General features: G+C 68.8%; 54 protein-coding genes and 2 tRNA genes (2 of these 56 running past the window's edge). 27 read left to right on the top strand and 29 right to left on the bottom strand.

What is annotated here, in order from left to right; all coding sequences use genetic code 11:
- The 4 genes from ppdK to LZK98_RS16070 all read right to left on the bottom strand — a co-directional run.
- Positions 1 to 1197, bottom strand: the 5' portion of a protein-coding gene (ppdK, locus tag LZK98_RS16085; RefSeq protein WP_233783538.1) for a pyruvate, phosphate dikinase. The gene continues 1485 nt to the left of window position 1, outside the view; the window shows 1197 of its 2682 coding nt (coding positions 1-1197); its start codon is at positions 1195 to 1197; the stop codon falls past the left edge of the window.
- 148 nt (positions 1198 to 1345) lie between these two features.
- Positions 1346 to 3601 carry a glycine--tRNA ligase subunit beta gene (gene glyS / locus LZK98_RS16080; RefSeq protein ID WP_233783537.1) on the bottom strand — a complete coding sequence of 752 codons (2256 nt, stop codon included), beginning with the start codon at positions 3599 to 3601 and terminating at the stop codon, positions 1346 to 1348.
- On the bottom strand, positions 3598 to 3948 hold the full coding sequence (locus tag LZK98_RS16075; protein WP_233783536.1) for an endonuclease domain-containing protein: 351 nt from the start codon (positions 3946 to 3948) through the stop codon (positions 3598 to 3600). The genes glyS and LZK98_RS16075 overlap by 4 nt, the downstream gene beginning before the upstream one ends.
- A 116-nt stretch (positions 3949 to 4064) precedes the next feature.
- A complete protein-coding gene (locus tag LZK98_RS16070) occupies positions 4065 to 4904 on the bottom strand; it encodes a glycine--tRNA ligase subunit alpha (protein WP_233786618.1) in 840 nt (279 codons plus the stop codon).
- A 260-nt stretch (positions 4905 to 5164) separates the two neighbouring features.
- On the opposite strand from LZK98_RS16070, the gene LZK98_RS16065 reads away from it, so the two are divergent.
- From LZK98_RS16065 to LZK98_RS16050, 4 genes are all read left to right on the top strand, one after another.
- Positions 5165 to 6070: a TraB/GumN family protein gene (locus LZK98_RS16065; RefSeq protein ID WP_233783535.1), complete on the top strand. Its 906-nt coding sequence runs from the start codon at positions 5165 to 5167 to the stop codon at positions 6068 to 6070.
- 227 nt (positions 6071 to 6297) lie between these two features.
- The gene (locus tag LZK98_RS16060; protein ID WP_233783534.1) at positions 6298 to 6924 is read left to right on the top strand and encodes a 50S ribosomal protein L25/general stress protein Ctc; all 627 of its coding nucleotides are present in this window, start codon (positions 6298 to 6300) and stop codon (positions 6922 to 6924) included.
- A gap of 182 nt (positions 6925 to 7106) precedes the next feature.
- Positions 7107 to 7676: an aminoacyl-tRNA hydrolase gene (gene pth / locus LZK98_RS16055; RefSeq protein ID WP_233783533.1), complete on the top strand. Its 570-nt coding sequence runs from the start codon at positions 7107 to 7109 to the stop codon at positions 7674 to 7676.
- Complete coding sequence (locus tag LZK98_RS16050; RefSeq protein ID WP_233783532.1) at positions 7673 to 8254, top strand: TIGR02466 family protein; 582 nt, start codon at positions 7673 to 7675, stop codon at positions 8252 to 8254. The genes pth and LZK98_RS16050 overlap by 4 nt, the downstream gene beginning before the upstream one ends.
- A 130-nt stretch (positions 8255 to 8384) precedes the next feature.
- Here LZK98_RS16050 and LZK98_RS16045 read toward each other — a convergent pair whose 3' ends face one another.
- Positions 8385 to 8813, bottom strand: coding sequence for a CBS domain-containing protein (locus tag LZK98_RS16045; RefSeq protein WP_233783531.1), 429 nt, complete (start codon positions 8811 to 8813; stop codon positions 8385 to 8387).
- A gap of 63 nt (positions 8814 to 8876) precedes the next feature.
- Between LZK98_RS16045 and LZK98_RS16040 the strand changes: the two genes are divergently transcribed.
- The gene (locus LZK98_RS16040) at positions 8877 to 9194 is read left to right on the top strand and encodes a hypothetical protein (RefSeq protein ID WP_233783530.1); all 318 of its coding nucleotides are present in this window, start codon (positions 8877 to 8879) and stop codon (positions 9192 to 9194) included.
- Positions 9195 to 9383: 189 nt separating this feature from the next.
- On the opposite strand, the gene LZK98_RS16035 is transcribed toward LZK98_RS16040, so the two are convergent.
- The 4 genes from LZK98_RS16035 to hisS all read right to left on the bottom strand — a co-directional run bounded on the left by LZK98_RS16035 (position 9384) and on the right by hisS (position 13794).
- Complete coding sequence (locus LZK98_RS16035) at positions 9384 to 10178, bottom strand: DUF4167 domain-containing protein (RefSeq protein ID WP_233783529.1); 795 nt, start codon at positions 10176 to 10178, stop codon at positions 9384 to 9386.
- 263 nt (positions 10179 to 10441) lie between these two features.
- Positions 10442 to 11242, bottom strand: a complete 801-nt coding sequence (prmC, locus tag LZK98_RS16030) for a peptide chain release factor N(5)-glutamine methyltransferase (protein WP_233786617.1) — start codon at positions 11240 to 11242, stop codon at positions 10442 to 10444.
- A gap of 127 nt (positions 11243 to 11369) precedes the next feature.
- Positions 11370 to 12440, bottom strand: coding sequence for a peptide chain release factor 1 (gene prfA / locus LZK98_RS16025; RefSeq protein ID WP_233783528.1), 1071 nt, complete (start codon positions 12438 to 12440; stop codon positions 11370 to 11372).
- Between the two features lie 25 nt (positions 12441 to 12465).
- Positions 12466 to 13794: a histidine--tRNA ligase gene (hisS, locus tag LZK98_RS16020; protein ID WP_233783527.1), complete on the bottom strand. Its 1329-nt coding sequence runs from the start codon at positions 13792 to 13794 to the stop codon at positions 12466 to 12468.
- Between the two features lie 96 nt (positions 13795 to 13890).
- On the opposite strand from hisS, the gene LZK98_RS16015 reads away from it, so the two are divergent.
- From LZK98_RS16015 to LZK98_RS16005, 3 genes are all read left to right on the top strand, one after another.
- Positions 13891 to 13964: transfer RNA gene (locus LZK98_RS16015), tRNA-Gly, on the top strand.
- Positions 13965 to 14073: 109 nt separating this feature from the next.
- On the top strand, positions 14074 to 14328 hold the full coding sequence (locus LZK98_RS16010) for a hypothetical protein (protein WP_233783526.1): 255 nt from the start codon (positions 14074 to 14076) through the stop codon (positions 14326 to 14328).
- 150 nt (positions 14329 to 14478) lie between these two features.
- On the top strand, positions 14479 to 15612 hold the full coding sequence (locus LZK98_RS16005) for an HD-GYP domain-containing protein (RefSeq protein ID WP_233783525.1): 1134 nt from the start codon (positions 14479 to 14481) through the stop codon (positions 15610 to 15612).
- A 107-nt stretch (positions 15613 to 15719) separates the two neighbouring features.
- Here LZK98_RS16005 and LZK98_RS16000 read toward each other — a convergent pair whose 3' ends face one another.
- The 7 genes from LZK98_RS16000 to LZK98_RS15970 are packed head-to-tail and all read right to left on the bottom strand — an operon-like array spanning position 15720 to position 22925.
- Positions 15720 to 16688 (bottom strand): type II secretion system F family protein, encoded by a 969-nt coding sequence (locus LZK98_RS16000; RefSeq protein ID WP_233786616.1) that lies wholly within the window; start codon positions 16686 to 16688, stop codon positions 15720 to 15722.
- A 40-nt stretch (positions 16689 to 16728) separates the two neighbouring features.
- Positions 16729 to 17706 carry a type II secretion system F family protein gene (locus tag LZK98_RS15995; RefSeq protein WP_233783524.1) on the bottom strand — a complete coding sequence of 326 codons (978 nt, stop codon included), beginning with the start codon at positions 17704 to 17706 and terminating at the stop codon, positions 16729 to 16731.
- Between the two features lie 32 nt (positions 17707 to 17738).
- The gene (locus LZK98_RS15990; protein ID WP_233783523.1) at positions 17739 to 19049 is read right to left on the bottom strand and encodes an AAA family ATPase; all 1311 of its coding nucleotides are present in this window, start codon (positions 19047 to 19049) and stop codon (positions 17739 to 17741) included.
- Positions 19049 to 19678, bottom strand: a complete 630-nt coding sequence (locus LZK98_RS15985; protein WP_233783522.1) for a CpaD family pilus assembly protein — start codon at positions 19676 to 19678, stop codon at positions 19049 to 19051. Before LZK98_RS15985 ends, LZK98_RS15990 begins: the two co-directional genes overlap by 1 nt.
- A 17-nt stretch (positions 19679 to 19695) precedes the next feature.
- Entirely contained in the window at positions 19696 to 21327 is a 1632-nt protein-coding gene (locus tag LZK98_RS15980; protein ID WP_233783521.1) for a type II and III secretion system protein family protein, read from the bottom strand.
- A gap of 1 nt (position 21328) precedes the next feature.
- Positions 21329 to 22405, bottom strand: a complete 1077-nt coding sequence (gene cpaB / locus LZK98_RS15975; RefSeq protein WP_233783520.1) for a Flp pilus assembly protein CpaB — start codon at positions 22403 to 22405, stop codon at positions 21329 to 21331.
- Between the two features lie 49 nt (positions 22406 to 22454).
- Positions 22455 to 22925 (bottom strand): A24 family peptidase, encoded by a 471-nt coding sequence (locus LZK98_RS15970; protein ID WP_233783519.1) that lies wholly within the window; start codon positions 22923 to 22925, stop codon positions 22455 to 22457.
- Positions 22926 to 22975: 50 nt separating this feature from the next.
- Here LZK98_RS15970 and LZK98_RS15965 point away from each other — a divergent pair, with 50 nt between their 5' ends.
- The 3 genes from LZK98_RS15965 to LZK98_RS15955 are packed head-to-tail and all read left to right on the top strand — an operon-like array spanning position 22976 to position 25215.
- Complete coding sequence (locus tag LZK98_RS15965) at positions 22976 to 23923, top strand: alpha/beta fold hydrolase (RefSeq protein ID WP_233783518.1); 948 nt, start codon at positions 22976 to 22978, stop codon at positions 23921 to 23923.
- Positions 23920 to 24987 (top strand): NAD(P)/FAD-dependent oxidoreductase, encoded by a 1068-nt coding sequence (locus LZK98_RS15960; RefSeq protein WP_233783517.1) that lies wholly within the window; start codon positions 23920 to 23922, stop codon positions 24985 to 24987. The genes LZK98_RS15965 and LZK98_RS15960 overlap by 4 nt, the downstream gene beginning before the upstream one ends.
- A 57-nt stretch (positions 24988 to 25044) precedes the next feature.
- Positions 25045 to 25215, top strand: coding sequence for a YegP family protein (locus LZK98_RS15955; RefSeq protein WP_233783516.1), 171 nt, complete (start codon positions 25045 to 25047; stop codon positions 25213 to 25215).
- On the opposite strand, the gene rnhA is transcribed toward LZK98_RS15955, so the two are convergent.
- Positions 25216 to 25665, bottom strand: a complete 450-nt coding sequence (gene rnhA, locus LZK98_RS15950) for a ribonuclease HI (protein ID WP_233783515.1) — start codon at positions 25663 to 25665, stop codon at positions 25216 to 25218. It abuts the gene before it with no gap.
- Positions 25662 to 26618, bottom strand: coding sequence for a homoserine kinase (gene thrB, locus LZK98_RS15945; RefSeq protein ID WP_233783514.1), 957 nt, complete (start codon positions 26616 to 26618; stop codon positions 25662 to 25664). The genes rnhA and thrB overlap by 4 nt, the downstream gene beginning before the upstream one ends.
- Before the next feature lie 193 nt (positions 26619 to 26811).
- Between thrB and LZK98_RS15940 the strand changes: the two genes are divergently transcribed.
- The gene (locus LZK98_RS15940) at positions 26812 to 28209 is read left to right on the top strand and encodes an NAD-dependent succinate-semialdehyde dehydrogenase (RefSeq protein WP_233783513.1); all 1398 of its coding nucleotides are present in this window, start codon (positions 26812 to 26814) and stop codon (positions 28207 to 28209) included.
- A 125-nt stretch (positions 28210 to 28334) separates the two neighbouring features.
- On the opposite strand, the gene LZK98_RS15935 is transcribed toward LZK98_RS15940, so the two are convergent.
- The 4 genes from LZK98_RS15935 to ispH all read right to left on the bottom strand — a co-directional run bounded on the left by LZK98_RS15935 (position 28335) and on the right by ispH (position 32062).
- Complete coding sequence (locus LZK98_RS15935; RefSeq protein ID WP_233783512.1) at positions 28335 to 28925, bottom strand: hypothetical protein; 591 nt, start codon at positions 28923 to 28925, stop codon at positions 28335 to 28337.
- 151 nt (positions 28926 to 29076) lie between these two features.
- The gene (locus LZK98_RS15930; RefSeq protein WP_233783511.1) at positions 29077 to 29538 is read right to left on the bottom strand and encodes a GNAT family N-acetyltransferase; all 462 of its coding nucleotides are present in this window, start codon (positions 29536 to 29538) and stop codon (positions 29077 to 29079) included.
- Between the two features lie 16 nt (positions 29539 to 29554).
- A complete protein-coding gene (locus LZK98_RS15925; RefSeq protein WP_233783510.1) occupies positions 29555 to 30865 on the bottom strand; it encodes a cation:proton antiporter in 1311 nt (436 codons plus the stop codon).
- 252 nt (positions 30866 to 31117) lie between these two features.
- Positions 31118 to 32062, bottom strand: coding sequence for a 4-hydroxy-3-methylbut-2-enyl diphosphate reductase (ispH, locus tag LZK98_RS15920; RefSeq protein WP_233783509.1), 945 nt, complete (start codon positions 32060 to 32062; stop codon positions 31118 to 31120).
- A gap of 94 nt (positions 32063 to 32156) precedes the next feature.
- Between ispH and LZK98_RS15915 the strand changes: the two genes are divergently transcribed.
- Positions 32157 to 32798 carry a hypothetical protein gene (locus LZK98_RS15915; RefSeq protein ID WP_233783508.1) on the top strand — a complete coding sequence of 214 codons (642 nt, stop codon included), beginning with the start codon at positions 32157 to 32159 and terminating at the stop codon, positions 32796 to 32798.
- 149 nt (positions 32799 to 32947) lie between these two features.
- On the opposite strand, the gene LZK98_RS15910 is transcribed toward LZK98_RS15915, so the two are convergent.
- Positions 32948 to 34723 carry an ABC transporter transmembrane domain-containing protein gene (locus LZK98_RS15910; protein ID WP_233783507.1) on the bottom strand — a complete coding sequence of 592 codons (1776 nt, stop codon included), beginning with the start codon at positions 34721 to 34723 and terminating at the stop codon, positions 32948 to 32950.
- Positions 34724 to 35012: 289 nt separating this feature from the next.
- Here LZK98_RS15910 and LZK98_RS15905 point away from each other — a divergent pair, with 289 nt between their 5' ends.
- The gene (locus LZK98_RS15905) at positions 35013 to 36245 is read left to right on the top strand and encodes a polyhydroxyalkanoate depolymerase (RefSeq protein WP_233783506.1); all 1233 of its coding nucleotides are present in this window, start codon (positions 35013 to 35015) and stop codon (positions 36243 to 36245) included.
- Positions 36246 to 36353: 108 nt separating this feature from the next.
- Here the strand turns inward: LZK98_RS15905 and LZK98_RS15900 are convergent, their stop codons facing one another.
- Together LZK98_RS15900 and LZK98_RS15895 are read right to left on the bottom strand one after the other, a co-directional pair.
- Positions 36354 to 36725: a YkvA family protein gene (locus LZK98_RS15900; protein ID WP_233783505.1), complete on the bottom strand. Its 372-nt coding sequence runs from the start codon at positions 36723 to 36725 to the stop codon at positions 36354 to 36356.
- A gap of 8 nt (positions 36726 to 36733) precedes the next feature.
- Entirely contained in the window at positions 36734 to 37363 is a 630-nt protein-coding gene (locus LZK98_RS15895) for a type II secretion system protein N (protein ID WP_233786615.1), read from the bottom strand.
- Positions 37364 to 37569: 206 nt separating this feature from the next.
- On the opposite strand from LZK98_RS15895, the gene LZK98_RS15890 reads away from it, so the two are divergent.
- The 10 genes from LZK98_RS15890 to LZK98_RS15845 all read left to right on the top strand — a co-directional run bounded on the left by LZK98_RS15890 (position 37570) and on the right by LZK98_RS15845 (position 49520).
- Positions 37570 to 38502, top strand: a complete 933-nt coding sequence (locus tag LZK98_RS15890) for an ABC transporter substrate-binding protein (RefSeq protein WP_233783504.1) — start codon at positions 37570 to 37572, stop codon at positions 38500 to 38502.
- A 118-nt stretch (positions 38503 to 38620) separates the two neighbouring features.
- Complete coding sequence (locus tag LZK98_RS15885) at positions 38621 to 39190, top strand: type II secretion system protein GspJ (RefSeq protein ID WP_233783503.1); 570 nt, start codon at positions 38621 to 38623, stop codon at positions 39188 to 39190.
- Positions 39187 to 40074: a type II secretion system minor pseudopilin gene (locus tag LZK98_RS15880; protein ID WP_233783502.1), complete on the top strand. Its 888-nt coding sequence runs from the start codon at positions 39187 to 39189 to the stop codon at positions 40072 to 40074. The genes LZK98_RS15885 and LZK98_RS15880 overlap by 4 nt, the downstream gene beginning before the upstream one ends.
- Before the next feature lie 67 nt (positions 40075 to 40141).
- A complete protein-coding gene (locus LZK98_RS15875) occupies positions 40142 to 40762 on the top strand; it encodes a CerR family C-terminal domain-containing protein (RefSeq protein ID WP_233783501.1) in 621 nt (206 codons plus the stop codon).
- On the top strand, positions 40759 to 41766 hold the full coding sequence (gene hlyD / locus LZK98_RS15870) for a secretion protein HlyD (protein WP_233783500.1): 1008 nt from the start codon (positions 40759 to 40761) through the stop codon (positions 41764 to 41766). Before LZK98_RS15875 ends, hlyD begins: the two co-directional genes overlap by 4 nt.
- Before the next feature lie 134 nt (positions 41767 to 41900).
- A complete protein-coding gene (locus tag LZK98_RS15865; RefSeq protein ID WP_233783499.1) occupies positions 41901 to 43625 on the top strand; it encodes an ATP-binding cassette domain-containing protein in 1725 nt (574 codons plus the stop codon).
- Between the two features lie 133 nt (positions 43626 to 43758).
- Positions 43759 to 44871, top strand: coding sequence for an ABC transporter permease (locus LZK98_RS15860; protein ID WP_233783498.1), 1113 nt, complete (start codon positions 43759 to 43761; stop codon positions 44869 to 44871).
- Positions 44872 to 45007: 136 nt separating this feature from the next.
- Positions 45008 to 46105, top strand: a complete 1098-nt coding sequence (locus LZK98_RS15855) for an ABC transporter permease (RefSeq protein WP_233783497.1) — start codon at positions 45008 to 45010, stop codon at positions 46103 to 46105.
- Positions 46106 to 46108: 3 nt separating this feature from the next.
- On the top strand, positions 46109 to 47497 hold the full coding sequence (locus LZK98_RS15850) for an efflux transporter outer membrane subunit (protein ID WP_233783496.1): 1389 nt from the start codon (positions 46109 to 46111) through the stop codon (positions 47495 to 47497).
- Positions 47498 to 47648: 151 nt separating this feature from the next.
- Complete coding sequence (locus LZK98_RS15845; protein WP_233783495.1) at positions 47649 to 49520, top strand: ABC-F family ATP-binding cassette domain-containing protein; 1872 nt, start codon at positions 47649 to 47651, stop codon at positions 49518 to 49520.
- 141 nt (positions 49521 to 49661) lie between these two features.
- Here LZK98_RS15845 and LZK98_RS15840 read toward each other — a convergent pair.
- Both LZK98_RS15840 and LZK98_RS15835 read right to left on the bottom strand, forming a co-directional pair.
- Positions 49662 to 49738, bottom strand: a tRNA-Pro gene (locus LZK98_RS15840).
- A gap of 203 nt (positions 49739 to 49941) precedes the next feature.
- A complete protein-coding gene (locus tag LZK98_RS15835; RefSeq protein ID WP_233783494.1) occupies positions 49942 to 51240 on the bottom strand; it encodes an FAD-dependent oxidoreductase in 1299 nt (432 codons plus the stop codon).
- A gap of 280 nt (positions 51241 to 51520) precedes the next feature.
- Here LZK98_RS15835 and pnuC point away from each other — a divergent pair, with 280 nt between their 5' ends.
- Complete coding sequence (gene pnuC, locus LZK98_RS15830) at positions 51521 to 52078, top strand: nicotinamide riboside transporter PnuC (RefSeq protein ID WP_233783493.1); 558 nt, start codon at positions 51521 to 51523, stop codon at positions 52076 to 52078.
- The gene (locus tag LZK98_RS15825) at positions 52039 to 52593 is read left to right on the top strand and encodes an AAA family ATPase (protein ID WP_233783492.1); all 555 of its coding nucleotides are present in this window, start codon (positions 52039 to 52041) and stop codon (positions 52591 to 52593) included. Before pnuC ends, LZK98_RS15825 begins: the two co-directional genes overlap by 40 nt.
- 54 nt (positions 52594 to 52647) lie before the next feature.
- Here the strand turns inward: LZK98_RS15825 and LZK98_RS15820 are convergent, their stop codons facing one another.
- Complete coding sequence (locus tag LZK98_RS15820; protein WP_233783491.1) at positions 52648 to 53661, bottom strand: CsgG/HfaB family protein; 1014 nt, start codon at positions 53659 to 53661, stop codon at positions 52648 to 52650.
- Between the two features lie 163 nt (positions 53662 to 53824).
- On the opposite strand from LZK98_RS15820, the gene lepA reads away from it, so the two are divergent.
- On the top strand, positions 53825 to 55630 hold the full coding sequence (gene lepA, locus LZK98_RS15815; protein ID WP_233783490.1) for a translation elongation factor 4: 1806 nt from the start codon (positions 53825 to 53827) through the stop codon (positions 55628 to 55630).
- 180 nt (positions 55631 to 55810) lie between these two features.
- Here lepA and LZK98_RS15810 read toward each other — a convergent pair whose 3' ends face one another.
- Positions 55811 to 55861: the end of a hypothetical protein gene (locus tag LZK98_RS15810; protein WP_233783489.1), read on the bottom strand. Its footprint extends 1401 nt past the window's final position; 51 of the gene's 1452 nt are visible here — the last part of the coding sequence; its start codon lies beyond the right edge, outside the window; its stop codon occupies positions 55811 to 55813.

Here is a 55861-nt window from a genome sequence, read left to right as displayed (position 1 = left end):
CTGGTCGAGCGCGGCGGGGTCGACGCGGAGGATCGCTTCCTCCTTGGTGATCAGCCCCTCGCTCGCCATGTCGACCGCGATCTTGAGCGCGGCCTTGGCGGTGCGCTTGCCCGAGCGGGTCTGGAGCATCCAGAGCTTGCCCTGCTGCACCGTGAACTCGATGTCCTGCATGTCGCGATAGTGGCGCTCGAGCAGGTCGAAGACCTTGGCCAGCTCGGCATAGGTCTCGGGCAGCGCCTCTTCCATCGACAGCGGCTTGGCGCCCGCCGCCTCGCGCGCGGCCTTGGTCAGGTACTGCGGGGTGCGAATGCCGGCGACGACGTCCTCGCCCTGGGCGTTGATCAGGAACTCGCCGTAATAGGCGTTGGCGCCGGTCGAGGGATCGCGGGTGAAGGCCACGCCCGTCGCCGAGGTGTCGCCCATGTTGCCGAACACCATCGCCTGGACGTTGACCGCGGTGCCCCAGCTCGCCGGGATGTCGTTGAGGCGGCGGTAGACCTTGGCGCGCTCCGACTGCCAGGAGCCGAACACCGCGCCGATCGCGCCCCACAGCTGGTCGTGGACGTCCTGCGGGAATGGCTTGCTCCACAGCTCCTCGACCAGCGCCTTGTACTCGGCGACCAGCGCCTGCCAGTCGGCGGCGGTCATCTCGGTGTCGAGGGTGTAGCCGCGGTCCTCCTTGGCGATCTCCAGCGCTTCCTCGAAGCGGGCGTGGTCGAGCTCCAGCACCACGTCGGAATACATCTGGATGAAGCGGCGGTAGCTGTCCCAGGCGAAGCGCTGGTCGCCGGAGACGGCGGCGAGACCCTGAACGGTCAGGTCGTTGAGGCCGAGGTTGAGGACGGTGTCCATCATCCCCGGCATCGAGGCGCGGGCGCCCGAGCGGACGGAGACCAGCAGCGGGTCGTTGGCGTTGCCGAACTTCTTCCCCGTCACCGCCTCGATGTGGGCGAGGCCCTGCGCGACCTCGGCCTTGAGGCTGTCAGGGAAGATGCCGCCCTCGTCGTAGTAGCGGGTGCACATGTCGGTGCTGATGGTGAAGCCCGGGGGCACCGGCAGGCCGATCGACGCCATCTCGGCGAGGTTGGCGCCCTTGCCGCCGAGGAGGTTGCGGTCGCCCTTGCCTCCGTCGGAGACGCCGCCGCCGAAGCGGTAGACATAGCGCTGGTCGTTGGCGGCGGTCGGAGCGGTGGCCATCATCTGATCCCCTTGATGGAACTCTGTTTCCTGTCCGTGGTGCGCTGCACCATCGGGACTCTCAAGCCCTGCGGAGACGAGATGTTCCGCGGGCAGGCTCGCCTGGGGAGGCAAAAATCTTGACTAAATTGACTCAGCTTCGCGTGTGTCAGCCCTCGATCCTGGAGAAGTCGGCGACGGCGTGGACGGCGTCGCGCATGCGGGCGAGGAGGGCCAGGCGCGCGGCGCGCTTGTCCTGGTCGGCATCGTTGACGGTGACCGAATCAAAGAATGCGTCGATCGGCGCACGCAAGGTCGCCAGTGCCGCCATCGCCCCCTCGAAATCCTCCGCCTCGACCGCGGCCTTCGCCTTGGGCTCGGCCGAATCGAGTGCCTCGATCAGCGCCTTTTCCGCCGGTTCGGGGGTGTAGGAAAGGGGTTTCTCCTCATGACCCGCGTAATTCTCCTTCTTGAGGATGTTCGCGGCGCGGCGGTAGCCCGTCAGGAGATTGGCGCCGTCCTCCGTGGCGATGAAGGACTGGAGCGCGCGGACGCGGGCGAGCAGGCGGACGAGGTCGTCCTCGCCGCCGAGGGCGAAGACGGCGTCGATCAGGTCGTGACGGACGCCGGCCTCGCGTTGCTGGACCTTGAGGCGGTCGGCGATAAACTCCCGCAAATCAGCCATAAAGACGCGGTCGTACTGCTGCTTGATTTCGCCTCGAAGCGTATCCGCAGCTGGAGGTTCAGGTCGCTCATCGCGGAAATTCTGAGCTAAGAAGCCGTTTCGCGCTTCTGCAAGCCAGCCTGCAAGCCTGCCTCGCAGGGACTGTTGCGTAATCAGAGCGAGAACACCGAGAGCCGCTCGTCGAAGGGCGAACGGATCCTTAGAACCTGTTGGCTTCAATCCTTTCATGAAGAAGCCGGCAATCGTATCCAGCTTGTCCGCCAGCGACACCGCCACCGTCACCGGCGCGGTCGGGACGTCGTCGCCCTGGCCGACCGGCTTGTAGTGGTCGCGGACCGCCTCGGCGACAGCCACGTCTTCGCCCTGGGCGGCGGCGTAGTAGCCGCCCATCAGGCCCTGGAGCTCGGGGAACTCGCCGACCATGCCGGTGACGAGGTCCGCCTTGGCGAGGCGGGCGGCGCGTTCGGCCATGTCGGCGAGCCTCTCCCGATCCTCCCCGGCACGGGGAGGGGGACCAGCCGCAGGCTGGTGGAGGGGGGTATCCGCAGGCGATTCACCAGGAGGAGAGCCCCCTCCACCGTCGCTTTGCGACGGTCCCCCTCCCCGTGCCGGGGAGGAGCTTATGATGCCCTCTTCCACCAGCCACCGCGCCAGTTTCGCGACGCGATCGACCTTGTCGGCGACCGTCCCCAGCTTCTCATGGAAGACGATCTTGTCGAGCTTCCTCGCCTGCTCCTCGAGCGGGGTCTTCAAATCCGTCTCGTAGAAGAAGCGCGCGTCGGACAGGCGGGCGGCCAGCACCTTGCGGTTGCCCTCGACGATCTTGGCGCCGCCGTCGGTCGCGTCGATGTTGGCGACGCAGACGAAGGCGTTGGCGAGCTTGCCGGCCGCGTCCGAGCAGACGAAGTATTTCTGGTTCACGCGGGCGGTGAGCTGGATCACCTCCGGGGGCACGCTCAGGAAATCCTCGTCGAAGCGGCCGAGCAGGGGGACCGGCCATTCCGTCAGGCCGGCGTTCTCGTAGAGCAGGCCCTCGTCCTCGATCAGCGTCAGGCCCGCCGCCGCGGCCGCCTTGCGCGCGCCCTCGGCGATGATCGCGCGGCGTTCGGCGCCGTCGACGACGACGTGGGCGGCGCGCAGCTTCTCGACATAGTCGGCGGCCGAGCCGATCGTGATCGCGCCCGGATGGCGGAAGCGGTGGCCGACGGTCGCGGCGCCGCTGGCGATGCCGGCGACCTCGCACGACACCACCTCGCTGCCGAACAGCGCGACGATGCCTTGGAGCGGGCGCACCCAGCGCAGGCTCTCGGTCGAGAGGGACGCAGCGCCCCAGCGCATCGACTTGGGCCAGGGAAAGGCGCGGACGATCGCCGGGATCGCCTCGGCGAGCAGCTCCGCGGTGGCGCGGCCGGGCTTGTCGATGACGGCGAAGAGCACGCCATCCCGCTCGACGAGCTGGTCCCGGCGGAGGCCGGTCTTGCGCAGGAAGCCTTCGAGCGCCTGTGCGGGGGCATTGGCGCGGGGGCCCTTCACCTCCTCGGAGACGGCGGCGGTTTCGTCCGGCAGGCCGCGCGCGATCAGCGCCAGGCGGCGCGGGGTGGCGTAGGTGACGGTCTCGGCGGCGGCGAGGCCCGACTTGGCGAGCTCGGCGGCGAACAGGCGGGCGAGGTCCTCGCGCGCCTTCTCCTGCATGCGCGCGGGGATCTCCTCCGAGCGGAGTTCGAGGAGGAAGTCGGTCACTCTCGATCCTCCCCGGCACGGGGAGGGGGACCGCCCGCAGGGCGGTGGAGGGGGCGGGCCGCTCGCGAAACGATCGCCTGGGCGACCTCGTCGGGGTCACGGAGCACGTCAGAGGCGGCGACGCGCAATATTTGATAGCCGGCTTGGGTCATTCGGTTCGTTCGTTCGATATCGCGTTCCGGTCGGGTGCCCATGTCGTGGGCGATGCCATCGACCTCGATGACGAGCTTGGCGGCGGCGCAGTAGAAATCGGCGCGATACGGGCCGATCGGGTGTTGCTTGCGGAAGCTTATGCCCTGCGGGGCGCCTTTCAGGCGTTGCCAGAGGAGGACTTCCGGCAGGCTCATTTCGCGGCGGGCGCGTCTCGCAGCATAGACTTCGGGCCGTTGGAGAGTAGGCAGCCCCCCTCCACCGCGCTTCGCGCGGTCCCCCTCCCCGTGCCGGGGAGGATCTTGGGGGGAGATCACGCCGCCCACCCGTTCTTTTCCATCCACGCCGCGCAGCTGCCCTTCGCCAGGTCGCGGACGCGGCCGATATAGGCCTGGCGCTCGGCGACCGAGATGACGCCGCGCGCGTTCAGCAGGTTGAAGATGTGGCTCGCCTCGATCGCCTGTTCGTAGGCGGGGATGGGGAGCTTGGCCTCCAGGCAGTTCTCGCACTCGGCCGCGGCCTTGCGGAACAGGTCGAACAGCGCGTCGGTGTCGGCGATCTCGAAGTTCCACTTCGACATCTGCTTCTCGTTCTCCAGGAACACGTCGCCGTACGACACGCCGTCATCGTTGAAGGCGAGGTCGTAGACGTTGTCCTTGTCCTGGATGTACATCGCGAGCCGCTCGAGCCCGTAGGTGAGCTCGCCCGCGACCGGCTTGCAGTCGAAGCCGCCCATCTGCTGGAAATAGGTGAACTGGGTCACCTCCATCCCGTCGCACCACACTTCCCAGCCGAGGCCCCAGGCGCCGAGCGTCGGCGATTCCCAGTCGTCCTCGACGAAGCGGATGTCGTGGCGGGCGAAGTCGATGCCGATCGCGGCGAGCGAGCCCAGGTACATCTCCTGGAGGTCGGGCGGGCTCGGCTTCAGGATCACCTGATACTGGTAATAATGCTGGAGCCGGTTCGGGTTCTCGCCGTAGCGGCCGTCGGTCGGGCGGCGGCAGGGCTGGACGAAGGCGCAGTTCCACGGATCGGGCCCGAGCGCGCGCAAGGTCGTCGCGGGATGGAAGGTGCCGGCGCCCATGCGCATGTCATAGGGCTGGAGGATCGCGCAGCCCCTGGCCGCCCAATAGTCGTGGAGCGTCAGGATCATGCGCTGGAAGGAGAGCGGTGTGTCGGTCACGGCCGCGCGTCTGCCGGATGGGCGGGCGGAGGGCAAGCCTCGTGCGTCACAGACCATGAAGCTCCCTCCTTCGTCATTCCCGCGAAGGCGGGAATCCATTGTCGCTGAAGGTTGTGAGCCCCACCAGCTCCGGCCAGAATGGATTCCCGCCTTCGCGGGAATGACGACGGACAGTTGACTTGGCCGCGCTTCCCGTGTCCCACCCCGGCGATACAGTCTACGGAGTTTCCATGCGCAGCCTGACCTCGATCGCCGCCATCCTGCTCGCGAGCCTGCCGCTTCCCGCCTGCGGCCAGACCGCGCCGGCCCCCCAGCCGGCCGCGACCGATGCCGATCCGGCGCTGTGGGTGGTGAAGGACGAGGACACGACCATCTATCTGTTCGGCACGGTCCATGTGCTGAAGCCGGGCCTCAGCTGGTTCGACGAGGCGGTGAAGACGGCGTTCGACAAGTCGGACAGCCTGGTGCTGGAGCTGGTCCAGCCGGCGCCGGAGGAGATGCAGAAGATCGTGCTCGCCAAGGCGATGACGCCGGCCGGCGAGCCGACGCTCACCGAGCGTGTGCCGGCGGACAAGCGCGAGGCCTATATCAAGGCAGTGACCGATATCGGGGCGCCGGCCAATGCCTTCGACCGGTTCGATCCGTGGTTCGCGGCGGTCAACCTGTCGCTCGTGCCGCTGGTGAAGGCGGGCTACGATCCCAAGAACGGGCCGGAGAGCGTGCTGACCGAGGCAGCCAAGGCGGCGGGGAAGCCCGTCACCGGCCTCGAGACCGCCGAGCAGCAGATCGGCTATTTCGATGCGCTGTCGCCGGATGCGCAGATGACCTTCCTCACCTCGACGCTCGACGAGCTGCCCAAGGCGGTACCGCTGATGGGCGAGATGGTCGACGACTGGGCCAAGGGCGATCCGGATGCGCTCGCCAGGCTGCTCAACGACAATCTCAAGGATTCGCCGGAGGTGGCGAAGACGATCCTCTACGACCGCAATGCGCGCTGGGCCGGCTGGATCGCCGAGCGGATGAAGCAGCCCGGGACGGTGTTCGTCGCGGTGGGGGCGGGGCATCTCGCCGGGGACCGGAGCGTGATCGCGGACCTGAAGGCGCATCACCTGACGGCGGAGCGGGTGAAGTATTGAGCTTCCTAAGCCCCTCCCCTTCAGGGGAGGGGTTGGGGGTGGGGCAGTGCCTCAGGCGGATCGCCTGCCGATAGGCCCCACCCCAACCCCTCCCCTGAAGGGGAGGGGCTTAGACAGGTTGCACCCGTCTCCCTTCTCCGCTAAGGGCGCCCGCTTGCCGTGGCAGGGTCATCCCTGGAGGCCTGTCCGGTGAATATGAAACACTTAACGCAGATCGGAACACGACAATGAGCGAGACGCTTACCCTGTCGGCCGAGACGCGTGACCGGGCTGGCAAGGGAGCCTCCCGGGCGCTGCGTCGCGAAGGCCGCGTGCCCGCCGTCATCTACGGCAACAAGAAGGACCCCGTCGGCGTCAGCCTCAGCGAGCGCGAGCTCGTCAAGGCGCTGAACACCGGGCACTTCATGAACTCGGTGGTGATGGTGAACGGCGAGCGCACGCTGCCGAAGGACGTCCACTTCCATCCGGTCACCGATCGTCCGCTCCACGTCGACTTCCTGCGCATCTCCGAGCACGCCAAGGTCACCGTCGCGGTGCCGGTGGTGTTCACCGACGAGGAAGAGGCGCCCGGCATCAAGCGCGGCGGCGTGCTCAACGTCGTGCGCCACGAACTCGAGCTGGTGTGCGACGCGGCCCACATCCCTGACGAGATTCACATCTCGCTGAAGGGCGTCGAGGTCGGCGATTCGATCCACATCTCGGCGGTGACGCTGCCCAAGGGCGTGGAGAGCGCAATCACCGACCGCGACTTCACCATCGCCACCGTCGTGGCGCCGTCGGCGCTCAAGTCGAGCGAGGGCGAGACCCAGACCGAAGTCACCGGCGAAGGTGAGGCTGAGGCCGAGGGCGAGTAAACGCGTCTAGCCCTCTCCCTTCCGGGGAGAGGGTTGGGAGAGGGGCGGTGCCGCGGGCGAAGGTCTCGGTGAGACCCCGCCCCCTCTCCCAACCCGCATCTGGTAAACAGCGCCCCGCGCTGTTTAGGTGATGCTGGGGGCATCACCGGGCCAGATGCGCTCCAAGGGGAGAGGGCTTAACGATGCAGCTCTGGGCCGGCCTGGGCAATCCGGGTCCCGCATACGCGATGCACCGCCACAACGTCGGCTTCATGGCGGCCGACGCGATCGCCGAGGTGCATGGTTTCTCCGCGCCGAAGAAGCAGTTCCAGGGCTGGGTGCAGGAAGGGCGGATCGGGCCGGAGAAGATCATCCTCCTGAAGCCCGCGACCTTCATGAACGAGAGCGGCCGATCGATCCGCGCCGCGCTCGACTTCTACAAGCTGACGCCGGCGGACGTCACCGTCTTCTACGACGAGCTCGATCTCGCGCCGATGAAGGTCAAGGTGAAGCGCGGCGGCGGTGCGGCTGGGCACAACGGCATCCGCTCGACCATCCAGCATATCGGCGAGGATTTCCGCCGCGTGCGCATCGGCATCGGTCATCCCGGGCACAAGGACCGGGTGACCGGCCACGTCCTGGGCAATTACCACAAGACCGAGATCGAGCCGCTTTCCGACCTGCTGGGCGCGATCGCCGCCGAGGCGGAGTGGCTGGCGAAGGGCGATGACGCACGCTTCATGAACGACGTCGCGCTGAGGCTGGGCGAATGACCACGCGGGCGCTGTTTCCCACCTTCTTCTACGAAGGCCGACTCGATGACGAGACGCTGGTCGTCGAGCTCGCCGAGGCCTGTCGCGACCTGGCGGCCGAGGACCGTGCGGGACGCGCCTGGTCTAAGGAGCACGGCTACCGGGGCTATACCAGCTACGCCTCGCTGGACGATCTGCCGCAGCGTGACCCGCGGTTCGACGATCTGGTGCGGCTGCTCAACCGGCATGTCGCGGCATTCGCGAAGGATTGCGGGTTCGAGCTGGGCGGGCGTCGGCTCAGGCTCGACAGCCTGTGGGTCAACGTCCTGAAGCCGGGCGGCACCCATTCGGGCCATATCCACCCGCACAGCGTCGTCTCGGGCACGGTCTATGTCGCGGTGCCGCCGGGATCGGGCGCGCTCAAGCTCGAGGACCCGCGGCTGCCGATGCTGATGGCGGCGCCGGGGCGGCCCGACACCTTCGTCTATGCCGAGCCGGCCGTGGGCAGCGTGTTCCTGTGGGAAAGCTGGCTGCGGCACGAGGTGATGCCGAACCAGGCGAAGGATGACCGGATCAGCATCAGCTTCAACTATCGGTGAGATTCATCCATTCCCGTTCGTGCTGAGCATGTCGAAAGCACCGTCCTTCTTCTCCGAGCGGTGGAGAAAGAAAGGGTGGCCCTTCGACAAGCTCAGGGCGAACGGGGGAGGCGGTTTGCTGGGACTCCCATCAAGCCGTCTGGATATATTCGCGCATCGCATTGGCCTCGGATTCGATGCGGTCGATGCGGTATTTGACTAGGTCGCCGATCGACACGAAGCCCACCATGCGGCCGCTGTCGACCACCGGCAGGTGGCGGATGCGGCGTCGCGTCATCAGCGACAGCGCGCCGAGTACCGGCTCGTCCGGCCGCACCGTCAGCGCGGGCGACGTCATCCGCTCGCGCACCGGTCGGTCGAGCGCTCCCGCACCCTCCGCGGCGAGCGCGTGGATCACGTCACGTTCGGAGAAGATGCCGGCGACCTGGCCGCCGTCGACCACCGGAACCGCCCCGATCCGCCGCTCGGCGAGCAGCGCGACCACGTCGGAGACCGGCGTGTCGCCGCTGACCGACACCACCTCATGCCCCTTGCCGCCCAGGATTGCCGCGATCGTCATCGCCTTCTCTCCTAATCAGCCTATCTGCTTGAGTGTCCCACGAATCACGCGCAATGGGAAGCGATGGAGAAACCTCCGGGCGGCCTCGACGATCCCGACTATGCCGCCTTCGCCTGGGCGCGTTATCGGCGGCTGCTGGGTTGGATGGCGCTGGTCGCCGCGGTGGCGGCGGGCGTGGCGGTGGCGGTGCTGTGGTGGTGGGTCGGGCCGCTCCCGATCCACGTCGCGATCGCGACCGCGCTGGGGGTGGGCTTCACCGTCCTGATGGCGGCGGCGTTGATGGGGCTGGTGTTCCTGAGCTCCGGCACCGGACATGACGAGGAGGTCGAACGGGCCGACCTGGGCGAGGATGCGCAGGCGTGGAAAAACGGGGACTCCTAGTTCCTCCCCGGCACGGGGAGGGGGACCAGCGCAGCTGGTGGAGGGGGAGCGCGGCAGGCGACGTCGTTTGGGGCGAGCCCCCTCCACCGCCTTCGGCGGTCCCCCTCCCCGTGCCGGGGAGGACCTGAAAAGAAAAAGGGCGGGATTCGGCTGAATCCCGCCCTCTACTTGACTTGGCGATGTCGCCGGTCACGCCGTCGGCGTGGCCTCCTCGTCGCTGGTGCGGCGGCGGCGGGTGCGGCGGGGCCGCTCCTCCGCCGGCTCGTCCGCGCCGTTGGATTCGGTCGACAGCGACGGCGGCAGGCGGTCGACGTCGAACATGCTGGGCTCCGCTGCCTCGGCCTCGACCGGCGTCTTGCGCGGGCGGCCGCGGCGCGGCCGCTCGGGGGCAGGGGCGGGGGCCTCGTCGTGCGGCTCGTCCGCGGCAGCGGTAGGAGCAGGACGCGCCTCGGCGACCGGCGCCCGCTCGTCGGCAGCGACATCGAAGCCGTTGGCGTAGCCGTTGCCGTTGCCATGGCTGGCATAGCCGTTGCGCGGCTCGCGCACCTCGCGGGGCTCACGGTCGCGACGGAACTCGCGCTGTCCGCGGTTCTCACGGTCGCCGCGCGGCTCACGATTCTCGCGATTGTCGCGATCCTGGCCCTGATAGGCGTCCGCGGTCGCAGGCTCGCCCTCGAAGCCGAACTCCTCGTCCTCCTCGCCCTCGGCGTCCTCGCGCTGGCGGCGGTTCTCCTCGAAGCGCGCGCGGCTCTCGTTGAGCACGCGGAAATAATGGTCCGCGAACTGGAGGTAATATTCGGTGTTGACGCGGTCGCCGCTCATCTGCGCGTCGCGCGCGAGATTCTTGTATTTCTCGAGAAGCTGCGCCGCGTTGCCGCGCGCGCGGTTGTCGATGCGGTTGCCGTTGTCCGGGCGCCCCGGATTATTCCCTGAGCGCTGCCCGCCACGGCCGCGACGGCGGCCGGCCTGACGATTATTGATCAATTTAGTCTGTCCTGTCCTTGCAACTGGCCCCCGCCAGACCCGTTCACGGGCATTGCGGGCGCATGACAACACCCCCCGGGCGCCGCCGGACGATCCGGCGGATCAGCGCCCCGCCATTGGCCGCCGGACTGCAGCGGCTTCATGACTTGATTGGGCGAGCGCCTCTGCTTTCAAAAGCTGGTCGAAGGTGCCTGCCCCGCGAAATGCCTTAGCGGCTGCGGCACCGATCGCCAAGCGGAATATTGGGTCGCGGTACGGCGGTTTCAAGCGGCGAGGATAGCCCGCGGATGACCGGCGAGGTCGCGGCGGAGGGTGGCGGCGAGGCCCTGCGTCTCGACGAGCGCGGTGACTGTGTCGGCCTGGGTCCAGCCGATCTCGAGGATCGCCACGCCGCCGGGGGCGAGCAGGCGCGGGAGATGCGGTACGATCGCGCGATAGGCATCGAGCCCGTCTGCGCCGGCGAACAGAGCCGAGGCGGGTTCATGCTCGCGCACCTCGGCGGGAAGGGGTTCGGCTGTCCCGATATAGGGCGGATTGGCGAGGATTAGATCGAAAGAGTCCGCGATTCGCGCCGCCCAATCGCCGAGGACGAAGCGTGCGCGGCCGCTCATCCCGAGCGAGGCGACGTTGCGCCACGCCCAGGTGAGCGCGCGGGAGGACGAATCGACGCCGAGGCCGGCCGCCTGCGGCCATTCGGCGAGCGCCGCCAGCAGCAGCGTGCCGGGGCCGGTGCCGAGGTCGAGCACGCGTGCGGGGCCCGGGGTTCCCTTGAAGTGATCGACGGCCGCCTCGATCAGCGTCTCGCTGTCGGCCCGCGGTACGAGGGCGCCGGGGCCGACCTGAAGCTCGATCGTCCAGAAATCGCGCTTGCCGAGGATATAGGCGATGGGTTCGTGCGCGGCGCGGCGGGCGGCCAGCTCGGCGAAAGCGGGCGGGGCGGGGGTGTCGATCAGGCCACGGAGCAGCATCTCGTCGCGAGTGGTGCCGAGGGCGTGCGCCATCAGCAGCTCGGCATCGAGGCGAGGGGTTTCGGAGAAGGTGAATTGCTCGGCGGCGCGGGCGATCGCTTCCCGCGCAAGCCCCTCCCCTTCAGGGGAGGGGTTGGGGTGGGGCCTATCCTCAGGCGATATCGCTTGGGGCACCGCCCCACCCCCAACCCCTCCCCTGAAGGGGAGGGGCTTATCCTGTTCTTCAGCCATCCAAACTCGCCAGCCGCTCGGCTTCGTCCTCGGCGACGAGGGCGCCGACCAGCTCGTCCATCTCGCCTTCCAGAATCTCCGGCAAGCGGTGGAGTGTGAGGTTGATGCGGTGGTCGGTGACGCGGCCCTGGGGGAAATTGTAGGTGCGGATGCGCTCGGAACGGTCGCCCGAGCCAACCATCGCCCGGCGCGTGCCCGAGCGCTCGGCGGCGAGCCGCTCGCGCTCGGCCTCGTAGAGGCGGGTGCGCAGGACCTTCATCGCCTTGGCGCGGTTCTTGTGCTGGCTGCGCTCGTCCTGCTGGATGACGACGATGCCGGTCGGGATATGGGTGATGCGGATCGCGGAGTCGGTGGTGTTGACGTGCTGTCCGCCCGCGCCTGACGAGCGGTAGATGTCGACGCGCAGGTCCTTGTCGTCGATCTGGACGTCGACGTCCTCGGCCTCCGGCAGCACCGCAACGGTGGCGGCGGAGGTGTGGATGCGGCCGCCGCTCTCGGTCACCGGCACGCGCTGGACGCGGTGGACGCCGCTCTCGAACTTCAACTTCGCGAACACGCCCTTGCCTTCGACCGAGGCGATCACCTCCTTGTAGCCGCCGGCCTCGGAGGGGGAGGCGGAGATCAGCTCGACCTTCCAGCCCTGGCGGTCGGCATAGCGCTGGTACATGCGCAGCAGGTCGCCGGCGAACAGCGCCGCCTCGTCGCCGCCGGTGCCGGCGCGGATCTCGAGCATCGCCGCGCGCTCGTCGGCGACGTCGCGGGGAAGGAGAGCGAGGGCGAGGTTGCGCTCGGCCACCTCCAGCGCGGTCTTGTTGAGGTGCAGCTCCTCGACCGCCATCGCGCGCAGCTCGTCGTCGCCGTCCTGCGCCATGAAGGCGAGGCTGTCCGCCTCGGCGCGCAGCCGGCGCACCTCGGCAGCGGCGAGGGCGACGGGCTCGAGCTCGGCATATTCCTTCGAGACCTGGACGAAACGGTCGCCGGGAAGGTCGCCGGTCGCCATCATCGCCTGCAGTTCGTCACGCCGCGCCTCGATCTGCGCGATACGGTCGGCGGGGATGCGCATTATACCTCCGCCCCGGCGGAACGGATCATTCTGGCTTCTCCGCCAATAGCCGTCCGATAGGATGCGCGGCGGCGTCGGCCTGACCACCGGTAGGTATCTGCCAAAGAAGCGAAAGCGGCACCTTACCGATATTGTCGATTGAGGTCGTCGCTTGCTGTCCTTCCTTGAGGTTTCGCACAACGATCCTGTTGGTCGCCAGCTCGTCGTCACCGAGGATCAGGGCAAATTCTGCCCCTTGCTCATTTGCTTTGGACAACCGACGCTTCATATTGCCGCGGAATGCCATGTCCGCGGCGATTCCCGCGCGACGCAACTCGGCTACGATACCTTGAGCTCTCGCCTCGGCTGCCGGTCCGAGTGGAATGACGACGGCATCAACAGCCTGTGTCGTCGGCTCCCCAATCAGCATCGCCAGCCGCTCGACTCCCGCCGCCCAGCCCACACCCGGCGTCGCCGGGCCGCCGAGGCTTTCGATCAGTCCGTCATAGCGGCCGCCGGCCAGCACCGTGCCCTGCGCGCCGAGCCGATCGGTGACGAACTCGAAGGCGGTGTGGCGGTAATAGTCGAGGCCGCGGACCAGCCGCGCGTTGCGGGTCCATTTCACCCCGGCCGCGTCGAGACCGCTGGTCACGCTCTCGAAGAAGGCGCCGGCCTCGCTGGTCAGGAAGTCGTCGATCCCCGGCGCCGCGTCCGCGATCGGGCGGTCGCGCGGGTCCTTGCTGTCGAGGATGCGCAGCGGGTTCTTCTCCAGCCGAGTCAGGCTGTCCTCCGACAGCTCACCACGGTGCTGCTCGAAATGCGCGACCAGCGCCGTGCGCCAGGCGTCGCGCGTCTCGGCATCGCCCAGCGTGTTGAGCTGGAGGGTCACGCCCTCGGCGATGCCCAATTCGTGCAGGAGCTGGTCGGCGAGGGCGAGCAGCTCGACGTCGGCTTGCGGCTCGGCGGCGCCGATCACCTCGGCGTCGATCTGGTGGAATTGCCGGTAGCGGCCTTTCTGCGGGCGCTCATAGCGGAACACCGGGCCCGACGCGACGAGCTTGAGCGGCGCGTACTGCTGCCAACCCTCGGTCAGGTAGGCGCGGCAGATGCCGGCGGTGAACTCGGGCCTGAGCGTGATCGAATCGCCGCCCTTGTCGGCGAAAGTATACATCTCCTTCGACACGACGTCGGTGGTCTCGCCGATCGAGCGGGCGAAGACCTGCGTGTCCTCGAAGATCGGAATCTCGACGCGCTGGAAGCCGTAGAGCCGCCGCACGCGGTCGAACGTCTCCAGCACGTGCGCGAACCGCCGCTGGTCCTCGCCGAAGATGTCCTGGGTGCCGCGGATGCGGTTGGGAGTGGTGACGCGCGCCATGGGTCGCGCTCTCTATTCGCTCGACCGGTGCGATGCAAAGGTCTTGCGGGTTGAATCCGGCAATGACGCGGGCTAATTCCCGCCGTCTGCCGGTGGGCGGGTATAGCACAATGGTAGTGCAGCAGCCTTCCAAGCTGAATACGCGGGTTCGATTCCCGCTACCCGCTCCACGGCAACATCCCCTTCCATGACGGCTTTTTCATCGCCCCGTCACCGGCACGCCATGCGCGCTGTCCGATAGTCCGCCCCATGGCCGATCCTCGGCCGAGGAGACTGTCGATGACCCGTTCGCTCCTGATTGCCGCCGCGTCCGCGATGCTCTTCGCCGGCGCGCCGGCCTTTGCTGCGCCGTGCCGCGATGCGCACGGCAAGTTCGTGCGCTGTCCCACGGCGGCGGCAAAGACCGTGAAGGCCACGAAGACGATGACGGCGGCAAGAACGATGCCCGCCAAGACCGCCAAGGCGTCGCCGGCCCGCTGCCGGCTGGGCGGCAAGTTCGTGAAGTGCGGCACGCCGGGTTCCAAGGCGGCGTGACGTCGCGGGCGGTCGCCGGCTCCTCCCTCCTCGCCGCCGGCGGCCGCCCGTTACCGTCCCTCACCGGCTGATTGGATATTTCTTAATCCATCGCTTGCTAGCCTCCGCGTCCACGGCGGGGGAGGCTGGATGGAACGCGGGCCGGCACCAATGACACCGAGGCGCCGCAAGGGGGACAGGGTTTCCTCCGGCGGACCGGCGGCAACGCAGCAGATTCTGCTCGAGAGCGATTGGCGCCCGGAGCTGTCGCGCTTCGGCGGCGAGCAGGAACCGCGCCCTACGCGCCAGCGCGGTCCGGTCAAGCGCAAGCCCTCCACCCGCCCGACCAGTTTCGCGGTCGAACGCAAGCAGGCCGAGGCGATCGTCGAGCGCTCACGCACCGCGCTGATCGAGACATTCGACGAGGTTCGCTTCGGCCGCAGCCTGCCGCTCGACACGCTCGCCGACGTGGCGGAGGAGATCGCGAGCTCGATGCTGCGCAATCCCTTCGCGATCACCGGGCTGACGCGGCTCAGGTCCCGCCACGACTATACCTATGTGCATTCGGTCGGTGTGTGCGCCTTCATGGTCGGGCTGGCGCGCGAGCTCGACATCGACGAATCGCTCATCAACGAGATCGCGCTCGCCGGCCTGCTGCACGACATCGGCAAGGCGCGCGTGCCGGTGGCGGTGCTCGACAAGGCCGGGCCGCTCACCGACGACGAGCGGGCGACGATCGTCACGCATCCGGCGCTGGGCCACGCGCTGCTCAAGCGCTGCGGCTGCGACGCGCCGATCGTGCTCGATGTCTGCCTTCACCATCACGAGCGGTTCAACGGCACCGGCTATCCGGAGGGGCTGGCGGGCGAAGAGCTCAGCGTCTTCGCGCGCATCGCCGCGATCTGCGATGTCTATGACGCGATCACCTCGGCCCGGCCCTACAAGGACAGCTGGTCGCCGGCGCAGGCACTGGAGTGGATGACCGGGGTCGAGGGGCATTTCGACCGGCGCATGTTTCTGGCGTTCCGCCGGCTGGTCGGCGCCTTTCCCGCCGGCACGCTGGTACGGCTGGCGAGCGACCGGCTGGCGGTGGTGCTCGACGGCGGGGGTGGCAGCACCGCGACCCCGCCGGTGCTCACCTTCCACTGCAACGCGACCAGCCGAGCGGTGCCCTATGAGCGGATCGATACGGCGTTCGATCCGATCGTCGCGATCGAACGGCCCCACCGCTGGTCGCCGGAGGAGTGGGAGGCGCTGCGCGATCGCCTGCTGGCGCATGGCCGGGAGTGCGGCCTGGCCGCGTGATCCGGGAGGGCGGTGCAGTCGGCGCTCCCCGCGGTAACGTCCGCTTTTTCTTCGTCGTCACCCATCATGAGACAGGGTTATAGTTGGAACGGATCTCCCCGATCGCCTTACTTGGCGATCAGCGCGTCGCTGATCGAGCAGGCCGCCGGGCCCAGGATCACGATGAACAGCACCGGCAGGATGAACAGGATCAGCGGCACCGTCATGATTGCCGGCAGGCGCGCCGCCTTTTCCTCGGCGCGCATCATGCGTTCGTGACGGAACTCGGCCGAGAGCACGCGCAGCGCCGAGGCGAGCGGGGTGCCGTATTTCTCGGTCTGGATCATGGTGGTGACGACACCCTTGATCGCGTCGAGCTTGACGCGATGCGCGAGATTCTCGAACGCCTGCCGCCGGTCGGTGAGGAAGCCCAGCTCGATCGCGGTCAGCGAGAATTCCTCGCCCAGTTCGGGATAGGCGCGGCCCAGTTCCTTGGCGACGCGATGGAAGGCGGCGTCGACGGTCAGGCCCGCCTCGGCGCAGATCACCAGCAGGTCGAGCGCGTCGGGCAGGCCCTTGCGGATCGCCGCCGAGCGCTTGTCGATCTTGTTCTTGAGATAGAGGTCGGGCGCCTTGTAGGCGAGAATGAAGGTGCCGGCGACCAGGCCATAGGCCTTGACCGGGCTCCAGTCGGCAAACCCATCGGTGCCGTAGACCCAGTAGAGCATCGGCCCGCCGAGCACGATCGGCAGCACGAGCCGGCCGAAGATCACCGCGACCGCCCAGTCCTTGGAGCGGATGCCCGCCTGGAGCAGCTTCTGCTGTGCGTCCTTGATCTGCGAATCCTGCAGCACCTTCATCGAGGAAAGCAGCGCGCGGATGCGGTCGGTGGTCTCGTTGCGCTGGACGAGCTTGGCGCGGCGCTTCGACGTCGAGGCGGTAATGCCGGCCTTCAGCTGCTCGCGCCGGTCGTTGAGCGCCTTGACGCGCTTGGCCATCGGGTCGCGCACCGTGGTGGCGGTGTAGATCGCGAACAGGACTGCCAGCGCAGCGACGCCCGAGAGCAGGGTCGCCGCCCAGATCACGTCGATGCCCATGATGGTCGGGCTGTGGGGAGGAGGGGTCACGGTGCCGTTCTCAAATCTCGAAGTTGATCATCTTGCGCATGATGAACGCGCCGATCGCCATCCAGACGAGCCCGCCGCCGCCGGCGATCATCAGCCGTTCGTCGACGAAGAAATTCTGCATATAGCGGCCGTTGATGTACCAGATGAGGCCGAAGACGATGAACGGCAGCGCGCCGATGATGTAGGCGGACGCCTTCGATTCCGACGACATCGCCTTGATCTTGAGCTTCATCTGCGCGCGCTTGCGCAGCACGTCGGCGAGGTTGGACAGCGTCTCGGCGAGGTTGCCGCCGGTCTCGCGCTGGATCGCGATGGTGATGCAGAAGAACTGGAATTCGGGCGTGCCGAGCCGGTCGGCGGTCTCCTGCAGCGCCGCGTCCATCGTCCGGCCGATCTTCATGCGGTCCGCGATCGCGCGGAATTCCTCGCCGACGGGCCCCGGCACCTCCTGCCCGACGACGCCGATGGTCTCGGTGATCGGTAGGCCCGAGCGCAGGCCGCGCACCAGCAGCTCGATCGCGTCGGGGAACTTGGCGTTGAACTGGGCGATGCGGCGCTTGATGAGGAAGCCGACGGCCATGTGCGGCAGACCGACGCCGAAGAACAGGCCGATGAACAGCGCGAGCAGGATCGGCGCGCCACGCAGCGCGAGCAGCAGCGCGGGGACGGCGGTGAGGGTGAGCGTCGCCAGGCCATAGCGGCCGACGGTCCAGTTGCGGCCGGTCATGTTGAGGCGCTTCTGGAGCTGCGCCGGATTGGGCAACAGCCGCGAGAAGGTCTCGTCCATCCGGGTCGCGCGGTTGGCGGATATCTTGCGGACCTGCGCCTCGATCGCGATCGCGGAATTGCCGCCGGAATGACGTTCGCGCATGCTCGTCAGTCGCCGCGCGGCAACGCGGCTCGGCGACGGACCGCTGAACGCGATCGCGAGCACCGCGAGCGTCAGGAACGCGCCGGCCCCGAGCATCATCAGCGGCATCAATTCCACCCGATCAACTCCCCCTCAGGGTTCAAACCCGATCACTTCCGCGCCTTGCTGGGCAGCTTCGCCGTCAGCTGGGTGAGCTTGCCCAGCAGCGAGCCGCCGTTCTTGTCCGACTTCTGCGCCTTGCCCGGCACCTTCTTGCCCTTTGCGGGAGCTTCGTCGTCATCGGCTTCGGCCATGCCGGCCAGCTGATCGGCCAGTGCGGTGAGCGGCTGCAGCGACTTGACGCCCTTCGCGGCCTCGGCGAGCGGCTTGCCCAGCTTGGCGGCCTGGGCAGCCTGCTTGGGCTCGAACGGCACGGTGAAATCGATCTTGCGCTCGATCGAGCTCTCGAAATCCCGCCGGCTGATCTCGAGCTGCGAGGCGGCATGGACGCGATTGGCGACGACCAGCAGCCTGAGGTGCGGCGCGTTCGACTTGAACCAGGCGAGAAGGCGGATCGTGTCGCGGGCGGAGGCGAGCGTCAGCTCGGTCACCAGCACCGCGATCTGCAGGTCGCTGACGAGATGCGGGTGGTTGACCAGCATCGCGCGGGGCAGGTCGACCACGGTCGCCTCGAACGCGCCCCTCAGCTCCTCCTGGAGCTGGTAGAAAGCCGCGCCGTCGGTGACGATCGGCGAATGGATCGGCGCCTCGGCGGAGAGCACGGCGAGCCGGTCCGACGCGCGGACCATCGCGCGCTCGATGAACAGCCCGTCGATGCGGCTCGGGTTCTCGATCGCGTCGGTGAGACCGCGGCCCGGCTCGAGGTCGAGCGCCAGCGCGCCGGTGCCGAAATGCACGTCGAGATCGAGCAGCGCGGTGGTGCGGCTGTTCTTGCTGCTCAGCAGCCAGGCGAGCGACGTCGCGACGGTCGATGCGCCGGCGCCGCCGCGGGCGCCGATCACCGCGATGCCGCAATGCGGGCGCTCCGATGCCGCCTCGGCGGCGCGAGGGGCGTTCAGGATCGCCTGCGCCTGAGCGAGGCTATCCCGCAGCATGTCGGGATTGAGCGGCTTCAGCAGATAATCGTGGATGCCGCTGGCGACGAGGTCGCGATAGAGGCGGACGTCGTTCACCTGGCCGGCGGCGATCACCACCGTGCCCGGCTCGCAGACCTCGGCCAGCGCGTTGATGTCGTTGAGCGGATCGCCCGATTCGGACAGGTCGACGAACAGGATGTTGGGGCTGGCGGTGACCGACAGCGTCTGCACGGCGTTGCGCAGGCCGCCCTTGTTCACCTTCTCCGGCGGCCAGCCCATTTCGATCGCGATCGGCCGGATCGCCTCGGCGGTCGTTTCGTCGCAGACGAAGGCGACGAAGGGATCGCGGTTGCCGATGCGTGCGGGATTCCAGGGAGCGTTCATCAGTTTCCGCCCTTCGTCGATTCGCGCTTGACGTCGCCGGCACCCGTCGGCGCCTTGGCACGGAACGTGGTCACGGCCTTGTACGTCGTCATCGTGTCGGCGGTCGGGTCACCCTGCTGGCCGCGGATCAGATCCTCCGGCCGGGCCACCATCGCCGCCAGATTGGTGTTGGTCGCGCAGCCGTAGTTGGACCAGGTGTTGGCATTGAGGTCGCTACCGCGCAGTCCGCTATGATCGGGACAGCCCGGAACCGAGGCGGTCATGCGTGAGACGACCACGCGCGCCGTGCCTGGCGTCAGCGGACCTGCGATCACCGGCACCTTGTCGTTCACCAGGAGGCCATAATGTGCGGCTTCGTCCGTGACCGCCGCGTGCACGCCGCCCGCATAGTCCTGGCTGCCGTCGTCGACCGCGATACGGTCGCCATAGCCGACGTTGAGCGAGGCCAGCCAGCCGGCGAGGCGCTGCCGCTCGCCCGAGGCGAGCCCATCGCCCGAGACGGCGAGGTCGAGCGCGTAATCGGCGCGCGATACCACCGGTTGGTGGACCGATTCGAGGTCGCGATTGCCCACCCCGCATCCGCCGAGCAGCAGCGCCGGCGCGAGAAGGGCCAACAGACGTCCAGGCATCGTCATCTCGATCTCCATCACCGGAAGCTGAAGCCGGGCATGGCGCCGGCGTCCTTCTTGACCTTGCGCGGTTCGGGCGCCGGGGCGGTCTCCTGCCGCTGCGGCGCCACCGGTGCCGGGGTCAGGGGCGCCACTGCGCCGATCGACGGGGACGGCGCCGACGGCGTCGCCATCGACGGCTTGGGCCGCGAAGCGCCGCTCTGGCCGCTCGCCAGCTCGCCCATGAAGATGCGGCCGAGGTCGGTCGGCGCCTTGTAGCCGTCGGTGGGCAGGGCGATCTCGTTCGCGTTGACCGGCTTCACCAGATACGGCGTCACGACGATGACCAGCTCGGATTCATTGCGCTTGAAGCTGTTCGAGCGGAACAGGGCGCCAAGGATCGGCAGGTCGCCGACGCCCGGCGTCTTGTCGAAACCGTTGTCGTGCCGGTTCGACAGCAGGCCGCCGATCACAAGGCTTTCGCCCGAGCCCAGCTCGACCGTCGTTTCGGTGCGGCGAGTGGTCATCGCGGGAATCTGCGTATTGCCGACCACGATCGCGCCCGCGGCCGACAGCTCCGACACTTCCGGCCGGACGCGCAGCGAGATACGCCCGTCGCTCAGCACCGTCGGCGTGTAGGCGAGGCTGACGCCATATTGCTTGTATTCGACCGTGACGCCGCCCAGCGGCTGGCTGATCAGGATCGGAACCTCGCCACCGGCGAGGAAGGTCGCGGTCTCGCCCGACAGGGCGGTGAGGTTCGGGTTGGCGAGGGTGGTCACCTGACCCAGCTGCTCGCCCAGGTCGAGCCCGCCCAGGACGTCCATGCCGAACAGCTTGCCATTGCCGAACAGCGAGGTGCCGTTCGGGCTCTTGATCACCGAGGTGACGCCGTTGGACGCTTCGTCGCCAACTCCGAGCGGTCCGCCGGGAGCATATTGGTTGAAGATCTTGCGGCCCTGGCCGATGCCGAACTTGAACCCGCCCGTCGGGTCGAACGTGGTCATGTTGACGCCAATATTCTTGACGAAGCTACGGCTCACCTCGGCGATGCGCACCTGCAGGTTGACCTGCAGCGGCGTCGCGGTACGCAGGCGGTTCACCACGCCGATCTTGAGCTGCGCGTCCGGTGAGTTCACGTTGACGCCGGGGTTGAGCAGCGCCGTCACCAGCCGCTGCGCCTCGGCGCTGTCGTCGGGCGAGGCGACGGTGCCGGTCAGCACCGCGATCTGGCCGACCGTCGTGACCTTCACGTCGGCGTCGGGCATCGCCAGCTTCATCATCCGATCGATCGAGGTGATGTTCTGGCTGACGCGGACGTTGGTGGCATAGACCACCGAACCGTTGGCCGCGGTGGCGAACACGGTCGCCTCGCCGAACTCCTTGCCGAAGAGATGGATCTGGCGCGGATTGTTGACGAAGACGTCCGCGACCGCCGGGTTCGACGTCCACACGCTCGCGACGCTCGCGGGCAGGTTGACGAGTTCGCCCTGACCGACCGACAGCGTGACTTCCGTGGTCGGGCGCTGGGCGCCGGCCGGGAACTTGGCGACTCGGGCCGGTCCTGCCCGTTCCGCTGGGCCCGGACGTGCGGTGGCTGCGGTGCCCGCGACAAGGGCCGTAGCCACCGTCGCCGCGAGCGATCGCCGCAGGAAGGTTTTCCTATGCATCTTAATTCGTCCCCCCCGAAGGCGTGCCGCCGGCGTGGACCGGCGGCGGTGCCGGAACCGGAACCGCAGCCGGCGTGACCCTGCTGCCGATGACGACGTCCTGGACATTGTTGCCGCGCACGACGCGCACCATCGGTCCGCTCGGCGCCGCCAGCACCTGCGGAGCGCCGCCCGCCCCACCGGCTTCCACCGGCTTGCCGGGTACGGTGCTGCGCTGGAAGCGCGACACGTCGGCACCGGTCGAGAAGGTGCCCTTGCCGTCGACCGGGCGCGCGGCGACCGATGCCAGCATCGCCTTCTCGGCCTTGTCGCCGTCCGGCACGTTGACCTCGCCGGACGCGATCGCCTCCTCGAGTTCGCCGGCATTGTCGGCGATCGAGCGCAGCGACAGCGACAGCGAGCCGAGCGTCTGCGCCACGGCAATCTTCTCGGCGATCTTGGGCGTCGCCTCGATCGTCACCATCGAATAGGTGTTGACGACGGTGTTGCCCTTGTCGTCGACGCTCTTGTCGGTCTTCTGATCCGTCGCGAGCACGCGCAGGTTGCGCAGCACCGTCTCCGACGTCTTGAGCGGGGAACCATCGCCGCCGCCCGCCACCGACTGGGTGAGGATCAGATCGACGCGGTCGCCCGGGAAGATGAAGCCTGCCACGGAGGTCTGCGCCGACACGGGCACGGTGACCGCGCGCATGCCGGGTGCCAGCGCGGCGGCGAGGAAGCCGCGGTCGCCGGGCTTGACCAGCGCGCCCTGGGTGATCGGCTGGCCCGCGGGAATTGCGAAGCGCACCACCGTCCCCTGCAGCGCCTTGAGGTCGGGCGTCTTGTCCTTGAGGTAATAGGCGCCCTCGACCAGCTCCTTGGGCCAGGGCTGGAACTTCATCGAGCTTTCGTCGAGAATCGTCCCGACCGGCAGCGCGCGCGTGGCGACGAGCACCTGGGGGCCGTCCGCGTTCGGCGCGACATTGTTCGCGGCAGCCACCGGCGTGGCGGCGCCCTGCATCAGGCTGCGCGCCATGAAGGCGGTCACGGCGGCGACGAGCAACGCGGCCACCAGCAGCACTATCTTCCGTCCATCCATGCCGAGCAGGCCTTTCCAGATTCGGCGGGGTTGATCCGCGATTAAGCAATCACCGCAATTGGTTAATTATCGGTTCGTGAAGGCTGAGCAGGCCGGCGATGGCGATCGCGACCCCATAGGGAATCTCGAGCGGGCGCTCCGCGGGGCGCCACCATCTCTCGGCCAGCATCACCAGCGTGAGCGCACCGCCGGCCAGCGACATCACCACCAGCATCCACATCAGCGGCATCGGCGGCAGCCACAGCGCCAGCGCGCCGATCAGCTTGACGTCGCCCCCGCCCATCTGTCCCAGCGCGAAGGCGCCGACGAAGACGACGAATACCAGCAGCGCGACTCCAAGCTGGATCGCGGCGCCCGGCCAAACTCCCAGCCCGCTCGCCCACCACCAGGCGGGCGCGAGCAGCGCGATCAGGGCGTTCTTCCAATTGGCGATCTCGCGGGTGCGCACGTCCTCGATCCCGGCCGAGACCAGGAGCAGCGCGAGCGCGCCGAGCAGCGCCAAAGAAAGATAATCCCCCATCAATCGTAATTGCCTAGACGAGCGCGCTTTCCAAAACGTAACCAGCGGGCATGACCTCTCCCGCATTCGACCGCCGCGCCTATCCGGCGGGTGCCGTCGTCGGCCGCTGGATGGCGCCCGACGGCCATGCGCTGCGCACCTTCGACTGGCCCGCGCCCGAGGGCGTGGAGCCGCGCGGATCGATCCTGTTCCAGGGCGGGCGCGGCGACATCTTCGAGAAATATCTGGAGACGTTCGCGCACTGGCACGAGCGCGGCTGGCGGGTGACCTCGTTCGACTGGCGAGGGCAGGGCGGGTCGGGCCGACTCACCGAACGGCCGCATGTCGGGCATATCGAGAGCTTCGGGCAGTTCATCGAGGACATCGCCGTTTTCTGGCGTGACTGGGCGGCGGATACCCCGGGGCCACGGGTAGCGATGGGGCATTCGATGGGCGGCCATCTGCTGCTCCGCGCGCTGGCGGAGGGGGCAGTTGCGCCCGACGCGGCGGTGCTGGTGGCGCCGATGCTCGGCCTCCACGCACCGATCGGGCCGCGGTTCGGCGAGTGGCTGGCGCGGCGGATGGGCAGCCTCGGCAATCCGGCGCGGGCGGCGTGGAAGGGGAACGAGAAGCCCTATACCACCGAGACGCGGCAGAGCCTGCTGACCTTCGATCCCGACCGCTATGCCGACGAGCTGTGGTGGCAGCAGCACGACCGTTCGCTGCTCACCGGCCCGCCGAGCTGGCGCTGGGTGATCGAGGCGTTCGCCTCGACCCGGACGCTCAATGCCTCACCGGCGCTCGCGACGATGGACGTGCCGATGCTGATGCTGATCGCCGAGGCGGACGGCCTGGTCGACGCCCGGGCGGCGCTGGCGGTGGCGGAGAAGCTGCCCGACGTGCGCGTGGTGCGCTTCGGCAAGGAATCGGCGCACGAGATCCTGCGCGAAGCCGATCCGGTGCGCGACCGCGCGATCGAGGAGATCGACCTGTTTCTCGAGGCGAAGGCATCGCGGTGAGCCGGTTCGACTTCGCGATCGTCGGCGCGGGGATCGCCGGTGCGACGCTGGCTGCCGAATTGGCACCGCATGGATCGGTGGTGGTGCTGGAGGAAGAGGAGGTCGCGGGCTATCATGCGACCGGGCGTTCGGCCGCCTTCTGGTCCGAGACCTATGGCGGGCCCGCCGTCCAGCCGCTCACCACCGCCTCGCGCGAGGCGCTCGATCCGTATCTGGCGCCACTCGGCTCGCTCCATATCGGACGGGCGGAGGAAGCTGCGGCGATCGACGCTCTGCTCGTCGAGTTCGAAGGCAGCGGTGTGGAACTTCGCCCGGTCGATCCCGCTGCCTATGTGCCTGGGCTGCGATCGGAATGGGCGCTCGGGGTGATCGAGCCGAGCTGCGCCTATATCGACGTCGCCGGGCTCCATGCCGATGCGCTCGCGCGGGCGCGGCAGGCGGGAGCGGTGATCCGGCTGAACGCCGGCCTCCGCGCCGCCGAGCGACAGGGGGTGGATTGGCGGATCGAGACGGCCGACGGGCCGGTCGCCGCCGGCATCCTGATCGATGCCGCGGGAGCCTGGGCCGATCCGGTCGCCGAGCGTTGCGGCGCCAGGCCGCTCGGCATCCGGCCCTATCGCCGGACCATGGCCCAGCTGCGCACCGATCCGGCGGCGTCGATGACGCTGCCGCTCGTCGTGCACATCGGCGGAAGCTTCTACTTCAAGCCGGAGACGGGCGGCCGGCTGTGGTTGAGCCCGCATGACGAGATTCCCACCGATCCCTGCGACGCGCAGCCCGAGGAGATCGACGTTGCCGTCGCCGTCGACCGGTTCGAGCGGGTGGTCGACTGGCGCGTCGCCGCGGTCGAGCGGAAATGGGCGGGCCTCAGGAGCTTCGCGCCCGACCGGCGGCCGGTCTATGGCTTCGCTCCCGACCGGCCGGGCTTCTTCTGGTGCGCAGGGCAGGGCGGCTTCGGCATCCAGACCGCACCCGCCGCGGCCCGGCTTGCCGCCGCGCTGCTGCTCGGGACGGCACCGGAGCTCGATCCGGCCCCCTATGCGCCGGATCGTTTCGCACGGTGACAGCTCCCGGGCCCCCTACTAACATATGTTAGCCCAAGTGATTCGGGAGAGTGAGTGATGGCGCACAAGTTCGTGATCGAGCAGAACAAGGCCGGCGAGTATGTCGCCAAGTTCAAGTACAACAGCGAAGTGATCTTCTGGACCGAAGGCTACACCAGCAAGGCATCGGCCAAGAACGCCATCGATTCTATCCTCAAGAACGGCCCGGGCGCGCCGGTCGAGGAGTAATTACCCGGCCCCGGCGGCGAGCGCGGCGTCGCTCGCCAGCCGGTCGGCGCGTTCGTTGTCGGGGTGGCCGGCATGGCCCTTCACCCATATCCAGTCGATCTTGTGGGGCTTCGCCGCGGCGAGCAGTTCCTGCCATAGCTCGGCATTCTTGACCGGCTTCTTGTCGGCGGTCCTCCAGCCGTTGCGCTGCCAGCCGTGGATCCATTTGGTGAGGCCGTCCATCACGTAGCGGCTGTCGGTCGACAGGGTGACGCGGCACGGCCGGGTCAGCGCCTCCAGCCCGCGGATCGCGGCGGTCAGCTCCATGCGGTTGTTGGTGGTGAGCCGCTCGCCGCCCGACAACTCCTTCTCCTTGCCGTTGAAGCGCAGCACCGCGCCCCAGCCGCCGGGGCCGGGATTGCCCTTGCACGCGCCGTCGGTGGCGATCTCGACATGGGGGAGGGCGGTCATGCGGCGAAGGCGTCGGGGTTGGCGTCGTACCAGTCGAGCCGGCGGCGATAGGCGAGCGGGTCCTTGCGCGTCACCAGCGCGTCAGCCGGCGTGTTGAGCCAGTCCCAGGCGCGCGTCAGCAGGAAGCGGATGCAGGCGCCCCGCGCGAGCACCGGCAGCGCGGCCCGCTCCTCGGGCGCGAGCGGGAAGGCTGCGGCATAGCCCTCGACCAGTCCATGGCCCACGCTTGGATCGAGCGGCGCGCCAGTCGCGTCGAAGCTCCACGCCGAATGCATCACGGCAAGGTCATAGGCGCGAATGTCGGTGCAGGCGAAATAGAAGTCGATCAGCCCCGTCACCTCGTCGCCGAGCATCAGCACATTGTCCGGGAACAGATCGGCATGGATGGCGGCGGTGGCGAGGCCGGTGGGCCACTGCGCACGGACCTCGGCGAGCGCCGCCTCGACCCTCGCGTGGAGTCCCGGTTCGATCTCATCGAGCGAGCGGCCGCATTGCGCGAGCAGGCCGGGCCAGGACTCGATGCCGAGGCTGTTCGGCCGCACGGGCGCGAAATCGGCGAGCGAGCCGTGCATCCGCCCCATCGCCGCGCCCGCCGCGCGCGCCTGGATCGCCGTCGGATGGCTGACCGATACGCCGGGCAGGAACCTGATGAGGCAGGCCGGTCGCCCTTCCAATTCGTGGATCACCCGGCCCTCGCGGTCGGCGATGCCCGGCGGCACCGGATTGCCGCGCGCGGCGAGATGATCGAGCAGCGCGAAGAAGAACGGCAGGTCGGCGGCTGCGACGCGCTTTTCGTAGAGAGTCAGGATGAAGCGTGCCCGGGTGGTGTCCACCAGATAGTTGCTGTTCTCGACTCCCTCCGCGATTCCCTTCGCCGACACCAGCTCGCCGACGTCGTAGCGCGCGAGGAAGGCCGTGAGTGCTTCCGCCGAAACCTGCGTGTAGACTGCCAAGCCATGCCCCCTGAGAGCGGCGGTTCCCGCCGGAATTCCAGCAGCCGGCCTTACGGGTGCCGCCGGTGGCTGGCAACGGCGAGGATGGTTCGACGGGCGAGCGGAAACTCCGATCGCAGGTCGGCGTTGCATCCTCGGCCGATCCGGCTCATCGCCCAGCTTCAGCCAAGCCCGCAACCATCCAGGACCAGCCATGTTCAAGAGCATCAATCCGGCCACCGGCGAAGAGATCGCGGCCCATGCGGAACTGACGGATGAGGAGGTCGATGCGAAGCTCGCCCGTGCCGCCGATACTTACCGGCAGTGGCGCACGACGCCGCTTTCGGTGCGGACCGAACTGCTAGCCCGCATCGCCGACCGGTACGAGGCCGACAAGGCGCGGTTGGCGCGGACGGCGACGGAGGAGATGGGCAAGACCTATGCCTCCGCGGTCGCCGAGGTGGAGAAATGCGCCGCGGCCTTCCGCCATTATGCCGAGCACGGCCCGGCGATGCTCGAGCCGCGGACGTTCCGGCTGGCCAACGGCGGCACCGCCGAGGCGCAGTGGCAGCCGCAGGGACCGGTGCTGGCGGTGATGCCGTGGAACTTCCCCTATTGGCAGGTGGTGCGCTTCCTCGCGCCGACCATCCTTGCCGGCAACGTCGGGCTGCTGAAGCATGCCAGCATCGTCCAGGGCGTGGCCGAGTTGATGGAGGAGATGGTGCTGGCCGCCGGCGGACCCGAGGGGTTGTTCCAGAACCTGGCGATCAAGTCGGGCGCGGTCGAGCGTATCATCGCCGACGACCGGGTGGTGGCGGTGACGCTGACCGGCAGCGAAGGCGCCGGCGCGGCGGTGGCGGAGCAGGCGGGGCGCAACCTGAAGAAGGTGGTGCTCGAGCTCGGCGGGTCCGATCCGTTCATCGTGATGCCCTCGGCCGATCTCGACAAGGCGGTCGGCCAGGCGGTGAAGGCACGTATCCAGAACACCGGGCAGTCGTGCATCTGCGCAAAGCGGATGATCGTCCATGCCGACATCTACGATGCGTTCCTCGACAGGTTCAGCGCGGCCATGAAGGCGGTGAAGGCCGGCGATCCCATGGACCCGGCGAGCGACATGGGGCCGTTGTCGAGCTTCGGTCAGCGCGACACCGTGCTCGGGCAGCTCGACGAAGCGAAGCGGCTGGGGGCGAAGCTGCTGGTCGGGGGCGAGAAGCCCGACCTGCCGGGCGCCTATCTCACCGCCGGCATCCTGACCGACGTGCCGCTGGACAGCCCCTTCGCGAACGAAGAACTGTTCGGGCCGATCGCCATGGTGTTCCGCGCCGCGGACATCGACGAGGCGATCCGGATCGCCAATGAGGTGCCGTTCGGTCTGGGATCGTCGGTCTGGACCGACGAGCCCGGCGAGCAGCAGCGCTTCGTCCGCGACATCGCGGCGGGCATGGTCGCGATCAACCAGATGCTCGCCTCGGCTCCGGAGGCGCCGTTCGGCGGGATCAAGCGTTCGGGGCATGGCCGCGAGCTCGGGCCGTTCGGACTGCACGAGTTCATGAACCTGAAGGCGGTCTATCGGGCGGCGGGCGACGCGGCCGGCGGCGCCGGGGTGGAATAGTTCGCGGAAGCAACGGCACGCTGTTCCTGTTTGCCAGTCTCAGCCCCGCAAAGTGGAGCGGCTGCCAGGCCCCCCAGGAGTAGACGTTTACGAGTTTGTCTCTCAGAGCCGATAGCAGTCGATGCTTAACTGCCGATCACCTTGTGGTATACTGTGGAAGATGGTTTCGTCGGGCGCTTGGCAGAAACGGTGTTAGACCAGAGTATAGGAAAGGCTCCCAAGCGCAAAGCATCGCCATTTAACCAAGCTACATCATGAAGAGTCGTACCCTCGATTGGGAACGAGAACGGGTAGCAAGTCTTTCCGGCAACTGACTTCTGAACGTTAATCTTCCATCCTTGCAGGCCGCAACCGTGATCACCTTCCATATTGTACTGGATAACAACATCTGATGCCTGGGGAGTTAAGATGATCGATCTGACCATATGGTCGAAGACAATGCTGCCATCGGCAAGTCGTTGGAACACTATGCTGCCCCTATAGGACAGCTTAAATGTAGGCGTCTGGCAGGCGTTGGTCGCATACATCTGAGCTTCCGCCCGCATGCGTTCACCTTTGATGGTGATCTGGATGGCTACGCCGTGTCTGCCGTTCTTGCCGATCGGCTGGCAATCAGACGCCCAATGACCTTCAAGGCCAGCAGCCTTTACAGGTACTTCGACGCCACGGGCACTCATCGCGGCTAGCACAATCCCTGCTAACACGAACATCGGCACTCCTGAATCCGTCAAGCTGGTGGGACGGGTTAGAGCCTATTTTGCATGTCGGCTCTAGGGGCACTTCGCCGCAGAACGGAACGTCGACCAACCAACGATCTCGTAAATTCCAACGCAGCGCGTCTCTCAAAGAATGGCGGCGCGCTCACGTTCAGTTGCGGCCGCCGCGTTTCAGAAGGTGCCCCGTAGCGGGAACATCGGGCGCGCCCGAGAGGTGCCCCGACCTGGTCTCGACGATCTCGAATCCGGCAGCGAGGTAGAGATTCAGCGCGGGATCGTTGCCGGCAAGCACCGAAGTCGTCGCGTCCCCGGGAATCCGGGCGAGCGCGTGGCGAAGGAGGCGCTTGCCCACCCCCTTTCCATAGTGAGCCGGATCGACATACAGCCAGCTCACCTCCTCGCGGTCGAAAGCGACGAATCCGACGACGTGCGGCGCCTCCGCGACCCATAGTTCTCCGTCGAAGAGGCCCTCGTCCTCGGCGACCTCGGCAAGCGGGCGAAAGGCGTGGAGGCCGACGCTCAGCCGAAGCTCGTCCAACCGCGCGGCGTCGTGGATGGCATTGATCGCGGGCCAGTCGGACGCCTGGTACGGCCTGATGGTGAGCTGCTGCATCAGGCGGAGCCGCCCGTCAGCCGGCCGGCTGGCCCGCCGCCGCCGCCACCGCGCCATCCTCCCGCACGTCACGGATCGCGCCGAGCTCGCCGCGCTCGCGCGCCTTGCGGCCGTAGACGACCTCGAACAGCGGCGAGGCCATCAGCGTCGTCACCACCGCCATCAGCACCAGCATCGAGAACAGCTCGACGCCGATCAGACCGCGCTGCAGGCCGATGTTGATGATGATCAGCTCCATCAGGCCGCGCGCGTTCATCAGCGCGCCGATGCCGAGCGCGGTGGGATTGTCCTGACCCGTCAGCCGCGCCGCCGCCCAGCACGCGCCGCCCTTGGCGAGGATCGAGGCGGCGAGGATCGCGAGCGCGACCAGCAGCAGCGACGGCGTCGCGACCATGTTCAGCTGCGTGTTGAGGCCCGAGAAGGTGAAGAACATCGGCAGCAGCAGGACCACCGTGAACGGCTCCAGCTTGGCACGCAGCTCGCGGGTCAGCACGCCGCGCGGCATCGCCGTGCCGAGCAGGAAGCCGCCGAACACCGCGTGCATCCCGACCCAGTCCATCGCGAAGGCGGCGAGCAGGAACAGCATCAGCACGGTCGCGAGCAGGCCCTGGCTGACGCCGTTCGCCTTCTCCGCCGCCACGCCGAGCGGCGCGAGCAGCTTCGGCCCGAACCCCAGCACCAGCACCGCGAACAGGATCGCGCCGACGATCGCTTTGACCGCGACGCCGGGGCCGGCGCCGAAGGTCGCGAGCACGACCGCCAGCACCGTCCAGGCGCCTGCGTCGTCGATCGCTCCCGCCGACAGCGACAGCGAGCCGAGCGGCGACTTCGACAGCCCGCGCTCGTGGATGATGCGCGCCAGCATCGGGAAGGCGGTGATCGAGATGCACGCGCCCATGAACAATGTCGCCTGCGCCGCGCCGAGCCGCGGCGAGAACAGCCCGAGGCTCATCAGCCACGGCGCCAGCAGCACGGCGATCAGGAACGGCGCCGCCATGCCCGACAGCGAGACCGCGCTCGCGCTCCTGACGTTGCTGCGGAAATGCGACCGGTCGAAGCCGAGCCCGACGAGGAACATGTAGAGGCCGACGCCGAGCTGGGCGCCGACGTAGAGCACGCCCTTGGCGTCCTTGGGGAACAGCTGCGCCTGCAGGTCCGGCGCGATCAGGCCGAACAGCGACGGGCCGAGCAGCACGCCGGCGATCATCTCGCCGACCACCTGCGGCTGGCCGAGGAAGCGCTTGCCGAGCCAGCCGACCGCGCGCGCCGCGGCGACGATCACGAACAGCTCGAGGAAGAAGACGACGCTGAGCTCGGCCGGTGTCATGGATGCCCCCTCCTGATGCGGTCTTTACCGTCTTGTTAGCGGTAACTTATGTCACGCGCCGAGGGTTATGCAACAGGGAGCCAAATCCTCCCCCGCCAGGGGGAGGTGGCGCCGAAGGCGACGGAGGGGGAGGACGGCGACTCAACTCTCGGCGTGCTTCCTCCCCCTCCGTCACGCTTCGCGTGCCACCTCCCCCTGGCGGGGGAGGATTGAAAAGGGGCGCACTGCCCGGGGGATCGGGAGTCGATCCGCCTAAGCCGCCTGCAATCCCCGCGGCAGCTTGAAGGTCAGGTCCTCGTGCGTGGTGACCACCTCGCGCTCGGCGACCTCGTAGCGGGTGGCGAGGCGGTCGACGAGCTCGCGCACGAGCAGCTCGGGTGCGGAGGCGCCGGCGGTGAGGCCGAGCGTCGTCACGCCCTCCAGCCAGTCCCATTCGAGGTCGGTGGCGCGCTGGATCAGCTTGGCCGGCGTGCCCTCGCGCTCGGCGACCTCGACCAGGCGGACCGAGTTGGAGGAATTGGGGGCGCCGATCACCAGCATCAGCTCGCAGGTAGCGGCGATCGCCTTGACCGCGGCCTGGCGGTTCGAGGTCGCGTAGCAGATGTCGTCGGCGCGCGGCGCGACGATGCTGGGGAAGCGGCGGGTGAACACGCCGACCACCGCGGCCGTATCGTCGACCGACAGCGTGGTCTGCGTGAGGAAGGCGAGATTGTCGGGATCGGCGGGCTCGAGCGCCTCGGCATCGGCGACGGTCTCGACCAGGGTCATCGATCCTTCCGGCACCTGGCCGAAGGTGCCGATCACCTCGGGATGACCGGCGTGGCCGACGAACAGGATGTGCTTGCCGGCGGCGACCAGACGTTCGGCCTGGCGATGGACCTTGGAGACCAGCGGGCAGGTGGCGTCGAGATATTCGAGGCCGCGCTCCGCCGCGCTCGCCGGCACTACCTTGGGCACGCCGTGGGCGGAGAACACCACGGGCACGCCGTCCGGCACCTGGTCGAGCTCCTCGACGAACACCGCGCCCTTGGCCTTGAGGTTGTCGACGACGAACTTGTTGTGGACGATCTCGTGCCGGACGTAGACCGGCGCGCCGTAGCGCTCGATCGCCAGCTCGACGATGCGGATGGCGCGGTCGACGCCGGCGCAGAAGCCGCGCGGGGCGGCGATCAGCAGGGTGAGCGCGGGCTTGGTCATCGCGTGCCGCTCTACGCGATTGCTTGCGCAGGCGGAAGGCGCTTGGTAGCCACGCGGGCTGCGGCCGTGCCCGCCCGTATTTGAAAGGTCATTCGTGAACGTCCGCAGCCTCACTGCCCTCTCCGTCCTGGCGCTGCTTGCCGCCGGCTGCTCGAATCGGGGCGAGATCGATCCGTCGGGCGGCATCACCGCGGTGCGCACCGCCTGCCCGTCGGTGGGCGTGCCGGCCGCGACCGGCGACGTCACGCTGTTCAACCCGGAGACGGCACGCACCGCCGACGCGATCGACGTGGTGGCGAGCATCACCAACGTGCGCTCGACCTGCAACGATACGGTCGACCCGATCTACACCTCGATCACCTTCGACGTGCAGGCGCGGCGGACCCGCACCGATGGCGCGCGCGACGTGACCTTGCCCTTCTACAGCGCGGTCGTGCAGGGCGGCACCGTCGTCACCGCCAAGCGGGTGAGCCAGATCACCGTGCATTTCGATGCGGGGCAGGCGCGCGCGACCGCAAGCGGCACCGCCGGCGCCTATGTCGACCGCGCCGCGGCGACGCTGCCCCCCGAGGTGCGCAGCCAGATCGTGCAGCGGCGCAAGGCCGGGCAGCAGGAAGCGGCGATGGACCCGCTCGCCAACCCCGCCGTCCGCCAGGCGGTGCTGAAGGCGACCTTCGAGGCGCTGGTGGGGTTCCAGCTCACCGACGACCAGCTCAAGTACAACGCGACACGTTGAGCTCAGCTCCTCCCCGGTACGGGGAGGGGGACCATCCGCGTTAGCGGATGGTGGAGGGGGCCAGCCGCAAGCGATTCGTTTCATGGAGGGCCCCCTCCACCACCGCCTTCGGCGGCGGTCCCCCTCCCCGTGCCGGGGAGGAGCTAGGGCTACGCCGCCTCGCTGAACTGCAGGCTCGCGAGGCGCGCGTAGAGGCCGCCGCCGCCGATCAGCTCGGCGTGGGTGCCGGTCTCGACGATGCGGCCGGCGTCCATCACGACGATGCGCCCGGCGGCGCGGACGGTGGCGAGGCGGTGGGCGATCACCAGCGTGGTGCGGTTCGCCATCAGCCGGTCCAGCGCGGACTGGACCAGCCGCTCGCTCTCGGCATCGAGCGCGCTGGTCGCCTCGTCGAGCAGCAGGATCGGGGCGTCGCGCAGCAGCGCGCGGGCGATCGCGACGCGCTGGCGCTGGCCGCCGGACAGGCGCGCGCCGGCCTCGCCGAGGAAGGTGTCGAGCCCGTCGGGGAGCGCGCGCAGGAACTCGGCGGCGTTGGCGGCCTCGGCCGCGGCCCAGATCGCCTCGTCGCTCGCATCCCAGCGACCGTAGCGGAGGTTGTCGCGCGCGGAGGCGGCGAAGATCACCGTTTCCTGCGGCACCATCGCGATGCGGGCGCGGACCTCGGCCGGATCGGCCCGGTGCACCGGCACGCCGTCGACGCGGATCTCGCCCGACTGGGGATCGTAGAATCGCTGGACGAGCTGGAACAGCGTCGACTTGCCCGCGCCCGAGGGGCCGACCACCGCCACCGTCTCGCCCGGGCTCACCTCGAGCGAGAAATCGTGCAGCGCGGCAAGCTCCGGGCGAGTGGGATAGCGGAAGGTGACATGGTCGAAGGCGATCGCGCCGCGTGCCGGCTCGGGCAGCGGCACCGGGTCGGCCGGCGCGCTGATCTCGGGCTCGACGCGGAGCAGCTCGGCGAGTCGGGCTGCGGCGCCGGATCCGCGCAGCAGGTCGCCATAGACCTCGGTCAGCGCGCCGAACGAGCCCGAGACCAGCCCGGCGGTGATGACGAAGGCGGTGATCGATCCGCCGGAGATGGTGCCGTTGGCGACGTCCTGCACCGCCTCCCACAACAGCATCGTCATCGCGCCGAACAGCAGGAAGATGACGGCGGCGGTCATCGCCGCGCGGGTGGCGAAGCGGCGCCGTGCCGCCTGGAAGCCGCGGTTGACCGCGCCGCGGAAACGCTCGCTCTCGCGATCCTCCTGGCCGAATGCCTGGACGATCCGCATCGCGCCCAGCGTCTCCGCGGTCATCGCGCCGATGTCGGCGATACGGTCTTGGCTGGTCCGGGAGAAGCTGCGCACGCGGCGGCCGAGGATCATGATCGGCAGCGTCACCAGCGGCAGGCCGATGATCAGATAGACCGCGAGCTTGGGTGCCAGCGCGAACAGGGTGATGACGCCGCCGACGCCGACCAGCAGGTTGCGGAGCGCGATCGACACGGTGCCGCCGACGATCTGCTCGATGACCGCGGTATCGGCGGTGAGGCGCGAGGCGATCTCGGACGGGCGGTTGGTCTCGAACCAGCCGGGCGGCTGGCGGAGCAGGTTGCGGTGCACCGCCGCGCGGATGTCGGCGACGGTGCGCTCGCCGAGCCACGAGACCATGTAGAAGCGGACCGCGGTCGAGAGGGCGAGCACCACGACGACGGCGATCAGCCCCTCGAAATAGGGCGCGACCGAGGCGGCGTCGAAATCGCCGCTGGCGAAGCCCTTGTCGACCACCTGCTTGAACGTGCGCGGCACCCACAGCGTCGCGCCGGCGGCGGTGACGAGCGCGATCAGCGCGAGCAGGATGCGGACGGGATAGCGCGCAGTGAAGCGCCAGACGAGCGCGAGGTTGCCGAGCGAGGCGCGCGGCGGGGGTGGGGCGTCGGCCATGCGCGGGGACTAGGGCTTGTGAGGGCGATCGGCAATGGATTCGGAAGGATAGCGAGGCGTGTGGGCTTGCAAGCCCCTCCCCTTCAGGGGAGGGGTTGGGGGTGGGGGCTATCCGCGAGCGACGAGCCTGCCGCACCTCCCCACCCCAACCCCTCCCCTGAAGGGGAGGGGCTTTAAAGTTCCCCAACTCGCTTCGTCGCTTTCCCCGTCATCCGCATTGTCTCGCAACTGCGGCACGCTATACCCATATCGGGGCCGTGGCTTCCACCCACGGTGGGGAACATACCGAATGCTCTATGATGCGTATGAAGTGCAACGATCGATGCTTGCGGGGGCGAGCGCGTTCGCGAATTTTTCGGCCGGGCTGCTGAACAATCCGGCAAACCCGTTCGCCTATTTCGGCGGCGGGCCGGTGCTCGCCTCGGCGCTGGAGGTGTTCGCCCATGCTGCGGCGCCGCGCGGCAAGCCGCACTTCGGGCTCGACCGCACGACGGTCGACGGACGCCAGGTCGCCGTTCATGAGGAGGTCGTTCTCAAGAAGCCGTTCGGCCAGCTCAAGCATTTCGCGCGCGAGGGGATCGAGGGCGGACCCAAGCTGCTGATCGTGGCGCCGATGTCCGGCCACTACGCGACGCTGCTGCGCGGCACGGTCGAGCGGATGCTGCCGAAGCATGACGTCTACATCACCGACTGGCGCGACGCGAAGCTGGTTCCCACCGACGAGGGACGCTTCGACCTCGACGATTACATCGACTACATCGTCGAGTTCCTGGAGCTCATCGGCCGCGAGGGCGATCCGCGCCCGCACATGCTCGCCGTGTGCCAGCCGTCGGTGCCCTGCTATGCCGCCGCGGCGCTGATGAGCGCCGACAAGCACCCCAACCGCCCGCGCACGCTGACGCTGATGGGCGGGCCGATCGACACGCGCGAGGCGCCGACCGCGGTCAACACGCTGGCGACCGAGCGGCCGCATGCCTGGTTCGAGCAGAACGTCATCGCCACCGTGCCGCTGCTCTATCCGGGTGCCGGACGGCGGGTCTATCCGGGCTTCCTGCAGCTCGCCGGGTTCATGACGATGAACCTCGGCAACCACATGATCTCGCATTGGGAGCTGTTCAAGCATCTCGTGCAGGGCGACGACGACAGCGCCGAGGCGACGATGGCGTTCTACGACGAGTATCGCTCGGTCTGCGACATGACGGCGGAGTTCTACCTCCAGACGATCGACGTGGTGTTCCAGCGCCATGCGCTGCCGAAAGGCGAGATGGAGCATCGCGGGCGCCGGGTCGATCCGGCGGCGATCACCGACATCGGCCTGCTCGCGATCGAGGGCGAGCGCGACGACATCTCCGGCCTGGGGCAGACCAGGGCGGCGCTGACGCTGGCGACCAAGCTGGCCGCCAAGGAGAAGAAATACCACATGGCGCCGAAGGTCGGCCATTACGGCATCTTCAACGGCTCCAAGTGGCGCGGCCAGATCGCACCGGTGGTCGAGGATTGGATCGCCGCGCACGCGGCATAGCGGCGACATTTGAAGTTCTGGATCATCGCTTGCCCGTTTCCAACCGTCACGGGTGACGGGGTAGGGAGCGAACGTCTTCTTGCCTGAACGTCGGTCTGGCCTGACGGCTCAGTCGTACAAGGTCCGCACCAGCGACCACGCCAGCCACGCGATCGCCGCCCAGGCGAGCAGCACGAGGACGAGCCCCCAGCGCGAGGCGGGGCGTTCGGCGGCGGCCTCGGCGGCGGCGCGATGCTCGGCCATCACAGCGGCGGGGATGAAGCGGGTCGCGAGCCAGACGCCCGCCGGGATCAGGATGGCGTCGTCCAGCAGGCCGAGCACCGGAATGAAATCGGGTATCAGGTCGATCGGCGACAGGGCATAGGCAGCGACGAGCAGCCCGATCGCCCGCGCCGGCCAGGGCGTGCGCGGATCGCGCACGGCCAGCCAGACGGCATGTGTCTCAACGCGAAGACGGTGAACCAGCGACGGCGACGGCATGACCCAGCCTACATCCCGCCCTTGATGCTTGCGCCGCCGGGCAGACCGACGAACGGCAGCGCCGCAGCGCCCTCGCGGGTCATGCCGATGTCGACGGTGCCGTCCTCGCCCAGCGTGATCGTCATCAGCGTGCGCAGCCGCTGCGTCGCCGGGGCGAGGCGGAGGCGGCTTTCGTCGCCGATATGCTCGGCGGTCAGCAGCAGCGACGGGACCGCCGTCGGTGCGCCGCCCTGCTTGGTCTGGCAGGAGCCCGGGTCGGTGACGAGCCGGCCCTGCGCCATGGCCCCCGAGGCGCTGACGATGATCCTCGGAAAATCCGCCTGCCCGACGAAATTGCAGGTGAAGGGCAGGTTCGGCTGCAGCGCCTGGAGCAGCGAGGCGTCGGCCGAGCCGCTCACCGAATCGACCACGGTGCGGCCGGGCTTCAGCAGCGCGCGGCCACCCAGAGCGGTGTCGGCGCCGGTCACCTTCCAGTCGATTGCGAAGCCCAGGCCCACCAGCGACCGCAGCGGCGCCCATTGCCACGAAAGCACGCTGCCGCCGGCGATGCCGACCTCGCCGTTCCAGACCGTGCCGGCGATCCCGGTCCGCCACGGCCGGTTCTTGAACACGGTGCTCGCCGGGATCGTCCAGATCATCGCCAGCACGTAAGCGGCTATGCCGATGCCGACGAAGAGGATAAGACGGCGCCGCGCGCCGGTTTGCGCAATTGCGGAGAGATCGAGTGGACCGCCGGGACGTTCTGAGGCTTCTGCGATCAGGCCTCGTCGGATCAGCGGCGTCATTGGTCGTGCCCTCATCGTCGATTGCCGCCGAGCGGAAGCCGAAACCCGACAAACGGCCCGTGGCGCTGCTGCTCCCGCTCACCGGCGAGCGGGCGGCGCTGGGGCTTAGCATGAGCCGCGCGGCCGCGCTTGCCGAAAGTGACGGCAAGCTGATGCAGCTGCTCGACACCGGCGGCACCGCCGAGGGCGCCGCGCGCGCCGCGGCCGAGGCGATGAAGCGCCGCGTGGCGATGGTGCTCGGCCCGCTCTCCGCCGAGGAGGCGCGCGGCGCGGCGGGTGTCGTGGCGGGGAAGGTGCCGGTGATCGCTTTCACCAACGACATGAGCGTCGCCGCGAGCGGCGCCTATGTGTTCGGCCTGACGCCGCGGCAGTCGACCAGCGCGGTGCTGCGCTATGCCCGCTCGCGTGGGATCAAGTCGGTGCTGGCGATCGGCGACGGCACCCCGTGGAGCGCCGCCGCGGTCGAGGTAGCGCAGGCATTGCAGGGCGAGCTCGGCATCGACGTGCGCGCGATCACGATCGCCGCCGGCCAGCCCTTGCCCTCCGCCGGCGAGCCGCCCGATGCGGTGCTCGCGACCGGCGGCGGCGACGCCGTGCTCGCGGCAGCGCGCAATCTCAAGGAGACCGGCATCCAGCTGCTCGGCACCGTGCAGGCGCTCGACAACCGTCCGTCGGCGCTGGAGGCGCTCGAGGGGGCCTGGATCGCGGCGCCCGATCCCAAGTCGTTCGGCACCTTCTCCTCCGAGTTCGAGACGAAGGTCGGCGGTTCGCCCGGCGCGCTGGCGGCGCTCGCCTATGACGCGGCCGGGATCGCCAAGGCGTTGCGCGCCAACCATCAGCTCGACCGTGCCGGCCTGCTTGGAACGGAGAGCTTCCCCTGCGTCACCGGCGCGGTCCGCTTCCGCACCGACGGAAGCTGCGCGCGCGAGCTCGCGATCCTGGTGGCGCGGCGCAGCGGCTATGAGAGCGTGGCGACCTCGCGGGGAGCGTGAGGTGATTGCCGTGCGGCGCTTCCCATTCCCGTCATCCCCGCGAAGGCGGGGATCCATTGTCGCTGATGGAGCGACTCTTTCGAGAAGCCAGCCAGAATGGATTCCCGCCTTCGCGGGAATGACGAAGGGAGGGGGGCACCGGAACGTCACGGCCGGCGAATCCGGCTTCACGCTGATCGAGCTGATGATCAGCCTGGTCCTGTTCGCGCTGATCGCGGTGGCGGGGCTGGCGCTGGTCGACAGCGTGCTGGGCGTGCAGGGGCGGACCGAGACGCGGCTCGACCGGCTCGCCGATCTCCAGCGCACGATGCTGGTGGTGACGAGCGACGTCGAGCAGATCGCGCTCGGCAACGTCTCGGGCGGCGGCGACCGGCTGACCTTCACCCGCGCCGCGCCTGGGCTCGGCGGACCGCCGGTGCCGGTGACCTATGTGGTGCGCGGCGGCGCGCTGATCCGCAGCGTCGGTGGGCGGCCGCAGCTGCTGCTCACCGGCGTGACCGGCGCGCGCTGGCGCTTCTTCGACCAGGACTGGCAGACGCGGTGGCCGTTGTCGGAGGACGATGAGGCCGTGGCGGCCTGGCCGCGCGCGGTCGAACTGGAGCTGACGGTGGCGGGGCGGGGACCGCAGGGGCAGCTCCGCCGCGTGGTCCTGCTGCCCGCCCGTGCGAAAACGGAGGCGGAGCAATGACGCCGCGCCGGCTCCATGAGGACGAGCGCGGCATGATCCTGGTCAACGTGCTGATGTTCGTGGCGATCGCCGCGGGGCTGGTGCTGCTGATGGTCGACCGTGAGGAGCTGGCGCTCGACCGCGCGCTGCGCACCCGCGAGGCGGCGCGAGCGCAGGCGGTGGTGCGGGGCGGCGAGCTGTCGGCGGTGGTGGCGCTCCGCCGCGATATCGCCGAGGAGCGCGACTACGACGCCGCCTCCGAACCCTGGGGCGCGCTCGCCGAGAGCGGCGCGCCGATCGAGGGCGGCAGCTTCGACCTCACCATCGCCGATGCCGAGGGCCGCTTCAACCTCAACACGCTGATGAGCGGGCAGGCGGGACCGGTGATCCTGTTCGGCGAGATCGCCCGCTCGGTCGGGCTCGACGACGATCAGATCGCCAAGGCGATCGCGTTCGTGCGCCTCGCCGGGCCGGTGACGGACCTGCGCCCGCTGCGCTTCGCCGGGCTCGATCCCAAGGTGGCGGGGCAGCTCGAGCGGCTGGTGACGGCGCTGCCCGGGCAGACCCAGATCAACCTCAACGCCGCCTCCCCCGAGATGCTGGCGATCCTGTTTCACGACTCCGTCGTCGCCGACCGGCTGGTCAAGGTGCGCGAGCGTCAGGGGATGCTGACGATGAAGGACCTGGCGGACGAGAATGTCGCGATGCCGCCGGCCACGGGCTTTCGCTCCAACACCTTCTGGGTGCGCACCCGCGCCACGATCGGCGACACCGTCCAACAGGGGGCCACGCTGATCCAGCGCCGCTCCGATGAGCCCGGCGCGCCGCCCGAGACCGTGGCGGTCGAACGCTGGTGGAATGCCGCCATCCCGCCCGACGTGCCGGCATTTCTCGCAAGGAAATAGCCGAGGTCGATACGGCATCGGCGATTGCCGACCTTGACTCTGTTCGTTCGATCGAACAAAAGAGGCAATGCTTTCCTCCGTTCTTCTCGACACCGCGATCGAGCATTTCGGGCGCAACGGTTACGAGGGGGCGAGCACGCGCGCGATCGCCAACGCCTCGCGCACCGCCATGTCCTCGATCACCTATCATTTCGGCGGCAAGAAAGGACTCTATCTCGCCGCTGCCGATCACATTGCCGCGGGCATCGCCGAGCGGCAGGCGGAAGTGTTGCAGAGGGTGCGCGAAGCCGGTGCCGCGACCCGCGAACAGGCGATCGAGGAGGTGCTGATGCTGCTCGAAAGCCTCGCTCGCATGATGCTGGCCAAGGATACCGAGCATTGGGCCCGGTTCATCATTCGCGAGCAGCAATTTCCGACCGAGGCGTTCCACCGCATCTTCGGCGGCGCGATGCAGCCGATCGCCGAGACGCTGATCGGCCTGGTAGGGCAGGTCCGCACCGATCTCGACCCGCGCGAGCTGCGGGCGACCGCGGTGCTGATGGTCGGCCAGGTGCTGATGCTGCGCGCCGGCCACGCGGCGGTATGCCGCGTATTCGAGGTGCTCGAGATCGACCGTGACCTTGCCGACCTCTTGATCCGGCGCCTGCGCGCCAATGCCCGCTGCATCCTTTCGGAGAAACCGGAATGAACCGCCGCCTGATCATTGCCGTCGTCGTGCTCGCCGCGCTCGCGATCGCCGCGGTCGCGACCAAGGGGTTCGGCCTGTTCGGCGGAGAGCGCGACAAACCGCTCCAGCTCTACGGCAACGTCGACATCCGCGAGGTCGACATGGGCTTCCGCGTCGGCGGGCGCATCAAGACGATCGCGGTCGAGGAAGGCGCCAAGGTCCAGCCGGGGCAGCTGCTGGCGACGCTCGACACCGCGACGCTCGACGCGCGCATCGGCGAGGCGGACGCGCAGGTGCAGCAGGCGCGCGCGCAGCTCGACAAGCTGCGCAACGGCAACCGCGCGCAGGACATCGCCCAGGCGCGCGCGCGAGTCGTCGCGGCGCAGGCTTCGGCGGCCAATGCCCAGCGCGATTATGCCCGCCGCCAGCCGCTGGTGGCGCCGGGCGCGATCAGCCGCGCGGTGTGGGACCAGACCGTGGCGGCGCGCGACAATGCCAATGCCCAGCTCGCCGAGGCACGGCAGGCGTTGTCGCTGCTGGAGGCGGGCAGCCGGCGCGAGGACATCGCCGCCGGCGAGGCGCAGCTCCGCGCCGCCGAGGCGACCCGGCGCAGCGCCGCGACCGACCTCGGCGACACGCGCCTGATCGCGGAGACTGCCGCCACGGTCGTGACCCGTGCGCAGGAGCCGGGAGCGATCGTCCAGCCGGGGCAGACCCTGCTCACCCTCTCGATCGATCGCCCGATGCGGGTGCGCGCCTATATCGCCGAGCCGGACTTGAGCCGTATCAGCCCGGGCATGGCGGTCGAGGTACGCACCGACGGCAATCCGAAGGTTTATCACGGCACGATCGGCTACATCTCGCCGCGCAGCGAGTTCACGCCCAAGTCGGTCGAGACCGAGGCGCTGCGGACGGACCTCGTCTATCGGCTGCGGATCATCGTCAACGATCCAGACGATGCGCTCCGCCAGGGACAGCCGGTGACGGTGCGCGTGCCCGGCGCGCGGCCGGCGCATCGGGATTGAGGGCTCCATGTCCCCGCATCCCATCCGTCATGCCGGACTTGTTCCGGCATCCACCGTGCAGCGTTCACTTCGGCTGATTGGCTCGCGGCACCGTGGACCCCGGCACAAGGCCGGGGTGACGAGAAGGGCGTGGCGTGGCGAGTGAATCGCATCCCGCCGCCCGTGCCGAGGGGCTGGTCAAGCGCTTCGGCGAGCTGACCGCGCTCGACGGCGTGCGTATCGCAATCCCGCCGGGGCAGGTGACCGGCCTCGTCGGCCCCGACGGTGCCGGCAAGACCACGCTGATCCGCATCCTCGCCGGCCTGATGGCGCCGACCGGCGGCACCGTCGAGGTGCTCGGCAAACCGCCTGGCGAGGCGCTCGACGATCTCGGCTACATGCCGCAGCGCTTCGGCCTCTATGAGGATCTGAGCGTACGCGAGAACCTCGTGCTCTATTCCGAGGTGCGCGGGCTCGACCGGTCGGAGCGCGAGGCGGCGTTCGACAGGCTGCTCGATTTCACGGACCTCAAGCGCTTCCAGAGCCGTCTTGCCGGCAAGCTCTCGGGCGGCATGAAGCAGAAGCTCGGCCTCGCCTGTGCGCTGGTGAAGACGCCGCGGCTGCTGCTGCTCGACGAGCCGGGCGTCGGCGTCGACCCGATCTCGCGGCGCGAATTGTGGGCGATGGTCGGCGAGCTGACCGGCGAGGGGATCGGCGTGCTGTGGTCGACCGCCTATCTCGACGAAGCGGAGAAGTGCGACAGCGTCTATCTCCTCAACGAGGGCAAGCTGCTGTTCGACGGCCCGCCTGCCGAGCTCACCGGCAGGGTGAAGGACCGCGTGATCCGCGTCGCCGGCTTCAAGGAGCGCCGCCGCCAGTTCCTGACCAGGGCGCTCGACCGCGACGACGTGATCGACGGCACCATCCAGGGCCGCGCGGTGCGTTTGCTGCTGAAGGAAGGGACCGCGCAGCCCAAGTTCGAGGGCGCGACGATCGAACAGGCCGCGCCGCGCTTCGAGGACGGCTTCATCGAGATCCTCGGCGGCGGCCCCAAGGGCACCAGCCCGCTCGCCGAACGCTATCGCACCATCCCCGAGAACGACGCGCCTGCGATCGAGGCCAAGGGGCTGACCAAGCGTTTCGGCGACTTCACCGCTGCGAAGGACATGGAGTTCTCGATCCCGCGCGGGCAGATCTTCGGCCTGCTGGGCCCGAACGGGGCGGGCAAGTCGACCACCTTCAAGATGCTGTGCGGGCTGCTGACGCCCACCGCCGGCACCGGCGCGGTGGCGGGGCATGACCTCCGCCACGCCGCCGCCGACGCGCGCAATTCGCTCGGCTATATGGCGCAGAAATTCTCGCTCTACGGCGATCTGTCGGTACGGCAGAACCTCGATTTCTTCGCCGGCGCCTATGGCCTCGACCGCGGCACTGCGGCGCGGGCGATCGAGGCGATGATCGACATCTTCGAGCTCGGCCCGCACGTGAACGTCAACGCCGGCACCCTGCCGCTCGGCTTCAAGCAGCGGCTCGCGCTCGCCTGCGCGGTGATGCACGAGCCGCCGGTGCTGTTCCTCGACGAGCCGACTTCGGGCGTCGACCCGGTGTCGCGGCGCGAGTTCTGGATGATCATCAACGGCCTGGTCGAGAAGGGCGTGACCGTGCTGGTCACGACGCACTTCATGGACGAGGCCGAATATTGCGACCGCGCGACGCTGATCTACCGCGCCGAGCAGATCGCGACCGGCACCCCCGACGAGCTCAAGGCCGAGGCCGCGCGGCTGGCGGACCTCGACGACCCGACGATGGAGGACGCCTTCATCGCGCTGATCGAGGAATTCGACCGCAAGCGCGAAGCCGAGGGGAGGGCGGCGGCGTGACCCTTTCCACCCCGTCATGCCGGACTTGTTCCGGCATCCACCGGGCCGCACCTCCGCCGGTGTGGGGTACGCGGCACGGTGGACCCCGGCACGAGGCCGGGGTGACGATGTACAGGTGGCAGGGGGAGGGGCTATGAACCTCCGCTTCTCCCCCCGTCGCCTCGCCGCGTTGGTCGCGAAGGAAGGATCGCAGATCGTGCGCGATCCCTCGACCTTCCTGATCGCCTTCGTGCTGCCGCTGATCCTGCTGTTCCTGTTCGGCTATGCGGTGTCGCTCGACAGCACGCGCACCCGCGTCGCGCTGGTGGTGCAGGATTCGAGCGCGCCGGCGCTCAGCCTCGCCCAGAGCTATGCGCACTCGCCCTATTTTGACGTGACCTTCGCCCGCGCGGTCCAGCCGGTGAAGCAGTGGATGGTCGACGGCCGCGTCCGCGCGATCATCGTCATCCCGCCCGATTTCGGCGAGGGCGTGAAGCAGGGCAATCCGCCGCCGATCCAGATCGTCACCGACGGCTCCCAGCCCAACACCGCCAACTTCGCCGCCGCCTATGGGGAGGGCGTGCGCGCCGCCTGGGCGGCGGGCGACGACAACCGCCAGCCGCCGGTCGGGCTGTCGACCCGCTTCTGGTACAATCCCGAGCTCAAGAGCCGCTATTTCCTCGTCCCCGGATCGATCGCGATCGTGATGACGATGATCGGCACCCTGCTCACCGCGCTCGTTGTCGCCCGCGAATGGGAGCGCGGGACGATGGAGGCGATGATGGCGACCCCCATCAGCATGGCCGAGTTCATCGCCAGCAAGGTGCTGCCCTATTACCTGCTCGCACTGGGATCGATGACCCTGTGCACGCTGATCGCGGTGTTCGCGTTCGGCGTGCCGTTCCGCGGCAGCGTGTTCGCGCTGTTCGCGATCGCCAGCGCCTTCCTGATGCCGGCGCTGGGGCTCGGCCTGTTCATCTCGGCGGCGACCAAGAACCAGTTCGTCGCGAGCCAGGTGGCGCTGCTCTCCGCCTTCCTGCCGACCTTCCTGCTCTCGGGCTTCATCTTCGAGATCGGGTCGATGCCGTGGCCGATCCAGGCGATCACCTATGCGGTGCCGGCGCGCTACCTGATCCCGTCGCTGCAGACGGTGTTCCTGGCGGGCGACCTCTGGGGGCTGATCCTGCCCAACATCGGCATCATGCTGCTGTTCGGCATGGGCTTCTTCCTGCTGGCCTTCCGCGTCACGCGACGGAGTCTCGACTGATGGCCGCGCATGCTTCTTATCCACCGTCATTCCCGCGAAGGCGGGAATCCATTCAGGCTGCCTTCGCGTGTCTAATCCTGAGCGCAGTGCCAATGGATTCCCGCCTTCGCGGGAATGACGACCGAGAGCGTTCGGCATGAGGCGGCTGCGCGCGATGATCGTCAAGGAGATGTGGGCGGTGCTGCGCGATCCGCGCTCGCGGATCGTGCTGGTGGTGCCGCCGCTCATCCAGCTGTTCATCTTCACCTTCGCTACCACGCTCGACGTCAAGAACGTCGACATCGGCGTGCTCAACCGCGCGACCGGCGTGCATTCGAGCGAGTTCGTCTCGCGCGTCGCCGGCAGCCCCAATTTCCGCAAGGTACTCCCGCTGCGCTCGCCCGACGAACTCGCCGACGCGATCGACCGGCAGGAGGTGATCGCGGCGGTGGTGATCGACGAGGACTTCGACCGTGCGGTCGACGCCGGCCGTCCCGCGACGATCGGCGTGGTGCTCGACGGGCGGCGCTCCAACGCCGCGCAGATCGTCTCCGGCTATTTGAGTCAGATAGCCGGCGGTATCGGCGCCGACCTGATGCCCCGCGCCTCGGCCAGCCCGGGCAGCGTCGTCACCAACTGGTACAACCCCTCGCTCGACTATATCTGGTTCACGCTGCCCTCGCTGGTTGCGATTATCGTGTCGGTGTCGGGCCTCGCCGTCACCTCGCAATCGGTGGCGCGCGAGCGCGAGCTCGGCACCTTCGATCAGCTGATGGTCTCGCCTCTTCGCGTCCACGAGATCCTGATCGGCAAGATGGTGCCGCCGTTCCTGCTCGGCATGTTCAACGGCTCGATCTACCTGATCATCGCGCCTTTGGTGTTCGGGGTGCCGTTCCTCGGTTCGCTGACCCTCTTCTTCCTGTCGCTGTCGGTCTATCTGCTCGCGCTGATCGGCGTGGGGATGCTGGTCTCGGCCGCCTCGGCGACGCAACAGCAGGCGTTCCTCGGCGTGTTCCTGGCGATCACGCCGCTGATCCTGCTGTCGGGCTATGCCAGCCCGATCGACAACATGCCGGACTGGCTGCAGGTCATCACCTACGCCGATCCGGCGCGCTACTTCCTCGTCATCGTCCAGGGGCTGTTCCTCAAGGCGATGCCGGCGGAGGCCGTGTTCCACCAGCTCTGGCCGCTGGCGATCATCGCCTGCGTGACGCTCACCGCCGCGGCCTGGCTGTTCCGCGCGCGAATGGAGTGACCGATGCGCCGCCTGTCCTTCCTTGCCCTGGGCCTCCTCGCCGGCTGCACCGTCGGCCCCGACTATCACCGCCCTGAGACCAAGGCCGCATCCCAATGGGTCGAGCCCGGCACGCCCGGCGCGGTCGACCTCACCTGGTGGCGGCGCTTCAACGACGCCGAGCTGACGGCGCTGGTCGAGCGCGCGCTGAAGTCGAGCCCGGACCTCGCCGAAGCCTCCGCCCGGCTCGCCGAGGCGCGCGCCAACCGCGACGCCACCGCCGGCGGCCGCTTGCCGACGGTACAGGCGACCGGCTCCGCCACCGAGAATGTGCTGAGCGAGAACGGCCAGATCCCGATCGGCCAGATTCCCGTCTTCACGCGCGATTTCCCGCTGTTCGACCTCGGTTTCGACGCGAGCTGGGAGCTCGACTTCTGGGGCCGCCGCACCCGGCAGGTCGAGGCGGCCACCGCGCGGATGCAGGCGGCCGAGGCGAGCCGGCAGGACGTGATGCTGACGCTGATCGCGGAAGTGGCGCGCGCCTATTACGATCTGCGCTCCGCCCAGGCCGACATCGCCACCGGCGAAGCCGCCGCTTCTGCCGATGCCGAGACCGCGCGGCTGACCGCGCTGCGCTACCGCGCCGGGGAAAGCTCGAAGATCGACGCCGACCGCGCCGAGGCGCAGGCGCGCGTCAGCGCTGGCGCGGTGACCCAGGCCCGCGCCAGCGCCGCGGCGGCCACCTACCGCATCGCCACCCTCGTCGGCGTGCCGCCGGAGGAGGTGGCGCCGGAGCTCAAGGCCGCCGCGCCGCTGCCGGTCGCGCCCGACGAGATCCTGGTCGGCGTCCGCTCCGAGCTGCTCGAGCGCCGCCCCGACGTGCGCAGCGCCGAGCGCGAGCTGGCCGCCGCCACCGCCGACATCGGCGTCGCCACCGCCGACCTGTTCCCGCGCTTCAGCCTGATGGGAAGCGTCGGCCAGCAGGCGCGCAGCGTCGGCGATCTCTTCTCGGGCGACAGCACGCGGCTCCAGGTCGGGCCGAGCTTCTCCTGGCCGATCTTCTCGGGCGGCACGATCCGCGCGCAGATCCGCGCCGCGGATGCGCGGGCTCAGGGCGCAGCCGCCCGCTATGAAAAGGCGGTGGTCGGCGCGCTCTCGGACAGCGAAGGCGCGATCAACCGTTTCCTCAACGCCCGCGCCGCGCTGGCCGAGGCGGAGGCATCGCTCGCCCGCGAGCGCACCGCCTTCGCATTGGCCGAACAGCGCACCACCCGAGGCGAGGACGACCGCCTCGCCCTGATGCGTGCCCAATCATCGCTCACTGCCGCCGAACGCCGCCGCGACTCCGCTGCCGCCGCGAAGGGCCAGGCCGCGATCGCGCTGTTCAAGTCGCTGGGCGGCGGCTGGAGCTGAGCGCTTCCCCCAAACCCGTTCGCCCTGAGCTTGTCGAAGGGCCGTCCTTTCTTTCTCCACCGCTCGAAGAAGAAGTACGGCCCTTCGACAAGCTCAGGGCGAACGGATCGAGGGGATACCGATCGCCTCGAACTTCCTCTAAGGCCGCCCGATGCTCACGATCACCGACGTCACCGTCCGCCTCGGCGGACGCACGATCCTCGACGGCGCCAGCGCCGCGCTGCCGCCGCGCAGCCGGGTCGGGCTGATCGGTCGCAACGGCGCCGGCAAGTCGACGCTGGTGCGCGTGATCGCGGGGCAGCTGGAGCCCGACGGCGGTTCGGCGGAGATGCCGCGCGGCACCAGGCTCGGCTATATCGCGCAGGAAGCGCCCGCCGGCGCCGCGACCCCGTTCGAGACGGTGCTGGCGGCCGATACCGAACGCGCCGCGCTGATGGCCGAGAGCGAGACCAGCCACGATCCCGACCGGCTGGGCGAGATCCACGAGCGGCTGAACGCGATCGATGCCCATGCCGCGCCCGCCCGTGCCGCCCGCATCCTCGTCGGCCTCGGCTTCGACGAGGCGGCGCAGCACCGCCCGCTCGACAGCTTCTCGGGCGGCTGGCGGATGCGCGTGGCGCTGGCGTCGCTCTTGTTCTCGCAGCCCGACGTGCTGCTGCTCGACGAGCCGTCGAACCACCTCGACCTCGAGGCGGTGCTGTGGCTGGAGGATTTCCTGCGCGCCTATCCGGCGACGATCCTGATCGTCAGCCACGAGCGCGATTTCCTCAACAACGTCGTCGACCACATCCTCCACCTCGATCGCGGCAAGCTGACGCTCTACCCGGGCGGCTATGACGCGTTCGAGCGCCAGCGCGCCGAGCGGCAGGCCCAGCAGGCGGCGGCGCGCGAGCGCCAGCTCGCCGAGCGCGCCAAGCTCCAGGACTATATCGCCCGCAATTCCGCCCGCGCCTCCACTGCCAAGCAGGCGCAGTCGCGCGCCAAGGCGCTGGCGAAGATGCAGCCGATCGCGGCGGTGCTCGACGACCCCAGCCTGTCGTTCGACTTCCCCAATCCCGACGAGCTCCGTCCGCCGCTGATCACGCTCGACATGGCGAGCGTCGGCTATGGCGATACGCCGATCCTCCAGCGGCTGAACCTCCGGCTCGATCCCGACGACCGCGTCGCGCTGCTCGGCCGCAACGGCAACGGCAAGACCACGCTCGCCCGGCTGCTGTGCGCGCAGCTCAAGCCGATGGACGGCGGCATGACCGCCTCGGGCAAGATGCGCGTCGGCTATTTCACCCAGTATCAGGTCGAGGAGCTCGACCGCGACGATACCCCGCTCGAACATATGGCGCGGCTGATGAAGGGCGCGACCCCGTCGGCGGTGCGCGCGCAGCTCGGGCGGTTCGGCTTCTCGGGCGACAAGGCGACCACCAAGGTCGGCAGGCTCTCGGGCGGCGAGCGCGCGCGGCTGGCGCTGGCGCTGATCACCCGCGACGCGCCGCACATGCTGATCCTCGACGAGCCGACCAACCACCTCGATGTCGACGCGCGCGAGGCGCTGGTGCAGGCGCTCAACGCCTATACCGGCGCGGTGGTGATCGTCAGCCACGACCGCCACATGCTGGAGATGACCGCGGACCGGCTGGTGCTGGTCGACGGCGGCACCGCGCGGCCGTTCGACGGCTCGCTAGACGACTATATCGCGTTCGTGCTGACCAAGGACGCGAAGGATGCCGCCGGCGCCCCGAAGGTCGACCGCAAGGAGGCGCGACGCCAGGCCGCCGAGGCGCGCGAGAAGGGCACCGCGCTGCGTAAGCGCGCGCAGGAGGCGGAGCGCGAGCTGGGGAAGCTCACCGAGCAGCGCAGCGCGATCGATCGGGCGATGTTCGATCCAGCCTCGGCCGATGCGGCGCTGGCGAAGCTGACGATGACGGAGCTGATGAAGCGCCGTGCCGAGCTGGAGTCGCGAATCGAGGCGGCTGAAGCGGCGTGGATGGACGCCAGCGAGGCGCTGGAGCTATTGGCGGCAGCTTGAAATCCAACCACCGTCATTCCCGCGAAGGCGGGAATCCATTGTCGCTGAATGTCGTGAGACCCACCAGGGCCAGCCAGAATGGATTCCCGCCTTCGCGGGAATGACGACTTTTAGGATGGCGACAAAGAACCGGGAAGAAATTGGTCGGGGAAAGAGGATTCGAACCTCCGGCCCCTGCGTCCCGAACACAGTGCTCTACCAGGCTGAGCTATTCCCCGACCGGCGCTTCCGGGGTGAGCCCCGTCAGCGAGGGGCGGCCTATACCACCACGGCTGAGGGTTTCAAGCTCCATAATCCTCCCCGGGACGGGGAGGGGGACCGCGCTTGCGCGGTGGAGGGGGCCCACCGCGAGCGAGTCCGAGGAGGCAAGCCCCCTCCACCAGCTTCGCTGGTCCCCCTCCCCGTCCCGGGGAGGAGCTTTTCAGCCCCGCGCCCCCAGCATGTCCTCGACCGCGACGAACTTCTCGCGCGGGGAACCGATCCTGGCACGCGCCACTTCGGCCGCATCGATCCGCTGCCAGTCGCGGAAGGTGACGACCTCGGCCCCGCGTTCCGCCAGCAGCGCATCGAGTCCGGCACGGCCGGGCTTGCCGCTGTCGCCGTGCGTGTCCTCGGCGATCTTGTCGACGATCGCGAAGCCGTCCGGCCGGTTGGTGCCGATCGTCCCCGTCGGTCCGCGCCGCGCCCAGCCCACCGCATAGAGGCCGGGCACGATCCGCCCGTCCTCGTTGGCGAAGCGGCCGAGCTTCTCGTCATAGGGCACGCCCTCGATCGGCGGGGTGCGATAGCCGATGCAGCTCACCACCAGATGCGCCGGGACCGCATAGGTCTCGCCGGTGCCGCGGGCGTTGCCGGCGGCGTCGAGCTCGGTGCGCTCGACGATCACGCGCTCAACCCTGCCGTCGCCTTCGATCCGGACCGGCCGGGCGAAGAAATCGAACACGATGCGGATCGGCTTGTCCGAAGCCGGCCGGCCGGCGAAGTCGCGCAGGTGCGTCACCGACTTGCGCACGCCCGGCTCGAGTGCGGCATCGGCCTCGACGGGCGGCAGGTCGGCGGGATCGACCACCGGCGCGGCGCGCTGGAGCTCGCCGAGCTCGCCGAGCTCCTTGGGGGTCATCGCGATCTGGTGCGGCCCGCGGCGGCCGAGGATGGTGATGTCGCCGGCATGACCCGCCTTCAGCCGGTCGAGCGCGTGGCCGACGATGTCGGAGCCGGCGAACTCCGCCTCGGCCTTGGCGAGGATGCGCGCGACGTCGAGCGCGACGTTGCCGTTGCCGACCACCACCGCGCCGCCGCCGTCGAGCGCGGGCGCGAGCCCGGCATGGTCGGGATGGCCGTTGTACCAGCCGACGAACGCCGCCGATCCGATCACGCCGGGCAGGTCGTCTCCGGGGATACCGAGCGGCCGGTCCGCCGGCGCGCCGGTCGCCAGCACCACCGCGTCGTAGAGGTCGATGAGCTCGTGAATCGAGACGTCGCGGCCGACCGCGACATTGCCGACGAAGCGGACGTTCTCGGTCAGCGCGGTCGCCTCGTAGCGGCGTGACACCGCTTTGATCGACTGGTGATCGGGTGCGACCCCCGTGCGGATCAGGCCGAACGGCACCGGCAACTTATCGATGATGTCGACGCGAACCTGGTCGCCGAAGGCCTTCTGCGCCGCCTCGGCGGTATAATAGCCCGCCGGCCCGGAGCCGATCACCGCGATATGCCGCATGCATCCTCCCGCGTCTGTGGGTGCGATGCTAGAGAAATTTTGGCCCGGGTCGATCCAGAATTTCCGTTCGCCCTCTTCAATCCTCTCCCGCCAGGGGGAGGTGTCAGCCGCAGGCTGACGGAGGGGGAGGACGGCGACTCGCTATCGACGTGCTTCCGCCCCCTCCGTCACGCTCTGCGTGCCACCTCCCCCTGGCGGGGGAGGATTGACGAGGGCGACGATTGACCGCGCTCGAAAGCCTCGTCTAGGCGCCGCTCACGATGACGACGAAGACGCCCGCGTGAGCCCCATCGAGCTGACCGCCGCCGCGCTCGGCCTCGCCAACATCGTCCTCGTCGTCCGCCGCAGCGTGTGGAACTACCCGTTCGCGCTGGCGATGGTGTCGCTCTACGGCGTCGTCTTCTTCGAGGCGAAGCTCTACTCCGACGCGCTGCTCCAGCTCTTCTTCTTCGCGGTCAACCTCTACGGCTGGTGGAACTGGTCGCGCAGCCGCGCCGAGCAGGGCGAGGTGCGGGTCGAGCGATTGTCCGGCGCCGCACGGCTGGCCTGGATCGCTGCCGTGGCGGCGGCGACGGCGGGCTGGGGCTGGCTGATGCACCGCCATACCGACGCCGCCTATCCCTGGTGGGACGCCGGCATCGCGATGCTGAGCGTCGCGGGCCAGATCCTGCTGTCGCGCCGCTATTGGGAGAATTGGGTGCTGTGGATCGCCGTCGATCTGCTCGCGATCCCGCTCTACGCGGTGCGCGACCTGTGGGCGACCTCCGCGCTCTATGCGGTCTTCCTGGCGATGTCGGTATGGGGCCTGATCGGCTGGCGGCGGGCGATGCGGGCGTGAGCCGCCTGATCTGCCTCCACGGGCCGGAAAGCACCGGCAAGTCGACGCTCGCCCCGCGGCTGGCGGCGGCGCTCGGCGGCGAGGTGGTCGCCGAATATGGCCGCACCTTCGCCGAGGAGCGCGGGACCGACTTCACCATGGCCGACCTGGTCGAGATCGCCGAGACGCACGACCGGCTGACGCAGGAAGCGGTCGCGCGCGGCGTCGATCCGGTGATCCTCGACACCGACCCGCTGATGACCGCGGCCTGGGCGGTGATGCTGTTCGGGCGCCGCGATCCCTGGTTCGACCGCTGGAGCGGCACCGCCGATCTCTATCTGCTGCTCGACATCGACCTGCCGTGGATCGACGACGGCACCCGCCTGTTCGGCACGGCCGAGCTCCGCCAGCGCTTCCTCGACGTCTCGCGCGAGGAACTGGAGCGGCGCGGCCTCCGCTGGGCCTGGGTGCGGGGCGAGGGTGAGGCGCGCTTCGAGAGCGCGATGGCGGCGATCCGCGGCGCCGGGCTCGGATAGCAAAAAGGCCCGCTCCGCGCGTAGCGGAACGGGCCTCTCGCGTAGGGCCGGACCTTACCTGTTCTTGATCACCACCGTCGGACCATGCTCGTCCTGCGGCGCGTGCTCGGTCGGCGCGAGGCCGGTGTTGAGCACCCAGCCGACATTGTCGTTCTCGTCGGCCACTTCCCACCACAGGCCGTTCTTGTTGCCGGTGGGATAGACCGTCGCGCCCGCCGGCAGCGTGCGGATCAGCTTGGACGAGCCGATCGACGAGGCGCGCATCGCCACCGGGCGCTGTGCGGTGTAGCCCTTGACCGGGGAGGCCTGCGCGGTGCCGGCATCGCCCGGCTGCACCAGCCCGAGGTCGGTCACCATCTTGGTATAGGCCTGGATGAACGAGAGCGTGACGATCCGACCAATGTCGGTGTTGTCATAGCCGCCGCCGACCGCGCCGGCCGCGCCGCCGAGGAAGCCCGCCCCGCCGCCGGCACCGAAGACCGTGCTGTTCTTGGCGGCATAGCCTTCCTGCGTCGCGATCGTCTCGGTGGTGCGGACGTTGGTGAGCGAGAGGACGGTGTTCGCCTCCATCTTCTTCGTGCGGAAGCCGCCGGCGAGCGCGCCGAGCCGGCCGCCGACCAGGCCGCCGATCAGGCCGCCGGCGCCGCTGCCGCTGACGTTGCTGTTGGCGCCCTGGATCTCCGCGACCAGCACATAGTCCGCCGCCTTGATCTGGTTCTGGCCGACGTTCGACCCGCGCTGGAGGCCGAGGTGGCCGCCGATCTGCCGCTCGCGCTCCGCCGCCTGCAGGCCGCTGCCGCGGTCGACCAGATTGAAGCAGCCCGAACGCTGGATCAGCACCTTGAGCAACTTCTGCGGCGGCGCCAGCGAATATTGCGTCCAGCCGACGGGATCGTCGCCGTCGACGACCGAGACGGTGCCGAGCTTGCGCGCGCAGCGCGGCACGTCGCTCATCGTCTGTTCCTGCAGCTTCTGGCCGCTGCTCTGCTTCGCGAGTCGCTGTGCCTCGGCCCCGCTCGTCAGGCACAGCGCAAGCGCGGTGAGGGCCACCGCCGGATACTTCAACATCGATGCTTCCCCCTTATGGATGCCGAGTCGCGATACCCGACCGCGCGCGGCGTGGGAATAGGTCGAGTGGGTTAATGCGCGCGACGAAGCGCCCATGCTTGGGATCGGGCGGCGGCGGTGCTATCGGCGGCGCAAATCCTCTTCCCTGAAAAGATGACGCTTCGTGACAGAACTCGAAAAGATCCGTAATTTCAGCATCATCGCGCATATCGACCACGGCAAGTCGACGCTGGCCGACCGGTTGATCCAGCGCACCGGCGGCCTGTCCGAGCGCGAGATGTCGGCGCAGGTGCTCGACAATATGGACATCGAGAAGGAGCGCGGCATCACCATCAAGGCGCAGACCGTGCGCCTCGAATGGAAGGGCCATGTCCTCAACCTCATGGACACGCCCGGCCACGTCGACTTCGCCTATGAGGTGTCGCGCAGCCTCGCCGCATGCGAAGGCGCCCTCCTGGTCGTCGACGCCGCGCAGGGGGTCGAGGCGCAGACGCTCGCCAACGTCTACCAGTCGATCGAGCACGACCACGAGATCATCCCCGTCATCAACAAGATCGATCTCCCCAGCGCCGAGCCCGAGAAGGTGAAGGCGGAGATCGAGGAGATCATCGGCCTCGACGCCAGCAACGCCGTCCTCGCCAGCGCCAAGTCCGGCATCGGCATCGACGAGGTGCTCGACGCGATCGTCGAGCGCATCCCGGCGCCCAAGGGCGACCCGGCCGCCCCGCTTCGGGCGATGCTGGTCGACAGCTGGTACGACCCCTACCTCGGCGTCGTCATCCTCGTCCGCGTGATGGACGGCACGATCCGCAAGGGCCAGCAGGTCAAGTTCATGGCCGCCGGCACGACCCACCTCGTCGACCGCGTCGGCTGCTTCCGGCCCAAGATCGAGAACCTGCCCGAGCTCGGCCCGGGCGAGATCGGCTTCATCACCGCGCAGATCAAGGAAGTCGCCCAGGCGCGCGTCGGCGACACGCTGACCGACGCCAAGCGGCCCGCGAGCGAGGCGCTGCCGGGGTTCAAGGAAGTCCAGCCGGTCGTGTTCTGCGGCCTGTTCCCGGTCGACGCCGCCGACTTCGAGAAGCTCAGGGAATCGATCTCGAAGCTCCGCCTCAACGACGCCTCGTTCAGCTTCGAGATGGAGACCTCGGCCGCGCTCGGCTTCGGCTTCCGCTGCGGCTTCCTCGGCCTGCTCCACCTCGAGATCATCCAGGAGCGGCTGACCCGCGAGTACGACCTCGACCTCATCACCACCGCGCCGTCGGTGGTCTACAAGCTGCAGCTGACCAAGGCCGCGGGCGAGGCCGAGGCGCGCGCGATCGAGCTCCACAACCCCGCCGACATGCCCGATCCCAACCGCATCGAGGAGATCGAGGAACCGTGGATCAAGGCGGTGATCTACGTCCCCGACGAGTATCTCGGCTCGATCCTCAAGCTCTGCCAGGACCGCCGCGGCATCCAGAAGGACCTGACCTATGTCGGCGGGCGCGCGCAGCTCACCTACGAGCTGCCGCTGAACGAGGTGGTGTTCGACTTCTACGACCGCCTGAAGAGCATCAGCCGGGGCTATGCGAGCTTCGACTATGAGCAGATCGGCCACCGCCCCGGCGACCTCGTCAAGATGAGCATCCTGGTCAACAACGAGCCGGTCGACGCGCTCAGCATGATCGTCCACCGCGCCAGCGCCGAGGCCCGCGGCCGCGGCATGTGCGAGCGCCTGAAGGACCTGATCCCGCGCCACCTGTTCAAGATCCCGATCCAGGCGGCGATCGGCGGCAAGGTGATCGCCCGCGAGACGATCGCGGCGCTGCGCAAGGACGTGACCGCGAAATGCTACGGCGGCGACATCACGCGCAAGCGCAAGCTGCTGGAGAAGCAGAAGGAAGGCAAGAAGCGGATGCGGGAGTATGGGTCCGTGCAGATCCCGCAGGAGGCGTTCATCGCGGCGTTGAGGATGGGGGAGGAGTAGGGGCGGAGTGGCTTTGCGCCCTCAACTCAGTCGCTCAACGTACGTCGTCGACGACTCATAAGCGGACGTACTTTTGAGCGGCGAACTCAGCGCGGCAGCGTCGGCAGCCAGGATTCGGCGCACGGCCGTGGTTGTCAATTAGCAGCGGACGACACCCGCGCGCCCGGTCGGTCGTCTGCCTTAGCCCCGGCGTTTTGGCACTGCCACGCCGCCCTTGCGGAGAATCGCTGC

It is taken from the genome of Sphingomonas cannabina, from assembly GCF_021391395.1.
In the GTDB taxonomy this organism is placed as follows: Bacteria; Pseudomonadota; Alphaproteobacteria; order Sphingomonadales; family Sphingomonadaceae; genus Sphingomonas; species Sphingomonas cannabina.
Note: the sequence above shows the minus strand (reverse complement) of the source record. Positions and strands in the feature narration are given on the sequence as shown.

Excerpts from the sequence above, each read along its gene's own strand:
- LZK98_RS15885 (WP_233783503.1), top strand. The coding sequence starts at position 38,621 with ATGACGAAGGGAGGGGGGCACCGGAACGTCACGGCCGGCGAATCCGGC.
- LZK98_RS16060 (WP_233783534.1), top strand. The coding sequence starts at position 6,298 with ATGAGCGAGACGCTTACCCTGTCGGCCGAGACGCGTGACCGGGCTGGC.
- LZK98_RS15980 (WP_233783521.1), bottom strand. The coding sequence starts at position 21,327 with ATGCATAGGAAAACCTTCCTGCGGCGATCGCTCGCGGCGACGGTGGCT.
- LZK98_RS15970 (WP_233783519.1), bottom strand. The coding sequence starts at position 22,925 with ATGGGGGATTATCTTTCTTTGGCGCTGCTCGGCGCGCTCGCGCTGCTC.
- LZK98_RS16005 (WP_233783525.1), top strand. The coding sequence starts at position 14,479 with ATGACACCGAGGCGCCGCAAGGGGGACAGGGTTTCCTCCGGCGGACCG.
- LZK98_RS15900 (WP_233783505.1), bottom strand. The coding sequence starts at position 36,725 with ATGCCGTCGCCGTCGCTGGTTCACCGTCTTCGCGTTGAGACACATGCC.
- LZK98_RS16010 (WP_233783526.1), top strand. The coding sequence starts at position 14,074 with ATGACCCGTTCGCTCCTGATTGCCGCCGCGTCCGCGATGCTCTTCGCC.
- LZK98_RS15860 (WP_233783498.1), top strand. The coding sequence starts at position 43,759 with ATGAACCTCCGCTTCTCCCCCCGTCGCCTCGCCGCGTTGGTCGCGAAG.
- LZK98_RS15925 (WP_233783510.1), bottom strand. The coding sequence starts at position 30,865 with ATGACACCGGCCGAGCTCAGCGTCGTCTTCTTCCTCGAGCTGTTCGTG.
- hisS (WP_233783527.1), bottom strand. The coding sequence starts at position 13,794 with ATGGCGCGCGTCACCACTCCCAACCGCATCCGCGGCACCCAGGACATC.
- LZK98_RS15820 (WP_233783491.1), bottom strand. The coding sequence starts at position 53,661 with ATGTTGAAGTATCCGGCGGTGGCCCTCACCGCGCTTGCGCTGTGCCTG.
- LZK98_RS15875 (WP_233783501.1), top strand. The coding sequence starts at position 40,142 with ATGCTTTCCTCCGTTCTTCTCGACACCGCGATCGAGCATTTCGGGCGC.
- LZK98_RS15985 (WP_233783522.1), bottom strand. The coding sequence starts at position 19,678 with ATGCCTGGACGTCTGTTGGCCCTTCTCGCGCCGGCGCTGCTGCTCGGC.
- LZK98_RS15955 (WP_233783516.1), top strand. The coding sequence starts at position 25,045 with ATGGCGCACAAGTTCGTGATCGAGCAGAACAAGGCCGGCGAGTATGTC.
- hlyD (WP_233783500.1), top strand. The coding sequence starts at position 40,759 with ATGAACCGCCGCCTGATCATTGCCGTCGTCGTGCTCGCCGCGCTCGCG.
- prfA (WP_233783528.1), bottom strand. The coding sequence starts at position 12,440 with ATGCGCATCCCCGCCGACCGTATCGCGCAGATCGAGGCGCGGCGTGAC.
- LZK98_RS15825 (WP_233783492.1), top strand. The coding sequence starts at position 52,039 with ATGGGGCCTGATCGGCTGGCGGCGGGCGATGCGGGCGTGAGCCGCCTG.
- LZK98_RS16050 (WP_233783532.1), top strand. The coding sequence starts at position 7,673 with ATGACCACGCGGGCGCTGTTTCCCACCTTCTTCTACGAAGGCCGACTC.
- LZK98_RS15910 (WP_233783507.1), bottom strand. The coding sequence starts at position 34,723 with ATGGCCGACGCCCCACCCCCGCCGCGCGCCTCGCTCGGCAACCTCGCG.
- pth (WP_233783533.1), top strand. The coding sequence starts at position 7,107 with ATGCAGCTCTGGGCCGGCCTGGGCAATCCGGGTCCCGCATACGCGATG.
- cpaB (WP_233783520.1), bottom strand. The coding sequence starts at position 22,405 with ATGGATGGACGGAAGATAGTGCTGCTGGTGGCCGCGTTGCTCGTCGCC.
- LZK98_RS15905 (WP_233783506.1), top strand. The coding sequence starts at position 35,013 with ATGCTCTATGATGCGTATGAAGTGCAACGATCGATGCTTGCGGGGGCG.
- ispH (WP_233783509.1), bottom strand. The coding sequence starts at position 32,062 with ATGACCAAGCCCGCGCTCACCCTGCTGATCGCCGCCCCGCGCGGCTTC.
- LZK98_RS16070 (WP_233786618.1), bottom strand. The coding sequence starts at position 4,904 with ATGATCCTGACGCTCCACGACTATTGGGCGGCCAGGGGCTGCGCGATC.
- LZK98_RS16000 (WP_233786616.1), bottom strand. The coding sequence starts at position 16,688 with ATGGGCATCGACGTGATCTGGGCGGCGACCCTGCTCTCGGGCGTCGCT.
- LZK98_RS16040 (WP_233783530.1), top strand. The coding sequence starts at position 8,877 with ATGGAGAAACCTCCGGGCGGCCTCGACGATCCCGACTATGCCGCCTTC.
- rnhA (WP_233783515.1), bottom strand. The coding sequence starts at position 25,665 with ATGACCGCCCTCCCCCATGTCGAGATCGCCACCGACGGCGCGTGCAAG.
- LZK98_RS15940 (WP_233783513.1), top strand. The coding sequence starts at position 26,812 with ATGTTCAAGAGCATCAATCCGGCCACCGGCGAAGAGATCGCGGCCCAT.
- LZK98_RS15895 (WP_233786615.1), bottom strand. The coding sequence starts at position 37,363 with ATGATCTGGACGATCCCGGCGAGCACCGTGTTCAAGAACCGGCCGTGG.
- LZK98_RS16065 (WP_233783535.1), top strand. The coding sequence starts at position 5,165 with ATGCGCAGCCTGACCTCGATCGCCGCCATCCTGCTCGCGAGCCTGCCG.
- LZK98_RS15850 (WP_233783496.1), top strand. The coding sequence starts at position 46,109 with ATGCGCCGCCTGTCCTTCCTTGCCCTGGGCCTCCTCGCCGGCTGCACC.
- LZK98_RS15880 (WP_233783502.1), top strand. The coding sequence starts at position 39,187 with ATGACGCCGCGCCGGCTCCATGAGGACGAGCGCGGCATGATCCTGGTC.
- LZK98_RS15930 (WP_233783511.1), bottom strand. The coding sequence starts at position 29,538 with ATGCAGCAGCTCACCATCAGGCCGTACCAGGCGTCCGACTGGCCCGCG.
- LZK98_RS16075 (WP_233783536.1), bottom strand. The coding sequence starts at position 3,948 with ATGAGCCTGCCGGAAGTCCTCCTCTGGCAACGCCTGAAAGGCGCCCCG.
- LZK98_RS15965 (WP_233783518.1), top strand. The coding sequence starts at position 22,976 with ATGACCTCTCCCGCATTCGACCGCCGCGCCTATCCGGCGGGTGCCGTC.
- LZK98_RS15990 (WP_233783523.1), bottom strand. The coding sequence starts at position 19,049 with ATGAACGCTCCCTGGAATCCCGCACGCATCGGCAACCGCGATCCCTTC.
- LZK98_RS15845 (WP_233783495.1), top strand. The coding sequence starts at position 47,649 with ATGCTCACGATCACCGACGTCACCGTCCGCCTCGGCGGACGCACGATC.
- LZK98_RS16045 (WP_233783531.1), bottom strand. The coding sequence starts at position 8,813 with ATGACGATCGCGGCAATCCTGGGCGGCAAGGGGCATGAGGTGGTGTCG.
- LZK98_RS15835 (WP_233783494.1), bottom strand. The coding sequence starts at position 51,240 with ATGCGGCATATCGCGGTGATCGGCTCCGGGCCGGCGGGCTATTATACC.
- LZK98_RS15855 (WP_233783497.1), top strand. The coding sequence starts at position 45,008 with ATGAGGCGGCTGCGCGCGATGATCGTCAAGGAGATGTGGGCGGTGCTG.